Consider the following 41,343-nt stretch of genomic DNA (forward strand, 5'->3'; position numbering starts at 1 on the left):
CCGGACATGACGGAAGTTTAAGTACCGGGCATGGAAACAGTCCAAAGGACATGCTGTCAAGGTTAGAAACCATGGTGCTCATGGGAACAGACATTCCTCTTTTGGCGGTGCGCAGTCAGGTAGCGGCAGCAATTGATATCTTAATTCATTTGGGAAGATTAAGGGATAAAAGCAGACGGGTCTTATCAATTGTGGAGGTAGCTGGATATGAAGATGGTGAAATCAGACTTAATCCCATTTACCGGTTTGAAGAAGGGGAAACCGACAGGGGAGATGCCAGGAAAGTTGGTGGAAGCCTTAAGAAGGTTGGAGATCTTAAAAACACAGAAAAGCTCAAAGCAGCCGGCATTGAATTATGATATTTATATCCTGTCTATGAGGGAATGGCTGTATTATAGTGGACAGGGAGTCTTAATCGCAGCACTTTTTTCTTATATTTTCTATCGCAGTCTGGCGGTATTTCTTATTTTCATTCCTTTCGGAATTATAGTTCCCTTAACCAAAAGAAAAGAATTAAAAAGCAAACAGCTTCAGCAGTTGAATCTGGAATTTAAAGAAGGTATTTTACTTCTCTCTTCCTTTTTAAGTGCAGGTTATTCAGTAGAAAACTCTGTTATTTCAGCTTCAAGAGAGTTGTCTGTTCTTTATGGTGCAGAAGGACTCATAACAAAGGAATTCAAGTTCATTGAGAGTCAGATTCATATGAACCGGTCCGTCGAGCAGGCATTTTTAGAATTTGCATTAAGAAGCGGTCTGGATGATGTAAAGAACTTTGCAGAGGTATTTTCCACTGCAAAGCGCAGTGGAGGTGAATTGGTTTCTATTATCAGTCACACGGCAGATGTAATTCGGGACAAAGTACAGGTAAGGCAGGAGATTCTGACCATGACGGCTTCCAAGCAGTTTGAATTAAAAATAATGAATCTTATACCTTTTTTCATAGTCATTTATATTGATTTCACATCCCCGGGTTTTTTTCAGATTATGTATACCACTGGAGCGGGAAGAATTTTAATGACCATATGTATGATCCTTTATATGATTGCTTACCAGACAGCAAAGCGGATTATGGAAATTGAGATATAATCGGGGAGCCTTATGAAAAAACAATTAATTAAATGGAGACCGCCTGTAACAAAGGTACAGGCTGCATGTGCAGCGGGCGGGATTGTTTTATATGCAGTTCTGGAACTTTCCACTTTTTGGGGCAGGCAGGATGTGTTTTACGGCGAGGGGCTTAAAAGAGCCGGACCAGGGCAGGGAGAGAACATTTATGAGGTTTTAGTAAAAGGACTGGATAAAGAGCAGGAAGATAAAAAATTATTAATAGAAATTCCTGTTAGGGAGCGGAGATATACAGACAAAGAAGCAAAGGATCTGTTTGACCAGCTGGAAACCCAACTTCCAACCCAAATACTTTCAGAAAATGATTCTCTTAATGTAATAAGACAAAATCTGAATCTGAAAACCAGACTGGACACGTTTGGATTAACCGTGCGCTGGGAAACCAGTGACCCTGAGCTCATTGACTCCTTTGGAACAGTTTATAACGAAGATGTTGCTGAGGCAGGAAAAGAAATTCTGATTCTGGCTATGGTGTCAGATGGTATCCACCAGCAAAGCTATCAATACAAAGGTAAAGTATATCCACCTGTTCTGACGTTGGAAGAAAAAAAGAAAGCAGCCTTTCAGAAATGGGCAGATGATCTTGATACGAAGCAGCAAACAGACACATCACTTATTTTACCTGATGTATTTGAAGGACAAAGGCTCAAGTACTCTAAACCGAAAGAAGGAAGTTATGGAATTTTGCCTGTGCTTGGTCTTGTGCTGGCTGTACTTTTGCAGGTCAGGACTCAGGTTGAAAAGCAGAAAAAAAGCAGGTTGAGAGAGCAGCAGCTTTTAATGGATTATTCAGAGGTGGTTTCAAAGCTTGTGGTTTATATTGGAGCAGGCTATACAGTAAGGGGGGCATGGGAACGAATTGCAACAGGATACAGGGAGTCTCTTAAAAATGGAAGGCGTGTCATGCGCCCGGCTTATGAAGAGATGGTACATACGGCATCACAATTAAAAAGTGGATTGTCGGAAAGCCGTGCTTACAATGAATTTGGAAGGCGTTGCAGCCTCCAGCCATACATAAAGCTTGCAGCTTTACTGGAGCAAAATCAGAAAAATGGAGGCAGGCAGTTAAGAAATGCACTTGATATAGAAATGGCTTCGGCTTTTGAGCAGAGAAAGAATGCAGCCAGAAAGTTGGGAGAAGAAGCAGGTACAAAGCTTTTGCTGCCCCTCCTTCTAATGTTATTCGTTGTCATGACTATGATTGTAGTACCTGCATTTCTTACATTTTACTAGAGAGGAGGTGATACCATGGCCTTAATAATGAAAGAGCAGATCCAAGATTTTATAAAAGAAGAAGATGGAGTAGGGGTTATTGAAATTGTATTAATTCTGGTAGTTTTAATTGGTCTTGTTATTATATTTAAAACCAATATTAAAAAACTGCTGGATGGCATTTTTGAGGAGATTAATAAGCAGTCGAAAGAGGTGTATTAATGCACAGCAATGGTCATATAACGGTATTTCTAAGTTTAATCCTTTTATGCATTGTCAGTTTGATGTGCGGACTTTTAGAGTCCGCACGGACTGCAGGAACGAGATGGTATTTAAAGATTGCTGCGGATTCCGCAATGGATTCTGTATTTAGCAGATATCACAGAGAGGCGTGGGATAAGTACCGGATTTTTCTTCTGGAAGATAAAAGCGGGGATGATCTGGAACAGAAATGGCTGGAATATATAGCACCTTATATGGAGCATTCTGGCTGGTATCGTGTAGATATAGAGGGTGCCAATGTGTTACATCGTGACCTCATAACCAGTGCCGGTGGGAAATATATGAAGCAGGAGATCCTGGATTATATGAAGTATGGAATTTTTGATCACATACCAGACGAGGCAGGAGCCGTTACAATGCTTGCTGATCTTAAGGAAGCTGCTGTTGTAAAAGATCTTTCCAGGTCATATGGGGAACATACAAAAGAAGCAGTACGTCTGGAGTATGTGATTGAAGAAATTAATAGTTCCTTAGAAAAACAGAAATACATATGGATCGAGGCAAATACATGTTTGAGCAATTACGATGGACAGGGATTTATAAGAAAAGCGGTTGAATTGGAGATAGAGACGGACCGGATACCGGCCCTTGTAAAATCTTATGGAAATATTGCAGATGAATTATATGCTCAATTACAGCTAACAAAAAGCAAAAGAACAGAAGCAATGGATCAGTTAAGCGATCCGATCCAGATAACATTAAACAGTGATACCGATTGGTATGATTCTTATGTGAGGCAGGATGGAGAGAGGCGAAAACAAGTCGAAGCACTTGCCGGAGAGTCTATTGATATTAAGAATAAAATAGAACGTTCAAAAGACCGGGCATTGGAAGTAGCACAAATAATTGATGATTGGGAAAGCAGTTCAGATGACGATGATGATGGACCAGATTTATCTGAGTTATGGGGGTCTGTCAGGGATATCTGGTGTGAAATCCATATTTCTTTGCTTTCCTATACCAATGGTGTGAAAGATCCGCAAAAAGAAAAGATTTTAGAAAAGGTGGAGAGTCTTGTGCGAAATGGTCTTATGAGCCTTGTACTTCCAGAGGGTACACAGGTATCGAAAGGACAGCTTGATCTTAACTCGTTTCCATCTCTGATCTATTCAGAGGAACAGGGTGAAATTGATGGTTTGATAGACCGTATTTTATTTGAGGAATACTGTGGACGTTTTCTTACCAGTTTTTTATCAGAAGAAGATAAGGCGGTAAAATATGAACTGGAATATTTAATCGGAGGGCTGAATAGCGATGAGAAAAATTTTTCACAGGCTATAACAGATGTTTTGGCCATAAGGGAAGGTCTCAATCTGGTACATATTTTAACAGATCAGGAAAAAAGAAAAGAAGCAGAAGCTTTGGCAGGTGTGATAACCGGAGTGACAGGAACTGCCCCTCTTACGGGACTGGTGGCCTTCTTTGTTATGAGTATCTGGGCAATGGGAGAAGCCATTATGGATGTAAGACGGCTGTTACAGGGAGAAAAGGTTGCATTTATTAAGTCAAAGGATAACTGGAGGATTTCACTCCAGGGCTTGCTGGATTCAGGAAGCAGTGGGTCGTTTGAGGGTGAGGGAAGTGACAATAACGGTGTTAGCTATACTGGCTATTTAAAATTACTTCTGTTTCTCTCCCATAGCACCCGGCAGTATTACAGGCTTATGGATGTCATTCAGATGAATCTTCGGACAACCGATACTGAGTTTCGCATGACACATTGTGTATATGGGGCAGAAATTCAGGGAAAAGGGCGTGGGCAGCATTTCTTTTTCGGAGTGCTGGAACCTGTTTATCCCATAGAGGTGCGGACGGAAAAAGCATATTAAGATAAGGAGGCGAATAATTATGCCCTTTTTCAGAGAGTTAATAAAAATCATATGTAAAGCAAAGGTTACTCTCCAGGTACATTTCCCCTTGATAAGAAAAAATATCTCTGCAAAAAGGGTATTATTATTTGCCTCCTTTCAGGCAAAACCAGGCAGTCTGACAATCGAAGCAGCTATGGCACTTCCGCTTTTTCTGTTTGCAGTTATAATACTCATGACGCCAATGAAACTTTTAAATGACGGAAGAAAAATCCAGACTGCGCTTGAGATTACAGGAGAAGAGTTAAGTCAGTATGTATCAGCTTTAAAAGAGTTAAATACAGGCCAGGATTTAAATGCAGCGGGATTAAATGAACTGCCAGATGGTTTGCTGGAAGGAATAACAGAACAAAGTATACTTCTATATGCAAGAATGAAAATGGGAAAGTATGAAGTATACCAAGATGCAGAGTCTGTATCTTTTTTAAGATCCTCTGTTTTAAAAGATAAAGAAACCATTGATTTGATTATGGATTATCATATCCGCCTTCCATTTCCTGTTTTAGGGCTGAAAAGTGTTCCAATGTCCGCCCGGTGTTTCAGGAGAGCGTGGCTTGGAAATACACTGCTTTATGAGGAAGAGTCAGGCGATACGGAAGAAATGGTTTATGTAGGAAGAGACAGCACCAGATATCACAAAAAAAGAACCTGTCATTATTTATACAATCATATAAGAGCAGTAAACGAAACAGATCTAGAAAGTATCCGCAATACGAACGGAGGGATATACAAACCCTGCAGCAGGTGCAGTAGTATAGCAAAAGAAGGCGGTCTTGTCTATATCATGCCGTCAGGTGAAAAATTCCACAGCAGTAGAGAATGCAGCGCAATCACCGCATATGTGAGACTTGTTCCTATATCAGAAGTGATTCATTTAGGTGCTTGTTCTTATTGTTCACAGTAGGGAGGTATTAATGGTTGAACAATTAAATTGTATTGTTTTTGGTATGTTTCTTCTGGCAGCAGCCTGGGAAGATGGGAGAAAGAAAAGTATCAGTATCTGGCTTCTTTTAAGCGGCGGTGCTGCAGGACTCGCTTTGAGTTTATTACAGAGAGAGAATTGTTTTAAGTTTACTGGCTGTCTGGTTGGCCTTGCTTTATTAGCGGTAAGTAAATTATCAAAGGAATCAGTGGGCGCCGGAGATGGGTGTTTCTTTATTATAAGTGGTCTGTTTTTACCTGCTTTGTCCAATCTGACATTATTTTTCTATGGCTTAAGTTTGAGCGGTATTTTCTGCGGACTGTTCTTTCTGTTAAACCGGGTAAAAGGAATTGATGTTGGAAAAGAGAGAATCCCGTTTATCCCGTTTCTGGTTCCGGTCTGGCTAATCATGGTGATGAGATGAACATGCGCTTAAACGGAAGTTATACGGTAGAAGCCGCCTTTGTTATGGCTGTCATATTATTTTCTCTTATGATATCCATTCAGTCGGCGTATCGCCTGAGAGATGAGGTGGCAGGGGCTATGGCACTTGCTGAATCAGTGCAGAGATTAAGGCACAATGAGACAGAGCCGCCTGGTGATGCTGCAAATTGGGCAGCTCACAGGGCTGGAACCCCATTTTCATGGAAGGAATATCAATTTGAATTAAATTTGTCCGGAAATTTGCTTACAGGAAAGCGGATTAAGGGTACGGGAGCGGGTGGCAGATGGAAGTTTGAACTGGAACAACGAGTATTTGATCCTGAAAATTTTCTAAGAAAGCTGACACTGATCAGTCAGGAGGAATGATATGAATGTTACATATAGACGGGAGATGAAGCATAATTATTTGATTATAGAGCAGGATAATGCCCAGATGCAGGGATATGAGGAAAACATGCTCAAAGAAAATCAGATAAATGGTTTGCTGAAATTCCAATTAAAGCAGATTGATAATCGTAAATACTTCTATTATGAAATCACTTCAAAACAGCCTTTAAGCCGAATATTAGAGTTTCACAGCATAAATAAACAGGAACTTATAAATTTAATTACCGGGATTGCCCAGATTCTTAACCGTCTTCCTGCGTATCTCCTAAAAGAAGATCAGATACTTCTACAGCCGGAGTTCATCTATATTGAGCCAGAACAGTTTTTTGTGTCTCTCTGTCTGATACCTGGAAGAGACAGGAAGTTCTCGGAGGAGATGAGCGAATTACTTCGTTATCTCTTGGGAAAGATTAATCATCAGGATAAAGAATGTGTGGTTATGGCTTATGCGTTATATCAGGAGAGTGTAAAGGATAATTACGGTATGGATGCTTTGGCGGAACTGGTTTGTCTCCACAATGATAAGTTGGAAGCAAGGCAGGAAGAGGAGGAGTGTGAGACTCAATCCGGATTTACAAATACAGAAAAAGAGGAAATACAGGTCATTGAGGAATTTTCAAGTCCTGTACAAACCAAAACTACCGGCTTTGGTTTGTGGAGACCGCTTATTATATCGGCTGTAGTTGTTACCGGTTTTTCAGCTGTGTTGTGGAGTATATCTGGTTATAGGGGAATATTAAAATACTGGTATCTGGTCATGGCAGCAGGAATATTGTCCGTTTTGTTTGGATTCAAATTAACAGGCAAAAATCAATACCAGCACCAAGAGGAAGACAGCCCCGCAAAAGACCGGGGTTATGACAGCGAACGGGAAGAGTGGCAAACTGCTTTTTATGAGAGTAAGGAGGAATCGCCGGTTCTGCTAAAATCAGCATCAGCAGAAGAACACTTACAGACAGTACTTCTTACTAATAGTCAAAAAGATACGCCAGTAAAGGTTTTTAAATCTGCAAGTCCTGGAATTCCAGATATAATCATTACATATACTCCCTATCTCATAGGCAAGCAGGAGGGATTGGTGGATTATGTTCTTAATGGAGAAGCAATCAGCCGGATTCATGCAAAAATAGAAAAGGAAGGAAATGATTACTATATCAGTGATTTAAACTCTACCAATGGCACATATGTCAACGGTCGGCTTCTGGAAACAAACGAAACAGTTTTATTAAACACAGGAGATGAAATTTTTATCGCAAATTTTGCGTTTATATTTACATAATCTGTCAGTTTATGATAAAATAAGCATATTATAGTTCAGAAGGAGCGCTTCAATGGATGAATTTAGCAGGCGCAAGAAGGCCTTTGTAAATATTGGTCTCATTGCGGTGAATGTCATTTATTTTCTATACCTGGAGATGAATGGATCTACCGAGGATACCCAGTTTATGGTTTCCCATGGGGCTATGTATGCGCCGCTGGTTATTGAAAGAGGGGAGTATTACAGGTTAATTACTTCCACGTTCATGCATTTTGGAATAAATCATATTATGAACAACATGCTGATTCTGTTCATTCTGGGAGATAATCTGGAACGTGCACTGGGTCATATTAAATACCTGTTTTTTTATTTGATTTGTGGTGTGGGAGCAAATGTTGCTTCCATGATTATAAATCTGTCCGGATATAGAAATGTGGTTTCCGCTGGCGCTTCCGGTGCCATTTTCGGAGTAATCGGCGGTCTTTTGTATGCAGTGGCAGTTAATCGTGGGCAATTGGAAGACCTAAGCACCCGCCAATTGGTTGTGGTGATTTTATGCTCTCTGTATTTTGGTTTTACCAGCACAGGCGTTGATAACGCTGCCCATATTGCAGGTCTTATAATAGGCATTATAATGGGAGTTGTTTTATATCGCAGACCCAGGAACGGTCGCAGCCGGTAATTATGGAAAAAATGCTGGAAGGAGGTGAGTGTGTGAGAGAAGATGACTGCATTTTCTGTAAAATTGCAAATGGGGGTATTCCCTCAGAGACAATTTATGAGGATGACATGTTTCGTGTAATTATGGATTTAGGACCAGCTTCCAAAGGGCATGCCCTGATTCTTCCCAAGCAGCATTACAGAGATATCTGTGATCTGGATGAAGATACGGCAGCAAAGGTCCTTCCACTGGCAGCAAAAATAGGAGTCGCCATGAAAAAGGCGCTGGGATGCTCCGGGTTCAATGTAGTGCAGAATAATGGAAAAGAGGCAGGCCAGACGGTTTTTCATTTTCACGTGCATTTGATTCCCCGTTACGAGGAAGGTCCTGTTATGGTTTCTTGGATGCCGGGTAAGGTAAGTCCGGAAGAACTAGCACAGACAGGAGCCGCCATCAGGAGCGCCCTGTAATCAGAGGGGCATATGATATGAGCATACATGAAGATGAAAATCTGCTGCTGCAGTCCATATATGGTAAATATCAGGGGCTGTTGCGACGAATAGCTAAAACACTGAATGTACCAGATCTGGAACTTGATGATGTGGTACAGGAGACTTTTATTTCTTATTTTGAGAATTATTCATTAACATGGTCAGACACGCGGAAAAAAAGCATGTTGATCAAAATATTAAAACGCAAATGCATAGACTCTCTTCGCAGGAATGGCCATTATGAGAAAGTAAGTATTGATGAGGAAGATGCATCTAACGAGATGGCGATGCTCGCAAGGTATGTGGTAACGGATCCTCTTGAGGTAGTTCTTGGGGAAGAGTCTGTTTTAAAAATCACCAGTGAGATTTCCAATATGAGAGATGAGTGGAAGGAGATGGCTGTACTATATTTTCTGGAACAGCTGACGATTCCGGAGATCTGTGAGAAGCTTGAAATCCCGGGAACGGTCTGCCGTTCCCGGATCTATCGGACAAGAGTCTGTTTAAAGAATATACTCGGTCCAAATTATAATGCTGATTAATTTTTGGAAACCAGGTTCTCTATCATTACTATAATTGTATTTACAGCATCATGAAGTTCGCTGCTTTCCATTTTTGAAAGATAGGTCTGACGGTTAGCAAAGGTATCTGTAATGGCCTGCAGTAAGGTGTCTCCATTTAAGCTTTCTTCTTCCAGAAGATAACTGAATCCCTGTTTTGAAAAAGATCTGGCATTTAAAATCTGATCACCCCTGCTGGCAGCAGCGGAAAGGGGAATCAGAATATTAAGTTTTCTCAGTGCCAGTATCTCACAGATTGCGTTGGCACCAGCTCTGGAAATCATTAAGTCAGCAGCAGCAAAAAGATGTTTCAAAGGGGCATCTACATATTCGTACTGTACATATCCATGGACACCCGCAAGGCTTTCATCCAGATTGCCTTTTCCGCAGATATGTATGATCTGGTAATTGTTTAATAGTTTTGGAAGGATGCCCCTAATAGCGTTGTTGACAGTTACAGAACCAAGGCTGCCTCCGATGATCAGTATAACAGGTTTGTTGTCGTTTAGTCTGGCATACTTTAATCCAGTCATCCGGTCGCCCTCTAAGAGTTCTTTCCGAATGGGGGAGCCGGTTAGTATTGCCTTATTTTTAGGGAGATAGCTGAGAGTTTCCGGAAAATTACAGCAGACACGGGTTGCAGCCGGAATGCAGATCCGGTTGGCAAGGCCGGGAGTCATGTCTGATTCATGTATGATTACCGGTATTTTTAAATGCTTTGCAGCTAACACTACAGGAACGGCAACAAAGCCGCCTTTGGAAAATACGATATCAGGTTTGTAGCTTTTAATCAGTTTAAGCGCTTCTCCAAATCCCTTTATTACACGGAAAGGATCCGTAAAGTTTTTGATGTCAAAATATCTTCGGAATTTACCTGTTGAGATACCGCTATATGGGATCTGAGCATTCTCGATCAATTTTCGTTCAATACCCTGATAGGAACCGATGTAACGAATCTCATAGTTTTTTTCTTTTAGAGAAGGAATTAAAGCCAGGTTCGGGGTAACATGACCGGCAGTACCGCCGCCAGTTAATATTATTTTTTTCATAGAAAAGCTGCCTCCCAAATTCGATATACTATTATAGTAAACGTTAGTGGTAAAAAGTCAACCCCAAAGCGTATGAGAACCAAAGGATAACCAAACATAAAGAGGTATAGACGTGGAGCAGAAGAAAGATTCCATCAATAAGTGTTCCATCTTTTATTTGTTTCATACAAATCATAATTCAAGAGAGAAACTGGAAGCCCGTTTGCTTGATTATATGCAGAAACACCCGGAATTAACACCGTCTGTGCCTGCGCCTCCGCCAGATGAATTTCAAAAGATTATGGCAGAATTTAATAAAAGGGGATCCAAGACGATTGTAAGAAAGCAGCTGAGAATACTGCATTACTGTAATTTCGTCATTCACTTCTTTCAAAAGATTGTCTTTATTCTTGAGAGAAGGATTTTGAAATAAATGTAAAGAATGAAAAGGAAGCAGCCGGAATAGATTATAATAATTAACGGATAGTGAGTAAAACTATGGGATTTTTATTATTTCTCTCTGAGGCTGCGGTTCCGCTGATCATTTTTTATATTGTTGGATTTGGCATTTTATCAAAGCGCCCGGTATTTGATGATTTTTTAAACGGCGCAAAAGATGGCATGAAAACGGTTGCAGGCATTATGCCTACACTAATTGGTCTGATGACAGCGGTAGGAGTACTTAGGGCATCCGGGTTTTTGGACTTTCTGGCAAAGCTGCTAACAAAACCCGCATCTTATTTATTTCTTCCGGCACCGGTTGTGCCGGTTATTTTAGTTCGTCTGGTCTCCAATTCGGCAGCCATCGGGCTTGTTTTGGATATCTTTAAAAAATATGGTACAGATTCTTATATTGGATTTATGACTTCTGTTCTGATGAGTTGTACCGAAACATTATTTTACTGCCTCAGTGTTTATTTTGGTACTGTTAAAATCAGAAAAACCAGATACACTCTAGGGGGAGCCTTAACAGCAACTGTTGCTGGTATTGCTGCCAGTGTATTTTTAAGCCGGTTTTTGGTATAAAAGGAAATTAATCATTTTGATTTAAGAATTTCATAAGAATTCAGGTGGTTGTCTTCGTATACATAATCATGTATAATTACGAAGAAGCTTTTATTGTCATATAGATTTGAAGGGGATAAACGTGGATACTTACGGAACTCTTAACGAAGTACTGGTAAGGCTGTTTCGAGACGTAATGGATATCGAACAGCAGGCTATCATTACACAGGAATTTAATAATATCACCAATAATGATATGCATGTGATTGAGGCGATCGGAGTCGGAGAACCTAAGAATATGTCCGCAATAGCCAGAGAATTGTCTGTCACAGTGGGGACATTGACCATAGCCATGAACAGTCTTGTAAAAAAAGGTTATGTTACCCGCCAAAGGGGAGAAGAAGACCGGCGCGTTGTTTATATTTCTCTTTCAGATAAAGGAAAACAAGCCTATGAACATCATGCTACATTTCATCGGGAGATGATAGCCGGAATGATAGAAGGGCTAAGCGAGAATGAGGTAGAAGTTTTAATCAAAGTTCTGACCAAACTGAATAAGTGGTTTCGGAGTCTTTAACAGAATTTAAGGAGGCAATACGCATTTATGAAAAAAATTATTTTATATTTAGTGAGCGCTATGCTGATGGTATCCCTGGCTGCCTGTACCCCAACCCAGCCAAAGATGGAGACAACAGCACCTGATCCACAGGTAATGGCATCAACAGGAGGCGCCAGTGATAAAGTTCCTGACCCTAATGCAGAACCGATGGAGATTATTTCTGTATACAGTAAGAATGAAAATAAGACTGGTTTAAATCAGGCGATGGATGCAGTGGACAAGCTGACTGCGGATGCAATCGTAAGCAAACTTATAGAATACGGCGTATTAGAGGACGGTACAAAGGTTCTGAAATATGACTCTGCTGATGGAATTGGTACGTTGGATTTATCTGCAGTTCCACAAAGCGGTTCTGGTGATGACATACTTACCATTACAGCGATTGGCAACACCTTTGTAGAGAACTTTGAACTGGATAAATTAAAACTTCTGGTGAACGGCAAAAATTATTCCAGCGGTTCTATCAAACAGGGGGATAATGATTATCTGGAATATGTAAAGAATTATAAGGAAATAAAATAAAAAACAGGCAAAAGCCAATGGATTTTATGGCTTTTGCCTGTTTTATTTTAACTTCTAAGCTGTTTTGCAAGCCAGTTGCGGAAAGCAGGCTGAATCACTGAAAATGGGGCTGGGCCCACATCAAGCAGAAAAGTATGAAAGTCTTTTAAGTTAAAGTTATCCTTTAAGACTCTCTCAGCCGTGTTTCGCATTTCCATGATTTCCAGATAGCCCACGTAATACTCCATATAATTCGTTGGATTTTCCACCAGGCTACTGTAAATGGAATCTACAATATCTGTATTTTCCACGTTATAAAAGGTTCCAAGATATTTGGCTGTAGCTTCCTTATCCCAGCCTTCATAATTGATACAGATATCAAGGTAAGCGTAAATTCCCAGCGTAATGGCCGTATTATGTGCCAGAAGTTTTCCAAGTTCTGGGTCCAGCCCGTTATCCAATGTGTAGGAATAATATTCTACATAGGTAGCCCATCCTTCGGAATAGCTTGAAAATGAAAGGATGCTCCTTAAATCATTTGGTTTTTTGCTCAGGAAGTATACGTTCTGATATAAATGTCCCGGGTATCCTTCGTGAGCCAGGGTGGTATAAAGGTCTTCATTTTGGAAACGCGGGTTGTTGTTAATGTAAATAACATTATTCTGGTACTGGTCCAAAGGGGGCACCAGGTAAAAGGCCGGGCTTAAAGAGGATTCCAAAGCACTTGGCACATACTTGACCGTGTAGTTGCATGGTGGAAGCTCCGGAAAATCTGTAGTAATCTGAGATTTTAAGGATTCCAGGATTTCTTCCGGTTTAGTGTACTTAAAGGAGTAATGGTCCAGAGAGTCAATTACTTCAGGATGATCTTTCGTAATCTGTCCCAATGCCCTGATATCACTATTCATCTGTTTTTCAATAGCCTTTTTCAGGATTTTGACTGAATCATAGGAGGTACCGGTATTGGAATGAACCAGATATTCAAAGTATTTTTTTCCATCAGGATACCAGGAAAGACCTTTGTCATTGGTTCCAGTTCCCATTAGAGCAGTAATACCGCTTATTAAATTCTTATAGGCGGGAACAAAATGTTCTTCCAGAACCTTGATATTCTGCTTCTTATATTCTGCTTTCTCCTCATCGGTTAAGTCTGTCAGGGAATCAATTCTGGTATTGAACGTTTCTGCGAGGAAGCTGTGATCCGGCTGTATTAAATAGGCTTCACAGGATTTTAAAACATGGTCGGCGGCAGCATCTGACATAAAAAGTCCTGCCTCTGATTTCTTCTTTTCGAATTCCATTATCTGCCCGTAATATTCGTCAATGGAAGACAGCAATGATAGATAATGGTCTACATCCGCTTTGTTGTTGAACGTATACTCGGCAAAGAGAACAGGAAGCTGGGCCTGAATTCCTATGGTCGTGGTCAGCGGCTGGGCGTAGAGTTCCATTCCATCAGAGCTTAATTCGGTATCAACGTAGGAGTACAGAATCTGATATGTAAGCCTCTGGTCAGCAGTCAGCTTCCGGGGGTTAAAGCTTTCCAGCTTTTTCTTTACCTCCTGAAGGTCCTTTGTACCCTGCTTCATCTTATCCAAAGAGAAATCTCCAAGAGTCAAAGGAACCGTATTAATCCCTCTGGAAGCAGGATCGGCAATACTGAAATGAAAACTGATGCCGGAATCGCTGATTTCATCCCGGAATAAATCGGCAGTAAACTGATCGAATGCTTTCTGCATGGATAAATCCTGGGCATGGTATTTTTCGTATAGGCCATCGGAAGGCGTTCCCGTCTGTCTTGGAGGTGGTGTACAGGCGCAAAACAGAGAGGCCGCCAAGACAATGGAAAGGATACGGCGTCCCTGCCTGATAATCATGTTTTTCATATTAAGATCCTCCACAATTCACTAATATTATTTATATGTTTATAAGAAAAAAGTAATGACAAAAGGTCAGATCCTGAAACTTACCTGCTTGACAAACGGGAATGAAACTATTACACTAGGGTTACTGACAATTGATTCATTTGAGAATGCTGAGAAAAGAAGAGTAAGAAACCCGCCTCATGTACAGAGAATTCCGGTAGCTGAAAAGGAAGCCTGAGCGTATTTCCCAACATGGCCTTGGAGCAGCGAAGTTGAATTGGCTTAGTAAGCCTTTAAATTTCGACGGTCACACCCGTTATCGTGTCAGACTGTTATTATATACCAAAAGCGCCATTCTGGAAAGCTTTTGATTAGAACGCAGCCGGTGAGGTCTGTGTCGTAAGGCATGGATAAATTAAAGTGGTATCACGGGATAGTGCCCCGTCTTTAAATTTCCTATGTGGATTTTTTAAGACGGGTTTTTCTTTGTTGGGAAATGATTCACCCTGCATCTCATTATATTTCTGGAGGAAAAGATTATGTGTAAAGATTCAAACAAAAAGCCATATTATATCACCACAGCCATTGCATATGCATCCGGTAAGCCTCACATCGGCAACACCTATGAGGCTGTTTTAGCTGATTCCATAGCAAGGTTTAAAAGAGAAGAAGGATACGATGTATTTTTCCAGACAGGAACGGATGAACACGGACAAAAGATTGAGGAAAAAGCTGCAGCAGCAGGCATAACTCCCAAGGAATTCGTGGATCAGGCGGCTGGTCAGATTAAAACTATCTGGGATCTGATGAATACCTCCTATGACAAGTTTATTCGTACTACTGATCCGGATCATGAAGCACAGGTTCAGAAAATCTTCAAAAAACTTTACGATCAGGGTGATATCTATAAGGGATATTATGAAGGTTTATACTGCACTCCATGTGAATCTTTCTTTACTGAATCCCAGCTGGTAGACGGAAAATGTCCGGATTGCGGACGTGAAGTAAAACCGGCAAAGGAAGAGGCTTATTTCTTCCGTATGAGCAAGTATGCAGATCGTTTGATCCAGCATATTAATGAAAATCCTGATTTTATTCAGCCCGTATCAAGAAAAAATGAGATGATGAACAACTTCCTTCTTCCGGGACTTCAGGATTTATGCGTGTCCAGAACCACATTTACATGGGGAATCCCGGTAACATTTGATCCAAGACATGTTACTTATGTATGGCTGGATGCATTAACAAATTATATTACAGGAATTGGATATGACTGCGATGGAACTAACACTGAACAGTTTTCAAAACTCTGGCCTGCAGATCTTCATCTGATTGGTAAGGATATTATCCGCTTCCATACTATTTTCTGGCCAATTTTCTTAATGGCACTGAATGTACCCCTTCCAAAACAGGTATTTGGTCATCCATGGCTGTTGCAGGGCGACGGAAAGATGAGTAAATCAAAGGGTAACGTTCTTTATGCAGATACACTGGTAGATTTCTTTGGAGTGGATGCAGTTCGTTATTTCGTTCTTCATGAAATGCCTTTTGATAATGATGGAATCATTTCCTGGGAGCTGATGGTGGAGCGCATGAACTCTGATCTTGCCAATATTCTGGGCAACCTTGTAAACCGTACCATTTCCATGTCCAATAAGTATTTCGAGGGCGTGGTAAGAGATGGCGGTATCACAGATGCGTTTGATGAGGATTTAAAAGCAGTAGTGCTTGAAGAGGTGAAAAAGGTCAGCGAGAAGATGGTAAAACTCCGCGTCGCAGATGCAATTACTTCTATTTTTAATATCTTCAGAAGAAGTAATAAATATATTGATGAAACAGCACCATGGACTCTTGCAAAGGATGAGGCTTCAAAAGCCCGTCTGGAGACGGTTCTTTATAACCTGACAGAAGCTATTACTATCGGAGCATCTCTTTTGGCTTCTTTTATGCCGGAGACCTCTGCTAAAATTCTTTCTCAGCTTAACACAACAAAAAGAGAGCTGCCCCAGATGAATGAATTCGGTTTATACCCATCTGGCAATAAAGTGACTGACAAGCCCGAGATTTTATTTGCCCGTATGGATATGAAGGAAGTGATGGAGAAAGTGGAAGCTATGCATACAGCTGCAGTAGGTACCACAGAGGAGAAAGAATCACAGGAAGATGACGGAATTGATATAGAGGCAAAAGCAGAAATCGAATATGAGGATTTTGCAAAGCTGCAGTTCCAGGTTGGAGAAATAATTGCCTGCGAGGCAGTAGCGAAATCGAAAAAACTCTTATGTTCCAAAGTTAAAATAGGAAGTCAGGTAAAACAGATTGTCAGCGGCATTAAGGCTCATTACTCACCAGAAGAAATGGTTGGTAAAAAGGTTATGGTTGTGGTAAACTTAAAACCAGCGAAGCTGGCTGGTGTTTTATCCGAAGGCATGCTTTTATGTGCCGAAGATGCACAGGGCAATTTATCTCTTATGGTTCCGGAAAAGGCAATGCCATCAGGAGCGGAGATCTGCTAATAAAAAGCTGTTTTAAGAACAGGAAAAGATGATAATGAGGCCGGATTTTTATAATCCGGTCTTATCGTTTAAGAGGAGGACTTGATGACAGAATCCACTGCTTTCCAAAAGAAAGGAATTTCAGGAAATACCTTAAAGATCATCGCGATCATAACCATGCTGATTGACCATATTGGCGCGGTTATAATTGAAAATGGGATATTAAAGTATCAGGACCCTTTACTGATGCAGACAATCCTGGCTACGCCAGAAGGCGTAAAGTGGAGTACCATTGATTTTGTTCTCCGAACCATTGGAAGAATATCCTTTCCCATTTTCTGCTTTTTGCTGGTTGAGGGGTTTCTTCATACCAAAGATGTCAGAAAATACGGAATCAGGCTTTTGGCATTTGCCTTGATTTCAGAAATACCGTTTGACCTTGCAATTTTCAACAGCTGGTTTCATCCCGGGTATCAGAATGTATTCTTCACCCTTTTTATTGGTCTGTGGGTGCTTGAGTGGTACCAGAAGGCCATGGGTGATCCCCTTCGGCAGTTTCTGGCAATCGGAGTTGGATGCGGGGTATCCATACTGCTGAAATCAGATTACAACTTAGACGGAATCGTATTGATACTGATCATATATATATTTAGAAATAATAAAAAACTTCAGACTATATTTGCAGGAATTATGGCTGCATTAATCAGTGCAAGCTGTTTTGGAGCAGGAATATTTGCTCTTTTGCCCATACACTTTTATAATGGAAAAAAAGGTGAGAGAAATCTAAAATATTTATTTTACGGGTTTTATCCTCTTCATTTAATCCTGCTTTATATTGTTCGGTTATTGATTACAGGCTGACAAACGTTTTAAAGGAGATATCTATGATTTTTGATACACACGCTCATTACGATGATGAAGCATTTGATGAAGACAGAGAAGAGCTGCTTGTAAGTCTGCAGTCTCATGGCATAGAAGCGGTTACCAATGTTGGAGCCAGCATAAAGACATCAGAGAATACCATCAAACTCGCAGAGAAGTATTCTTATATATTCGGGGCAATCGGTGTTCACCCCAATGAAACTGGTGAGTTAAATGATGAGAAGTTAAACTGGCTGAAAGAAAATTCCAGCCGTAGCAAAATAGTTGCCATTGGCGAAATAGGACTTGATTATTACTGGGAAGAACCAGATCATGAAACACAGAAGACTTGGTTTGTGCGTCAGCTGAATCTGGCTAAGGAAGTAAAGCTTCCGGTTATTATTCACAGTCGTGATGCGGCGAAAGATACCCTTGATATTATGAAGGCGGAGCATTCCCAGGATGTGGGCGGTGTGATTCACTGCTTTTCCTATGGAAAAGAGATGGCGAGGGAATATCTGAATATGGGATTTTATTTGGGAATTGGCGGCGTTCTGACCTTTAAAAATGCCAGAAAGCTGAAAGAAGTAGTGGAATATATGCCTTTGGATCAGCTGGTACTTGAGACAGACTGCCCTTACCTGGCCCCTGTTCCCAATCGGGGAAAGCGCAATTCTTCCCTGAATCTTTCTTATGTCATTGATGAGATTAGCGCCATAAAGGGTATTTCCAGGGATGAGATTATAGAAGTCACCACCCGGAATGCTAAAAAGCTTTATCATCTGTAGAAAAGACAAAGTGTTAATAAGGAGTATATGTGAAAGAAATCAAGGAAAAAACCGATATCATGATACTGAAAAACACTCAGGAAAACGATTTAGACTTCGTGGTTGAATGGGAACATCAGCCTGATAATGCTCAGTATGTCGGACAGTGGACAAGAGAACAACATAGAGTTTCCTTGTCTCAGGAAGACATCTTGCATTTATCAATAGAAGAAAGATCCACCAATAAGCTGATCGGATATGTAATTTTAGCTGGTATTACAAATCCAAATCACAACATTGAATTTCGGAGAATTGTTATATCAGATAAAGGTCACGGCTTTGGAAGAGAAACTTTAAAGTTAGTAAAAAAAATTGCCTTTGAGCAGTTAAACGCACATAGATTATGGCTTGATGTCAGATATAAAAATCAGAAAGCACAAAGACTGTACAAGTCAGAAGGCTTTGCTGAAGAAGGCATACTAAGAGAATGTATTTTATATCATGGCAGTTATGAATCACTAATAGTCATGTCAATTCTGAAAAGTGAATATGTTAATCAATATGATTTACAGTGTTAGCTTTCCGCAATATCATATTTAATGGCGGTCTCCGGGATTCGGACCCGTCTTATATTTATTGACTTTTTGTTTATAATAAGATACCATTGATTAATAAAAAACGATAGGAAAATGTGTATGCAAAATAAATTAGGCAACCCTCAAAATACAATCCAGATCATCAAAAAATATGAGTTCGCATTTCAAAAGAAGTTCGGACAAAATTTTTTAATTGATACACACGTACTTGAGAAAATCATTCTGGCAGCAGGTATAACCAAGGATGACTGCGTTTTAGAGATCGGTCCTGGAATCGGTACGATGACTCAGTATCTGGCAGAAGCAGCAGGCCATGTGGTCGCAGTAGAGATCGATTCAAAATTAATACCAATTCTAAAAGAAACGCTGGCTGATTACGATAATGTAACTGTAATCCATGCAGATATTCTAAAGACTGACATCAATGAGCTGACTCAGAAATTTAACGGTGGACGCCCCATAAAGGTGGTGGCAAATCTGCCCTATTATATTACCACACCCATTATTATGGGACTTTTTGAAGGTCAGGTCCCCATCGATAACATTACAGTCATGGTGCAGAAGGAAGTGGCAGACCGTATGCAGGTAGGGCCAGGTTCCAAGGATTACGGTGCCCTCTCACTGGCTGTTCAATATTATGCAGAGCCATATATTGTAGCCAATGTTCCCCCAAACTGCTTTATGCCCCGCCCCAACGTGGGATCAGCGGTGATCCGCCTGACCCGGCATAAAAATCCACCTGTCAGTGCACAGGATCCGGGACTGATGTTTCGCCTGATCCGGGCATCCTTTAACCAGAGAAGAAAAACACTTCAAAATGGTTTGAACAACTCTCCTGAGGTTCCTTATACAAAAGAACAGATTATATCGGCAATTGAAAGCCTGGGTATTTCCCCGTCTGTGAGAGGAGAAGCACTGAATTTAGAGCAGTTTGCGGCACTTGCCAATTATTTTACAAATATAAAGGAATAGTATAACAGGAGGGCCTATGTCGGATTCGCTTATTACGAAACGTGCAATTGCAGAAGCATTGAAGCAGGTGTGCAAAGAGAAACCATTTGATAAGATATCCATATCAGATATTACGGCAGTATGTGGTCTGAACCGGCAGACCTTTTATTATCACTATCAGGATAAGTATGAACTATTAAGCTGGATTTATTATAATGAAAATTTTGCTACAATTGCAGATGATATCAGCCTTGATAACTGGAATGAGAAAATCCATGAGCTTTTGAGTAATATGAAACAGGAAAAAAACTTTTACGTAAATACCATAAAAGAGCAGGAACATACCTTTGAGAGTTATTTGTATGAGATGACGAAAGCATTATTTTCTGAAGCAATTGAGTTACTTGATGAAAAGGGGAAACTGACCTTTGAAGAACGGGATTTTGATGCCGGATTTTATGCCTATGGCCTGTGCGGAGTAATCATGGACTGGGTAAAAGAAGGAATGAAGATGGAGCCGAAAGAAGTCTCAATACGGTTAAAAAGCCTCGCCAGGGCTACGGAGCGGATCGGATATATTCGCAGCCAGGCGGAGCTTTAAACCAGTTTCTGAATAATCAGATTCAGGCAATCGTCTCTGGAACTATTTTTTATCATGATAAGCAGTTCCTCGTAAGTAAAAAGTTCACTGGAGGCGGGACTGAACTTTTGTAACAGTTCCCTTAAGTTACGGGCGGTCCGTTCCGGTGCTTTCTGACCATTTTTAAGTTGATGAAAAAGTGCTGTTTTTAAAACGCTTTCCCGTATATGGTTGTGTAACGTTCCCGACATGGATAGTCCTCCTTATTCATTATTTTCATTGTAAAAGAATATATAAAAAATTACGATAGACAATATAGAAGAATTGTCTGGTTTTTCGACACCATTTTGCGGGTGTCGTTTTTTTATACAGGAACAAAAGCATGTATGGTGACGGTAAAAATGTTATATGATAATATAAGTTTATCAATTGATTTTAAAAGAGATTGGAGTGTGGCATATGTTAAAAAAAATGGAGAAAAGTAACATGATGAAATTGCTGGCACTGGGGGCGGCGGCTACGGCAGCAGGTGTGGCTGCCAAGACACTGTATGAACGTACTGGGAAATCAAAAAAGGTAAAGCGGATGGATTCCAAAAACAATTCCGTTATCCCAAAAGGAAAGGCTTATTTTGTAGGAGGCGGTCTTGGCAGCCTTGCGGGAGCAGCCTATCTGATCAGAGACTGCAAGATGCCTGGCAACCAGATCACCATCTTTGAGGGGATGCCCATCTTTGGAGGAAGCAATGACGGTATCGGTACTCCTGAAAAGGGATTTGTCTGCAGGGGAGGACGCATGCTCAATGAAGAGACCTATGAAAACTTCTGGGAGCTGTTTCGATCCATACCCTCATTAAGTAAACCGGGAAGAAGTGTAACAGAAGAAATTTTGGATTTTGATCATGCGCATCCTACCTCAGCCAAGGCAAGACTGATTGACAAAGATGGAACCATCCTTGACGTGAAAAGCATGGGATTTAATCAGAAAGAACGTATGGCTTTATTAAAATTGATGAACACACCGGAAGAAAAGCTTGATGATATGACCATTGAAGAGTGGTTTGCAGATACGCCCCACTTTTTTACCACCAACTTCTGGTATATGTGGCAGACAACCTTTGCATTCCAAAAATGGAGCAGCCTATTTGAATTCCGCCGCTATATGCGCAGGATGATATTGGAGTTCTCCCGTATTAATACATTGGAAGGCGTTACAAGGACTCCTTTCAATCAATATGACAGTGTAATACGCCCGCTTGAATCATATTTAAGAAAAGAAGGGGTTATTTTTGCAGAGAACTGTACAGTAACTGACATTGACTTTGCAGAAGGAGATGAGATTACCGCTAAAGTTCTTCATCTGTCCGATCATGGGGTTACCCGTATGTTAGAAGTGGAAGATGACGATATCTGCATTATGACCAATGCATGTATGACAGACAGTGCTACATTAGGTGATCTTCATACACCAGCACCAGCGCCCGTTTTGAGGCCCATATCCGGGGAATTATGGAGTAAAGTGGCGGTGAAAAAGCAGGGACTTGGAAATCCATATCCATTTTTTGGAGATGCCAATGAAACCAACTGGCTGAGCTATACCGTAACCAGCAAAGGAAACAAGCTTTTAAAGCTTATTGAGGATTATTCCGGCAACGTTCCGGGAAGCGGAGCTTTAATGACCTTTAAGGACTCTAACTGGTTAATGAGCATTGTTGTTGCTGCGCAGCCTCACTTTCCTAATCAGCCCATGGATCAGACCATATTCTGGGGCTATGGCTTATACACCGATAAAATAGGAGATTATATCAAGAAACCAATGAAAGACTGTACAGGAGAGGAACTTCTTACAGAACTTCTCTGCCACCTTCATATGGAAGACCGCAAGGATGAGATAATGGCAGATGTGGTAAATGTAATCCCATGCATGATGCCTTATGTAGATGCCCAGTTCCAGCCGCGCAAAATGGTTGACCGTCCGGAGGTGGTTCCAGCCGGCTCTACCAACTTTGCAATGATCAGTCAGTTTGTCGAGATTCCGGATGATATGGTATTTACGGAAGAGTACTCAGTTCGTGCTGCAAGAATAGCAGTTTACACACTGATGGGAATTGATAAAAAGATCTGCCCGGTTACTCCCTATGTGAAAGATCCTAAGGTATTAGTTAAGGCAGTGCAGACTTCCTATCGTTAAATAATCAAAATGTCTTTGTGAGCCAGACGAATGATGCATATCAATCGTCTGGCTCTTTGATGCTTTATCACGTTATAACCTTAATACACAAGAGCTTAATAAGAAAAAGCTCGTTGCATGATTGTCCCTTTTGTGGTATGCTATTACTCGTGCTGTCCTTGAAGGACGGACGAATGAACGTAAATACGGAGGGAAGTATTATGAAGAAAACAGCAATCGTATTAGCCGCTGTTCTTGTCTCTGGCCTCGTTTTAAGTGCATGCGGAGGTAGTACCGGAAAGACCGGCACAACACAAAGCAGCACCGAGAAGACAGAAGCAGCAGCCAACACCTCAACAGGGGGGCTTGACCTGGCAGTACAGATCGGATCTGATCCGGAAACCATTGATCCGGCTCTTAGTACAGCAATTGATGCATCTAACATCATTATGCATGCCTTTGAGACTCTTATGATATTTGATGAGAACAACAAAATCGTTCCTGGACAGGCAGAATCCTATGATGTCAGTGATGACGGACTTACTTATACCTTCCATTTAAGAGACGGTTTAAAATGGAGCGATGGTTCCGATTTCACCGCAGAGGACTTTGTATATTCCTGGAAACGTATGGCGGATCCTGCTACAGCAGCGCCCTACGCAGCAGATATGCTTTCCGTTGTCAAAGGTTATGACGAAGCAGCAGCAGGCAATGTTGATGCACTGGCAGTCTCTGCTCCTGATGCAAAAACTTTCGTAGTTGAGCTTTCAGGTCCTTGTGTATACTTTGACAAGATTGTGACTCATGCAAGTATGGCACCTGTGAAAAAAGATGTAGTGGAAGCGAAAGGTGACCAGTGGTCCCTGACTCCGGATTCCTATATTTCAAACGGTCCGTTAAAGATGATCGAATGGGTACCAGGATCTCACATCACCTTTGCTAAGAATGAAAATTACTGGAATGCCGATAAGGTAACTTTAAATACTTTAAAGTTCGTTCTTATGGAAGATCCCAATGCTTCATACAGTGCATACCGGACAGGTGAGATTCAGATGATTCGTGATGTGCCGACTGAAGAGATTCCAGGCCTCAGGGATTCAGCTGAATTCCATTTAGAACCACGTATGGCAACATCCTATACTATTTTTAACACCCAGAAGGAACCTTTTACCAATGTGAAAGTACGTCGTGCATTAAGTCTTGCAATTGACCGCAGCTATATTGCCGATACCCTTATGATGGGAACAGCACTTCCTGCAGCCAATTTCGTAGGACCTGGTATCTCTGATGAAAAAGAAGGTTCTTCATTTGAAGAGGTAAGCCGTACAAACAACGGTGGTGACTATTTCAGCGTAGATAATTATGCAGCTGATCTTGAAAAAGCGAAAGCGCTGCTGACTGAAGCTGGATATCCTAACGGGGAAGGATTCCCTGCTATTGAATATATGACCAACGACGCCGGCTACAACAAGGCAATTGCTGAGTACTTACAGAGTGCCTGGAGCGAGCTTGGAATCAGAATGGATATTAAGATTGTTGAATGGTCTACATTCACACCTACCCGCCGTGCCGGTGATTTCCAGATCTGCCGCGGAGGCTGGGTTTATGATTATGATGATCCTTCCAACATGCTGAATCTGTTCTCAACGGAGAGCGGAAACAATGATGGAAAATATTCCAATGCGGAAGTAGATAAACTCCTGACTGAGGCAAGAATCACTGCCGATAAAACGGAGCATTTTGATAAACTTCATAAGGCAGAAAAAATTATGATGGAAGATGCTGCAGTGTCTCCTCTTGTATATTCCAGTGATTATTATCTGCAGAAACCTGAAATTAAAGGAACATGGCATTCTCCATACGGCTACTGGTTCTTTATGTACGCTACAGAATAGTCGAATTATAGAAAAACCTGCTGTCATCGGTTCATACCGCCTGACAGCAGGTTTTTTAATTATTCAATGGTATCATCATAAGAAGCGCGGACACCGCCAATGTATTTTGGTCTGGTACGGGCTGCAACCACATGGGCAGAGCCAATATACTGGGTTTTTATGCGAATGGGAACCGCTACAGCTTTCAAATGCATTCCAATTAGTGTATCCCCAATATCGATTCCAGAATGAGCTTTAATCGATTCTACTGCAACCGGATGTTCAAGACTATGGTAGGCTGCAAGTGAGAAGGAGCCACCGGCCTTAAGCTGCGGTACTACATTGACCGGTTCATAATGATAAAACTCCGCTGCTTCCTTTTCTAATATGAGTGCCCTGTTTAAATGCTCACAGCACTGGGCAGCCACATAAATGCCCTGTTTATGAAAGACTTCATAAATAGCCGAAAATACTGCCTGGCCGATCTCTGCACTGGAATGAGAGCCGATTCTGTGATCGGATATCTCGCTGGAAGAGCAGCCGATCACTACCAGGTCCTTCTCCTTTAAATGAGATGCGTCCAAAACTTCTTTTGCGGCTTTGCCTGCCTGCTTTCTGATTTCATCTAACATAATCCGGCACCTTCCTTCCTGTACAGTCTGTCTGTTTGATTATAAGGCTGCACGAATGGCTTCAGCCATTTTCTCATACTCATCATCGGTTAAATATACCTTATCCGGATTCATGGTAAATGTACCTCCCCACTCATCTCCGCCATTGTATTTGGGAACGATATGCATGTGAAGATGACAGCCTGTATCTCCATAAGCGCCATAATTTACTTTATCCGGATTAAAAACCTTGTGAATAGCTTTGGATACTTTGGAAACTTCAGCAAAAAATGCATTCCTCTCTTCATCGCTGATATCAATCATCTCACTTACATGATCTTTATATGCAAGGATGACTCTGCCTTTCTTGCTCTGTTCTTTAAATAAATATAAAAAGCCTGTTTCCATTTCACAGACAGGATAACCAAATTTAGCAACCAAGTCTCCCTTCATACAATATGCGCAATTTGTGTCTTTCATAATCATGTACCTTCTTTCCAGTAGTTTGTTTTTAATTTCTGAACCTATTTTATCAAAATAAAGACGGAATGAAAAGAGAGCACAGCAATTATTTTATACCACAGCATAAAAAAACAGCTTCCTGCCAGAACTCTGGTAAGAAGCTGTTTGATGTTTATTCTTATTTGGATCAGGATTTGCTTTTTAAGTGAGTTGCAACTTTGACGTCTTCTTTTTTGATATGGTTGATCAGCCAACCTGCAATTGCACTGTTTACTTCGCCAACCAGTGAAATGGTAGGACCTTCCTTATCAAGTTTCTGGCAGATTCCTGCAACTACCTTCTTAAACTCTTCATGGTAGCGCTTGTGATTTGCATAATCGGGATACTGGCTCTGAAGCTGGAGTTTTTCCTCATCTCCAAAATGCTTGGCAGTATAATCCTGTAAAAACTTAGTAGTGTTGGCCAGCTCTGCACGGCCTTTACCGGTAGAGCAGGCAGTCAGTAAATTATTGATCGCATCAATCAGCTGACGGTGCTCTGAATCGATTAACTGGTTTCCGGTCTCCAGATCCTTTGTAAATGCGTATGCCATATGTACACCTCTTTCGTTATAAATAATGTAAGTATATTCTACACTAATCCTACGAAAAAACCAACTGTTAATTTTCGCGCCAGCTTAAGTATAAATTAGCCACTACATCTTCAATGGGTGCCTTTTTAATTTCCATATCAAGAATCTGGGGGAAATCAGAAAGTAACCCCATAACCTTATGAATTCCTAATACATTCCGGTCAAATTCGTATTCGTGAACACCGCTTTCTGTTTTTAAAAGCTGCATACCCGGAATGGAAAGCGGTGTCTCTTCTTTTGCCGTAGTAAGGACAATCCGGTAAAAGCCTCCCATCACGTTTCGAAGTTCATCAAAGTCTCCATCAAATGCAAGTTTCCCCCTGTTAATAAGAATGATTCTCTGGGCCATTTCCTCCAGATCGTCCATATCATGACTGGTTACCACCACCGTTGTTTTGTTCTCAAGGTTAATCTTCTTTAAAAACAGGATCATCTGCTGCTTGGCAAGTACATCTAGACCAAGTGTGGGCTCATCTAGAAAAATCAGTTCCGGACTGTGAAGCAGAAGCATGGCGATATCCGCCCGCATTCTCTGCCCAAGACTCAGCTCCCTGGTAAAGGTTTTTAGAATATCGGAAAGATCCAAAAGTTCTGTAACCATCTCCAGATTGTTTTTGTAAACGGAATCCGGAATGTTCCACACCTCCTTTTTCCATTGGAAGCTGGATATCACCGGATGGTCCCACCATAATTCTGTGCGCTGTCCAAACAGGACTCCAATATGGCCCATGAGTTTGATCCGGTCTTTGGCGGGATCTAATCCCAGAACAGATACCGTACCTTTTGTAGGCATGAGAATACCGGAAAGAATTTTTATTGTAGTACTTTTACCTGCACCATTGGCACCTGCATAAGCAACGAATTCCCCCTTCTTTACCTGAAGTGATATGTGATCAAGAGCTGTTACTACCCGCTTTTCCGGGTGAAGAAGGTTTTTAATAATGTCGCGGGTGCTGCCGCTTCGCTGCCACTGGCAGTATTCTTTTGTTATATTATCGATGGCCAAAGCCGGAGTATCTTGGAGAACCATAGGTTTCATAATATTTCATTCCTTTCTTAAATGTGATAATGGCTATGATTGAAAAAATTGCGGCTGCCAAGGGCAGATAGAACGCTTTCGGAACTAAAATCGCCTCTAACCCGTATTTCCCGGCTTTTATTAAAAGTGTGGAAGGAAACCAGGCGCAAAGGCCCACAGGAATCAAGGACAAAAAAATGTGCTTTTGAAAGCCTTTCATATTTCCCAGCGGGTAAGTTTTTAATGAAGAAAATAATTCCCTGCCCACCCCGGCAATCTCCTCTGCAGCAGCAGGGGCATAGAACGCAGAGCAGGAAATCAGATAGATAAATGACATCACAATGACAATCGAGCAAATGCTGAAAAAAAGAAACAGCAATATAGAAACAGCATTTATAGGTAAACCCGCTCTTATGGCACCGTAAGCAGTAAGTCCTGTTCCAAAAATCAATATGGGAGAACCGGAAACAGGGGAAAAACCCTGTGCCAGGAGTTCTGCCCACAGAGGGACCGGCTGAATCATTATGTGGTCAAGCTGCCCCCGACCAATAATACGGCTGATCATGCCAGTATTATTGCCCATAAAAAATACCATAAAAATACCGTCAATAAAGAGAGCGTAACCCATCATAAATAGAATTTCATTTTGGGTCATACCGGAAAAATTCTTAAAATTTGCAGATAACAGGCAGACACCTGCAATGGTGCAGCCACCGCTAACAACATCTGAAACCAGTTGAATAAAGAAATAGCGGGTATCCCGTAGAAACCATAATAAATCCATTTTTGCATATTGCCTGTAAAGCCTGATTAATATTTTAAAATTATCCACCAAAAGAGATCATCCTTTCTTTACTTTTATTAAATACGTAAATTGCAAAAGCCCATAAAATAACAGTCCAGAAAAACTGAAGTGCCAGAACCCTGTAAGGGAAATGGGCAGTTCCGGTGTAGATGGTTAAAGGTCCATGGGCAACTGAACCCAATGGAAGCAGGGAAAAAAGGGTGCCCAATTTTTGGGGAAATAAAGAAAATGGTATCATTTCTCCGGAAAGCAGGGAATAAACTGCCTCTCTGACAGCAAGAGCCGCAAAGCATCCATTTTTCAGATTCATAGCCAGAGAAGCGAAAAGCAAATCTATGGCAAATCCAATACAAATAGCCAGCAGCAGACTTATGAGAGAGAGAATCCCCATACGAAAAGAAGCAGGCAACGGACTGACAGACAGAACCGGTGCAAAAAGCAATAATGGAATACCCAGAAATAAGAAGTTGGGAACCCAGAATCGACCAATGGTCTCTGAAATAAAGCTCGCTTCAATTGCCATGGGCCTTAAAAAACGCCCAATGATGGACCCCTCCCACAAGGATGAAGTGGCGGGGGAAATAATATTTAATTCCTGATGTAATACGGCAGACATCAGCGTGTAGGTCATTAACTGGCCCAATGATACGTTTGCCGGCAGAGCATTTGTGCTGGCCAAAGTCTTCCAGATAAAGGTCAGCATAATGAACTGGACAATCTGAACAACGTATCCTCCAGCTACACAGAGAAAGCCTCCATCAAAAATTTGTTTCGAGCAGATTAAAGTTGTGGAGCATACGGCTCTTGAGAGAGAGCCGCAGCCGGACAGAATGGTTTTTACCTGTTTCATAGGTCATATCCTCCATATTGTGTGTTTAGAATCAAAGTGGAAAATGTCCGTTCAGACTGCCATTTCGAAAAAAACGCACAAAAAAACCCGGTGCAGGAGCATCCGGGCGGAAAATCAACCGAAAAACCAGTGGTAAAACCTACCGGCTAACAGAATAATTTTCAGATGAGACGCTGCCTTTTTCGTAAAAATGGGCGCACTGATACACGGACGCGTCAAAATTACCGAAAACTGCAGATATATTATTAATATTAGTCCATAATGAAGTAGCTTTAATAGATATATTTCTCACAGCGTCTCACCTCCTTAAAAAAATTTAACTTATTATATCATTTTAAGTAATTTACGTCAAGATTAGTTCATTTCCCATTTTGACAGTGCTGCTTCATCGGCTACAATAATAACATCTGGATGGAGCTGCAGAATGGAAGCAGGAACTTTTGGGGTTACCGGACCGCAAAGGGCATTATATAAAATTTCTGCCTTATCTTCGCCGCTTACCATTAACAGGATTTTTTTCGCTCTGATAATTGTACCGATTCCCATGGTATAAGCCTGGCGCGGAACCTGATCTGCAGATTCAAAAAAACGCTTATTTGCTTCAATGGTGCTTTCCTGTAAGTTAACAATGTGGGTATCTTTTGGGAAGATATCGGAAGGCTCATTAAATCCGATGTGCCCATTATGACCAAGTCCAAGAATCTGTAAGTCAATGCCGCCCAGATTTCTGAGAATCTCTTCATATCTGGCAGCTTCTTTTTCTGCATCAGATTCCATTCCATCAGGTATATGAGTATTGGTTAAATCGATATTTACATGCTTAAATAAATTCTGCTTCATAAAGTGGTAGTAACTCTGGTCATTGTCTCTGGTTAATCCCTTGTATTCATCAAGGTTTGCTGTTTTTACCCGGGAAAAATCCAAATCACCTTTGTTGTACCATTCAATCAGCTGTTTGTAGGCACCTACAGGTGTAGAACCGGTAGCAAGTCCCAAAACGCAGTTCGGTTTCATAATGATCTGGGCAGATATAATATTGGCTGCTTTTCGGCTCATGTCATAGTAGTCTTTTGCACGGTAAAGCTTCATTTTTATCATCCTCCACATATTGGAAAAAATTTTTATTTTATTCTTTCATTAGGATATCATTTTTATGTCATAGATGCAATGGCATTTTGCATAAAATAGTGATAAAGGAGTGGTGGCATGTCTAACTATCGAAGACTAATCTCATATATTTATGCCTACGAAGGCGGAGTCAAAGGAAAAAACATCGGATTTGCCAAGATAGAGACGAGAGGAATCCAGTGCAAAATTACGGTAAGTGTGAAAAGAATTTATGTAGGCGGCAACGACATTGGAGTATATCTATTGGCCGGAGAACAGGAAATATACCTTGGTAATATTTTCATACGAGGCGGTTCCGGTGAATTCAGAGCCACAGTATCCGTAAATGATATTGAACGTTCCGGTTTTAACATGGACCAATGTTTTGGACTGACCATACATGATGTAAAAAATACATGGAGATCTTATACCACCATATGGGAGGATGCAGTTGCTCATGCTGCGGCAGTTGATCTGGAAAATACAGATTCTGCTGTAAAAGAAAATTCTGCCATATCGGAAGAACAGATTAAAAAAGCTGTTCAGGAGATAGAAAAAGAGTTTCCGCTGGAAGATGGAAACAGTCAGGATACAAAAAATGAAGAAGAGGTTCTTCTCCAGGCGGAAAGTCCGGTGTCATCCGACAGTGAGCCAAGCCCGGAGGCCGAAAGTCTTATGCCTGAGATCCAGCAGATGATAGGTTCCATAGCTCAAGATGGAAATACCAGAACCTCAGTGACCGGTCCAACAGCAGGAGGGAGGCAGGGAAATCCGCCTTCAGTGACTGAGCCTGCGCCGGATAGACAGCAAAACACACGCCCGACCATGACCGGACCGATTCCTGGCTGGTGGCAGGAACCACGTCCCACAGGACCAATGCCGACAGCCCCGATGCCCAACGGGTCAATGCCAACAGCGCCAATACCTAATGGCGCAATGCCACGGTCAATGCCGACAGGAACCATGCCCACAGCACCAATGCCGGCTGGAACCATGCCCACAGAACCCATGACTTCAGAGTCCGTACATACAGATCCATCCGAAGAAGTTCAGACTGTTTTACAAAGTCAGCAGGAATCTATTCCCTTAATGCCAAAGCCCATGATGACTGAATTTGAAGATGGCGGATTAAAAGAATCTGTTCAGATGAGTTCGGGTGATGCAGGCCTGGCAGAGGACGCAGATGCGTTTCTTGAGCCCGAGGCAGGAACTACCCGTTTATACCGTGCAGATGCCGTAATAAAAGAAACTAAAAATCAGGACCATACGGAACCAAAGCTTGGTGATCCAGAGATACTGGAGCATTTGCGGGAAAATGAAAGTCAGGAAGAAAATCAAAATCGTGTGAACTGGGAAAAATTAAGAAAAGAACATACCAGGCTTCTGGCGTTTGATTATGAAGACGGATGTGAAATTCTGACTATTAAACCTCAGGATATCGGACTTCTTCCCAGAGATGCCTGGGTATATGGAAATAACAGTTTCTTATTGCATGGTTACTACAATTACCGGTATCTGATCCTTGCCAGGCTTAACACGGAAGGAACACCCCGCTATCTGCTGGGAGTCCCGGGACATTATTACAGCAATGAACGATATATGGCATCTATGTTCGGTTTTCCTAATTTTGTGCTGTCAAAAGATCAGCCAATGGAAGACGGGCGTTTTGGGTTCTGGTATACTGATATAAAAGTAGGGGGCTGAAAAAGCCCCCTGGTTTGCTTTAAAAAGATTCGCCCCGGAGCGCGGCTCCAGGAAGAAATGGTTTTAATATCTTTAAAAACCCCTTCAGTTCACTATCTGAAAAAGAAGTGTAGCCCGGGCATAAAACCTGATCAGAATCCACATAATTTTGAAGAAAGTACTGGGAATCTCCCTCCAGCCAGTTGCCGATGTCCACGAAATCCCCCATTGTATGAATCCCTTTTACAACTGTGGTGCGAAATTCGTATGGGATACGGTTTTCCATTAAAAATGCAGCGCTTTCTTCCACGTTCCTTATTTTAAGATCCCCGGTTCCAGCAGCTTTCTTATAATGCTCCCGACCGGATTTTATGTCCATGGCTGTATAATCCAGAAGCCCTTCTGTAATCAGCTTTTTTAATACATCAGGCCGATAGCCATTGGTGTCAAGTTTAATGAGATAACCCAGTTCCCGGATTTTTCGGATAAATGACTCCAGTTCTACAGCCAGCGTGGGCTCTCCACCGGTAATACAGACACCTTCCAGAATCCCTTTTCTCTTTATAAGAAAATCTAAAATTTCTTCCTCTGAGAATAGTGACACGGCATCGCTGCCAATCAATCCGCTGTTATGGCAAAAAGGACAGCGGAAATTGCAGCCGCCCAGAAAAATTGTGGCAGCCACATGACCTGGATAATCCAGAAGTGTTGTTTTTTGAAGACCACATAACTTCATCTATTCACCATTCCTTTATTTCGTGATATACTTAGGACAAGTATACCACATTAAACAGCAAAGAGGAATCATTATGACAATAGATGAAAAATATATGCGTCAGGCAGTTACACAGGCAAAGAAAGCAGGAGCAGTTGGTGAAGTACCCATCGGCTGTGTGATTGTTTATGAGGATAAAGTAATAGCCAGAGGATACAACCGGCGTACATCAGATAAAAATGTGCTGTCCCATGCAGAAATTATTGCAATCCGGAAAGCCTGCAAAAAGCTGGGGGACTGGAGACTGGAAGACTGTACCATGTATGTGACTCTGGAACCCTGTCCCATGTGTGCAGGAGCGATTGTACAGTCAAGAATGAAGAAAGTTGTCGTTGGCTGTATGAATCCCAAAGCTGGCTGCGCAGGCTCCGTACTTGATTTGTTTCATGAAAAAGGATTTAATCATCAGGTGGAAATGGAATCCGGAGTATTGGGGGAGGAATGTGCCCAGATGATGAAAAAATTTTTTAAAGAATTAAGGGATAATAAAAAACAGAAAATGGAAGATACAATTGCCCCCTAAATCCTTGACAATCAGGTGGTTTCCATGTATACTTAACTGCGATTAAGTCATAATACGTCATAAAGTTTCCGTGCAGCCGGGGAGATAGCGGTGCCCTGTACCTGCAATCCGCTCCAGCAGGGGTGATGTCTCACCCAGGGCCGGCTATTGTAGGGCTGCCCCTGATAAGTGACGATGACGTTTGGGTCTTACGCAACAGATCTTCATGAACCGTGTCAGGGCAGGAATGCAGCAGCACTAAGTGGAACCTTCTGTGTGCCGTGAGGGTGCCTGGACCGAGTTAACTGTCAGGGTAACGCCTGTGATAGCGGTTCAAAGTGAGACGCACGGATTAAAATATAGTTATCAGGACGCCGGAGAGCATTGAATTGCTTTGCGGTGTTTTTTCATTTTTAATATTTCCTTACATTATCTTATGAAATAAAGTTTTCCCTTGCCCCACATTCCCCTTTGTATTATAATTGAGAATAAAATGGGTATAATAGTACCTATTTCCAAATAACAAATCTAATCAAAGAAGAGGTGTGCTTTTATGATAAGAATTGGAATTCTTACAAGCGGCGGTGACTGCCAAAGCTTAAATGCTACCATGCGGGGCGTTGCCAAAGCATTGTACCGGCTGTTTGATGATATTGAGATTGTAGGATTTGAAGACGGTTATAAAGGTCTTATTTATGCGAATTACCGTGTGATGAAGCCGGAAGAGTTTTCTGGAATCCTGACAAAAGGGGGAACCATTCTTGGGACCTCCAGACAGCCGTTTAAACTGATGCGGATACCGGACGGGAACGGTCTCGATAAGGTAGAAGCGATGAAGCACACCTATAAAAACTTAAAGCTGGAATGCCTGGTTGTCCTTGGGGGCAACGGCAGCCAGAAGACGGCCAATCTCCTTAGGGAGGAAGGCTTAAACGTTGTATCGCTGCCTAAGACCATTGATAATGATTTGTGGGGAACTGATATCACCTTTGGTTTTCAAAGCGCGGTTAATGTGGCAACCAATGCCATTGACTGCATCCATACAACGGCTGCTTCCCATGGACGAGTCTTTATTGTCGAAGTTATGGGTCATAAGGTAGGCTGGCTGACGCTCTATGCGGGGATCGCCGGTGGGGCTGATATTATTCTGGTTCCGGAAATTCCATATGATCTGAATGTAATTATAGAAGCGTTAAAGAGCAGAACCAGAGAAGGCAAGAAGTTTTCTATTATTGCTGTTGCAGAAGGCGCGATTTCCAAAGAGAACTCGGTCCTGACGAAAAAAGAACTGAAAGAAAAAAAGAAGAATGGCGTGATTTACCCTTCTATGGCTTATGAGATCGGAGCCCAGATCACGGAACGGACCGGACAAGAAGTCAGGGTTACCGTTCCAGGTCATATGCAGAGGGGCGGAGAACCATGTCCATATGACAGAGTGATTTCCACCCGCCTCGGGGCAGAGGCAGCAAAACTGATAAAAAACAGGGAATATGGCTACATGGTGGCAGTTAGCAACAATGAAATTGTTAAGGCACCCTTAGCTGAGGTAGCCGGTAAATTAAAAACCGTCGATCCGGAATGTTCCATCGTTAAGGAAGCCAAGATGATCGGAATCAGCTTCGGCGACAAATAAGGAGTAACAGGCATGTCATATACGGCATTATATCGGAAATGGCGCCCTACATCCTTTACAGATGTAAAGGGACAGGACCATATTGTGCAAACACTTAAAAACCAGATTATATCCCAGCGTATCGGGCATGCATATCTGTTCTGCGGAACCCGGGGAACCGGTAAGACCAGTATCGCAAAGATTTTCGCAAAAGCAGTCAATTGTGAACAGCCTGCAGATGGCAGCCCCTGTGGAGAGTGCCGTACCTGCAGAAATATTGCAGCAGGTGCTTCATTAAACGTTGTCGAGATTGATGCGGCATCAAACAATGGTGTGGAGAATATCCGGGAGATCAGAGAGCAGGTTCAGTATCCCCCTACAGAAGGAAAATACCGGGTTTATATTATCGATGAGGTTCATATGCTTTCAACAGGAGCATTTAACGCATTATTAAAAACCCTGGAAGAACCACCCTCATATGTTATATTTATTCTGGCGACAACAGAAGTGCACAAGATTCCGGTCACAGTATTATCCAGATGTCAGCGTTATGATTTTAAACGCATCACAGTTGAGACTATTGCTGAACATCTCAAAGAACTTACACAAGCAGAACAGATCCAGGTAGAGGAGAAGGCGCTGACTTACATTGCCAAATCGGCAGACGGAGCGTTAAGAGATGCTTTAAGTCTGTTAGATCAGTGCATTGCCTTCCACTACGGAGAACTTCTTACCTATGATAACGTACTTGATGTGCTTGGAGCAGTGGATATCACAGTATTCGGAAGGCTGTTTCGGGCCGTTGCACAAAACCAAACCAAAGACTGCATCGCATGCCTGGAAGATATGGTGATCCAGGGAAGAGAGTTAGGACAGTTCGTAGTTGATTTTATCTGGTATTTAAGAAATCTTCTGATTATAAAATCCGTGGATGACGGAGAGAATCTTATGGATATGTCGACGGAGAACCAGAATCTGTTAAGAGAAGACAGTAATCTTGCGGATCCTGAGACACTTCTCCGGTATATTCGTGTGTTCTCAGATTTATCTAATCAGCTGCGCTACGCTTCACAAAAGCGTGTTCTGATAGAAGTTGCACTGATTAAGCTGACCCGCCCTCAGATGGAGCAGAACTATGATTCGATTCTGCAGCGCATCAAAGGCATTGAAAAACAACTGGAGAGCGGAACATTTCTGCAAAAAGGAGAAGCGTCTGTAACTGCTGAAGCCAGCTTAAGTGCAGGTGAGGCAGAGGCACTGACTCCGGCCCAGAGAGTTGCACTTCCCCAGGGCCAGTTAGAGGATTTAAACTTAATCCGAAGTGATTGGGGAAAAATTATACGGGAACTGGGTGGTCCCATACGGGCCAGTTTTCGGGAGACCGTAGTGGAACCCGCTGGTGAGAGCCGGCTTTGTGTGGTCTTTTCCGATCAGAGCAATTATATGATTGGAAGCAGAGAAACCACCATTGCGGATATTGAACGGTATGTGGAGGATCATTATAAAAAATCCATTGCCTTTCAGACAAGGCTCAGGGGCGGAGGCGAGCGTATGGATACTATTTACGTCAGCGACGAAGAATTGAAAGCCAATATTTTAATGGACATAACAATAGAAGAATAAAATGATAATGAAAATATAGGAGGATATACACCATGGCAAAACGTGGCGGTTTTCCAGGCGCTATGCCTGGCAATATGAACAATTTAATGAAGCAGGCACAGAAGATGCAGCGTCAGATGGAAGAGACGACAAAATCTCTGGAAGAGAAGGAATATAAAGCGACAGCAGGCGGCGGAGCGGTTACCGTAACAGTTTCAGGCAAGAAAGAGGTAACTTCCGTAAAATTATCCCAGGAAGTGGTTGATCCCGATGACATTGAGATGCTGGAAGATTTAATTATGGCGGCTACTAATGAAGCATTCCGCCAGATGGAAGAAGACAGCAGTTCCGCTATGTCTAAATTAACCGGTGGAATGGGTGGACTAGGCGGAGGATTTCCGTTCTAATTATGGACTATTACAGCAGTCAGATAACCAGATTAATTGAAGAGCTTTCAAAGCTCCCCGGTATTGGCAGCAAATCGGCACAGCGTCTGGCATTTCATATTATTAATATGCCGGAGGAGCAGGTAACAGGCCTAGCCTCATCCATAACAGAAGCGAAACGTAACGTGCATTACTGCAAAGAGTGTTTTACCTTGACGGATCAGGAGCGCTGCCCTATTTGCAAGAGTGAGAAACGCAATCATAAGGTTATTATGGTGGTGGAAGATACCAGAGATTTAGCTGCCTATGAAAAAACCGGAAAGTTTGAAGGCGTTTACCATGTGCTCCATGGAGCCATATCCCCTATGCTGGGAATCGGACCTGGAGATATTAAGCTGAAAGAATTAATGCAGAGGCTGCAGGGAGATGTGGAAGAAGTGATCATAGCCACAAACTCCAGTCTGGAAGGTGAGACAACAGCCATGTACATCAGTAAGCTGATCAAACCTACAGGAATCAGGGTTACCCGCATAGCCAGCGGTGTTCCCGTTGGCGGAGACTTAGAGTACATAGATGAGGTGACATTGTTACGGGCTCTGGAGGGCAGAGTCGAACTGTAACTCATTTGCCTTGTTAGGAGATGCAAAGAATGGATAAGTACGAGTTTAATATAAAAGTTGAACAAATTAAAAAACTGGTCGGTAAAAACGACTATGAGACGGCTATGAAGATCGCCGACACAATCGACTGGAGAAGAGTCCGCAACACCAATTTGCTTTCCATGGTAGCCATGGTATACGAGAAAAATGAGGATTATCAGGAGGCAAAGGAGATCCTTTTACAGGCATTTGAGCGGGCACCTATTGGAAAAAGGCTTCTCTATAAATTGGCAGAGCTGGCCATCAAAGAAGGCAATATCGAAGAAGCAGAAAGCTATTATAAGGAATTTGGAGATCTGGCTTCGGAGGATCCCAGGCAGCAGCTTCTCCGCTATATGATTTTAAAGGCAAAAGGAGCACCGGCTCAGCAGCTCATTCATTCTCTTGAATCCTACACCAGTGTGGAGCTTGATGAAAAATGGCTTTACGAACTGGCAGAACTTTACAGCCTTGCCGGAATGGCGGAACGCTGTGTAGAGACCTGTGACCGTATTATGCTGATGTTCGGACTTGGAAAATATGTGGAAAAGGCAATGGACTTAAAAGTTCAGTATGCCCCTCTGACAAATTACCAGATGGATCTCATAGAAAACAGAGACAAATACGAAGCCAGACTTCGTGCAGTAGAGCAGGAGTATGGCACCGGTAAAAAAGTAAGTGTACAGCTGGAACCGGAGATTGATTATTATCAGGAAGAACCGGAGATCAGCCAGTATTCCAACATGGTATATGAGGAATCAGTGGAAGAGGATTACGAAGCCAGCATGCAGGAAGCTGAAGTCCAGGAGTCTCTTGCGAGAGAGATGTCCAGAATTACTTACAAAGATCCGGTGGTTGAAGAAGAACCGGCTGCAGAGCATACCAGAGTGCTGGAAGATATCCGCAGAGTAGGGCGCAACATTTCCATATTCCCTAGAACAGTGGAAGATTATGTACCGGAAGAGGAAGAAATGGAAACATATTCCGAACCCGTTATTGAAGAGGAAGAGCCTCAGGAATTTGATCAGAAGATTTACGGTATCCAGTCAGCTGCTACTGCAGAGGAAGATGAAGTCTATGATCTCCCTCAGGAAGAAAGCTTTGAGAATGAGGAAGAGCAGTATTCTAACTATTATGAGGCAGAAGAAGAAGCATATCCGGAGGAAGACGGAAGCGGATATCATTTCCCGCAGCAGGAAGAAGGGGAAGAGTTTGCTTTTGAGGATCTGTATGAAGAAGAAGAGGCGGTTATTGAAGAGCCTGTACGCAATCATCTTATGATCGAAGCCAGAACTCCTGAAAAAGGACTTCAGATGGCAGTAGAAGCATTAAAGCAGATCCACAGGGAAAGCGGTGTGAATAATCCTGTTGCCAAGATTTCAGGATCCAAACTTTCAGCGCGGGGAGTATTTGCTTCTGCAGATAAGCTTTCTGGAAAAGATTTAGTAATAGAAGAAGCCGGAGACTTAACTCCTGTAGCTCTTGATGAGTTAAACCAGCTCATGGAAAGAGATGCCAGCGGAATGATCGTTGTTTTAATCGATAATCCAAAGCAGATGGAAACGCTGCATCAGGATCATCCGGTTCTGGCCAGTAAATTCGAATGCATTGGCAGCGGAGAGGAAGTTCCGCTTCCTGAATCCGAACCGGTGTCTGCTCAGAGAAATCCCCGGGTTGTACAGGAGAGAGAGAGAGATCAGCACGAACCGGTAATGCAAAACAATGCTGTGGAATACCAGCAGAGTCAGGAATACCATTACGCTGAATCCGCTGAGTACGATCAATATGATGAGTATAATGAGGAGCAGAATCACGAAGAGGGTGATTATTATGAGGAGTCTGCATACGAACCGGTGGACGAGCCCTCCTTCAGACAGCAAAGCCAGCCTGAGTATTCTGGCGAGGAGATGGATATCGACGAATTTGCACAGTATGCCTGCCGGTATGCCAACGAAATTGACTGTAATATTACTGGAAAAAGTATGCTTGCCCTCTACGAGAGAATTGAAATCATGGAGGAAGACGGCGTTCCTTTAAACAGAGCAAATGCAGAAGGACTGATTGAAGAAGCTGCAGACCGGGCTGAAAAGCCAACAGTGGGAAGGCGGATCAAAGGTCTGTTTTCTACAAAATACGATAAAGACGGATTGCTTATATTAAAAGAGGAACATTTTATTTATTAAATGGAGATAAAACGTGGATATTAAACTCATTGCAATTGATCTGGACGGAACTCTGTTAAACAGCAGGAAATGTTTGTCTGACCAAAATCGGGAAGCTTTGACAAGCTGTATTCGCAAAGGAATACACATTGTTCCATGTACCGGAAGGACTGTTGATGGAATACCGGCTGAGGTAAAAGAGATACCCGGAATCCGGTATGCCATCACCACCAATGGTGCGGTTGTTGAGGACATGAAAGAGAATGTGGTGATAGACACAAGGCTGTTAAGTTGTGATCTCGCATTGGAACTTTTACGGTTTGTGGATCCGTATCATGTGATGTATGATCCGTACATAGAAAGACGGGGAATCACAGAACCACGCTTCATGGATCATTTATCAGAGTTTGCACTGACTTCTGAGTTGCAGGAACTGGTACGAAACACCCGTGACGTTTGCCCGAATATTATAGAGTTCGTAGAGAATGCCAGGAAACCTGTTGAAAAGATCAATTTGTTTTTTGGTAATATGGAAGAACGAGCAAAGCTAAGGGCAGAGCTGGAAAAAAGAAATGATATTCTGGTCACCTCATCAATTGTTAATAATCTGGAAATCAATGCGCCTGATGCCGCAAAAGGAGACGCAATCATAAGGCTTTCGTCCCATCTCGGAATCAGTCCCAGTCAAACGATGGGAATTGGTGACGGAGAGAATGATTTCACTATGATTGTAAAAGCCGGTGTCGGTGTTGTCATGAAAAACGGTAGCAAAGAACTGATGGAAGCAGCAGACTATGTAACGGAAACCAATGATGAGGACGGAGTAGCCTCCGCCATCAGGAAGTTGGTATTGGAAATGGAACTATGACGAGACTGTATATGGAAAACTGGTTATCGGTAATTGCCGGAGTTTATTTGCTTGGGATGGTTCTTTACGGTCATCACAGAGGATTTATCCGGCTGGTTGTATCGATATTCGCAATGATCTTATCTTTGACTGTTGTTCGGGTATCGCTGCCAGCTGTAACTACTTATTTAAAAGAGAACACCACTCTTCAGCAGACAGTATCTCAAAATATTATAAAGGCAGCAGGTTTTGCTCAGGAACAGAGTTCCGGGGAAGAGATTTCAGATAAGCCTTCTGCACAGAGAACCATTATAGAAAATCTGAATTTACCCCGTACGGTCAAATCGGCGCTGATTGAGAATAACAACAGTGAGATTTACCAGATGATGGGAGTACAGGCATTTACTGATTATGTAGGAAACTATCTTGCAGACACCATTATTAATTCAGCGGGATTCGTTTTGCTGTTTGCAGCTGTCTATATGGCGTCTAAGCTGATAATCCGATGGCTGGATATTATAGCAAGACTTCCTATTATATCGGGAATTAATAAATTAGCGGGTGCAATAGCAGGCGGACTGGAAGGATTATTGTTCCTCTGGCTGGCGTGCCTGTTAGTTACAGCATTCTCTGGCACGGAATGGGGCATGATGATTACCCGGCAGATTGAATCAAGCCAGTGGCTTTCGTTTCTTTACAGCCATAATCTGCTGAACCTGATGGTTCTGGGGGTATTGCATGGCTTGATCTGAGAGAATAATTGTATTTATGATATATGCAATTGAAACAAATCTGCAGGGAAAAGGACGAAAAGTCTTTCCTGCAGTTTTTTATTACAATCCCAACATATAGAGAAATTCCGTAAAAGCGTATATATATAGTAGTAAAATCAATTCTCAAAAAATTGTATGAATAAATGGCACAAATTCCCTTGACAATCTTTTGGGGACATGATATATTATAGTTCCGATGCGGAACACACCGCAAAGGCGATCGATTTAAACCGATTGAAAAAATAAAAAAAGTTGTTGACAAAGAAACGGCAACATGATAGAATAAATGAGTTGCTGATCGAGAGATAACAACAAAAAGCACTTTGAAAACAGAAGATTGAACAGTATGTAAAACCCT

Annotated in this window: 44 protein-coding genes and 1 other RNA gene (1 of these 45 running past the window's edge); 34 read left to right on the top strand and 11 right to left on the bottom strand. The window is 42.0% G+C overall.

Features of this window, described 5'->3' with window-relative positions; all coding sequences use genetic code 11:
* The 12 genes from ABS301_RS20375 to ABS301_RS20430 form a co-directional block, all read left to right on the top strand.
* A protein-coding gene (locus ABS301_RS20375) for a TadA family conjugal transfer-associated ATPase (protein ID WP_349673989.1) crosses the window boundary here: on the top strand, positions 1 to 359 show its final stretch. Its footprint begins 838 nt before the window's first position; only the last 359 of its 1,197 coding nucleotides appear in the window; the start codon falls outside the window, past its left edge; it ends in the stop codon at positions 357 to 359.
* Positions 349 to 1,086, top strand: coding sequence for a type II secretion system F family protein (locus ABS301_RS20380; protein ID WP_349673951.1), 738 nt, complete (start codon positions 349 to 351; stop codon positions 1,084 to 1,086). The genes ABS301_RS20375 and ABS301_RS20380 overlap by 11 nt, the downstream gene beginning before the upstream one ends.
* Before the next feature lie 12 nt (positions 1,087 to 1,098).
* A complete protein-coding gene (locus tag ABS301_RS20385) occupies positions 1,099 to 2,358 on the top strand; it encodes an immunoglobulin-like domain-containing protein (RefSeq protein ID WP_349673952.1) in 1,260 nt (419 codons plus the stop codon).
* 27 nt (positions 2,359 to 2,385) lie between these two features.
* Positions 2,386 to 2,559, top strand: a complete 174-nt coding sequence (locus ABS301_RS20390) for a Flp1 family type IVb pilin (protein ID WP_104439725.1) — start codon at positions 2,386 to 2,388, stop codon at positions 2,557 to 2,559.
* Complete coding sequence (locus ABS301_RS20395) at positions 2,559 to 4,448, top strand: DUF5702 domain-containing protein (RefSeq protein WP_349673953.1); 1,890 nt, start codon at positions 2,559 to 2,561, stop codon at positions 4,446 to 4,448. The genes ABS301_RS20390 and ABS301_RS20395 overlap by 1 nt, the downstream gene beginning before the upstream one ends.
* Positions 4,449 to 4,536: 88 nt before the next feature.
* Entirely contained in the window at positions 4,537 to 5,391 is an 855-nt protein-coding gene (locus ABS301_RS20400) for a hypothetical protein (protein ID WP_349673954.1), read from the top strand.
* Positions 5,392 to 5,401: 10 nt separating this feature from the next.
* Positions 5,402 to 5,833, top strand: a complete 432-nt coding sequence (locus tag ABS301_RS20405; protein WP_349673955.1) for a prepilin peptidase — start codon at positions 5,402 to 5,404, stop codon at positions 5,831 to 5,833.
* Positions 5,830 to 6,219: a hypothetical protein gene (locus ABS301_RS20410; RefSeq protein ID WP_349673956.1), complete on the top strand. Its 390-nt coding sequence runs from the start codon at positions 5,830 to 5,832 to the stop codon at positions 6,217 to 6,219. Before ABS301_RS20405 ends, ABS301_RS20410 begins: the two co-directional genes overlap by 4 nt.
* 1 nt (position 6,220) lies before the next feature.
* Entirely contained in the window at positions 6,221 to 7,519 is a 1,299-nt protein-coding gene (locus ABS301_RS20415) for a DUF6382 and FHA domain-containing protein (RefSeq protein ID WP_349673957.1), read from the top strand.
* Positions 7,520 to 7,571: 52 nt separating this feature from the next.
* Entirely contained in the window at positions 7,572 to 8,180 is a 609-nt protein-coding gene (locus tag ABS301_RS20420; protein ID WP_349673958.1) for a rhomboid family intramembrane serine protease, read from the top strand.
* Between the two features lie 32 nt (positions 8,181 to 8,212).
* Positions 8,213 to 8,629 (top strand): HIT family protein, encoded by a 417-nt coding sequence (locus ABS301_RS20425; protein WP_277405436.1) that lies wholly within the window; start codon positions 8,213 to 8,215, stop codon positions 8,627 to 8,629.
* 17 nt (positions 8,630 to 8,646) lie between these two features.
* Positions 8,647 to 9,192, top strand: a complete 546-nt coding sequence (locus ABS301_RS20430; protein ID WP_349673959.1) for an RNA polymerase sigma factor — start codon at positions 8,647 to 8,649, stop codon at positions 9,190 to 9,192.
* On the opposite strand, the gene murG is transcribed toward ABS301_RS20430, so the two are convergent.
* Positions 9,189 to 10,259 carry an undecaprenyldiphospho-muramoylpentapeptide beta-N-acetylglucosaminyltransferase gene (gene murG, locus ABS301_RS20435; protein ID WP_349673960.1) on the bottom strand — a complete coding sequence of 357 codons (1,071 nt, stop codon included), beginning with the start codon at positions 10,257 to 10,259 and terminating at the stop codon, positions 9,189 to 9,191. The two genes, ABS301_RS20430 and murG, sit on opposite strands and share 4 nt — an antisense overlap.
* A gap of 112 nt (positions 10,260 to 10,371) precedes the next feature.
* Between murG and ABS301_RS20440 the strand changes: the two genes are divergently transcribed.
* From ABS301_RS20440 to ABS301_RS20455, 4 genes are all read left to right on the top strand, one after another.
* Positions 10,372 to 10,671 (top strand): hypothetical protein, encoded by a 300-nt coding sequence (locus ABS301_RS20440; RefSeq protein WP_349673961.1) that lies wholly within the window; start codon positions 10,372 to 10,374, stop codon positions 10,669 to 10,671.
* 65 nt (positions 10,672 to 10,736) lie between these two features.
* On the top strand, positions 10,737 to 11,264 hold the full coding sequence (locus ABS301_RS20445) for a spore maturation protein (RefSeq protein ID WP_104439688.1): 528 nt from the start codon (positions 10,737 to 10,739) through the stop codon (positions 11,262 to 11,264).
* 106 nt (positions 11,265 to 11,370) lie between these two features.
* Positions 11,371 to 11,820, top strand: a complete 450-nt coding sequence (locus ABS301_RS20450) for a MarR family winged helix-turn-helix transcriptional regulator (protein ID WP_104439687.1) — start codon at positions 11,371 to 11,373, stop codon at positions 11,818 to 11,820.
* Between the two features lie 27 nt (positions 11,821 to 11,847).
* Positions 11,848 to 12,384 carry a GerMN domain-containing protein gene (locus ABS301_RS20455; protein ID WP_349673962.1) on the top strand — a complete coding sequence of 179 codons (537 nt, stop codon included), beginning with the start codon at positions 11,848 to 11,850 and terminating at the stop codon, positions 12,382 to 12,384.
* Between the two features lie 47 nt (positions 12,385 to 12,431).
* On the opposite strand, the gene ABS301_RS20460 is transcribed toward ABS301_RS20455, so the two are convergent.
* Positions 12,432 to 14,249: a DUF885 domain-containing protein gene (locus ABS301_RS20460; RefSeq protein WP_349673963.1), complete on the bottom strand. Its 1,818-nt coding sequence runs from the start codon at positions 14,247 to 14,249 to the stop codon at positions 12,432 to 12,434.
* 518 nt (positions 14,250 to 14,767) lie between these two features.
* Between ABS301_RS20460 and metG the strand changes: the two genes are divergently transcribed.
* The 6 genes from metG to dhaS all read left to right on the top strand — a co-directional run bounded on the left by metG (position 14,768) and on the right by dhaS (position 20,499).
* Positions 14,768 to 16,744 carry a methionine--tRNA ligase gene (metG, locus tag ABS301_RS20465; RefSeq protein ID WP_349673964.1) on the top strand — a complete coding sequence of 659 codons (1,977 nt, stop codon included), beginning with the start codon at positions 14,768 to 14,770 and terminating at the stop codon, positions 16,742 to 16,744.
* A gap of 84 nt (positions 16,745 to 16,828) precedes the next feature.
* On the top strand, positions 16,829 to 17,584 hold the full coding sequence (locus ABS301_RS20470) for a TraX family protein (RefSeq protein WP_349673965.1): 756 nt from the start codon (positions 16,829 to 16,831) through the stop codon (positions 17,582 to 17,584).
* 23 nt (positions 17,585 to 17,607) lie between these two features.
* Complete coding sequence (locus ABS301_RS20475) at positions 17,608 to 18,372, top strand: TatD family hydrolase (RefSeq protein ID WP_349673966.1); 765 nt, start codon at positions 17,608 to 17,610, stop codon at positions 18,370 to 18,372.
* 29 nt (positions 18,373 to 18,401) lie between these two features.
* The gene (locus ABS301_RS20480) at positions 18,402 to 18,929 is read left to right on the top strand and encodes a GNAT family N-acetyltransferase (protein ID WP_349673967.1); all 528 of its coding nucleotides are present in this window, start codon (positions 18,402 to 18,404) and stop codon (positions 18,927 to 18,929) included.
* A gap of 117 nt (positions 18,930 to 19,046) precedes the next feature.
* Positions 19,047 to 19,919: a 16S rRNA (adenine(1518)-N(6)/adenine(1519)-N(6))-dimethyltransferase RsmA gene (rsmA, locus tag ABS301_RS20485; RefSeq protein ID WP_349673968.1), complete on the top strand. Its 873-nt coding sequence runs from the start codon at positions 19,047 to 19,049 to the stop codon at positions 19,917 to 19,919.
* Between the two features lie 16 nt (positions 19,920 to 19,935).
* The gene (gene dhaS / locus ABS301_RS20490; RefSeq protein WP_349673969.1) at positions 19,936 to 20,499 is read left to right on the top strand and encodes a dihydroxyacetone kinase transcriptional activator DhaS; all 564 of its coding nucleotides are present in this window, start codon (positions 19,936 to 19,938) and stop codon (positions 20,497 to 20,499) included.
* Here the strand turns inward: dhaS and ABS301_RS20495 are convergent.
* Entirely contained in the window at positions 20,496 to 20,729 is a 234-nt protein-coding gene (locus ABS301_RS20495) for a hypothetical protein (RefSeq protein ID WP_349673970.1), read from the bottom strand. The genes dhaS and ABS301_RS20495 overlap by 4 nt on opposite strands.
* Positions 20,730 to 20,964: 235 nt before the next feature.
* On the opposite strand from ABS301_RS20495, the gene ABS301_RS20500 reads away from it, so the two are divergent.
* Together ABS301_RS20500 and ABS301_RS20505 are read left to right on the top strand one after the other, a co-directional pair.
* Positions 20,965 to 22,668, top strand: a complete 1,704-nt coding sequence (locus ABS301_RS20500; protein WP_502877988.1) for an oleate hydratase — start codon at positions 20,965 to 20,967, stop codon at positions 22,666 to 22,668.
* Positions 22,669 to 22,868: 200 nt separating this feature from the next.
* Positions 22,869 to 24,542 carry a peptide ABC transporter substrate-binding protein gene (locus ABS301_RS20505; RefSeq protein WP_349673971.1) on the top strand — a complete coding sequence of 558 codons (1,674 nt, stop codon included), beginning with the start codon at positions 22,869 to 22,871 and terminating at the stop codon, positions 24,540 to 24,542.
* A 59-nt stretch (positions 24,543 to 24,601) separates the two neighbouring features.
* Here the strand turns inward: ABS301_RS20505 and ABS301_RS20510 are convergent, their stop codons facing one another.
* The 7 genes from ABS301_RS20510 to nagB all read right to left on the bottom strand — a co-directional run bounded on the left by ABS301_RS20510 (position 24,602) and on the right by nagB (position 29,987).
* Positions 24,602 to 25,153, bottom strand: a complete 552-nt coding sequence (locus ABS301_RS20510) for a TIGR01440 family protein (protein WP_349673972.1) — start codon at positions 25,151 to 25,153, stop codon at positions 24,602 to 24,604.
* A 39-nt stretch (positions 25,154 to 25,192) separates the two neighbouring features.
* Positions 25,193 to 25,612 (bottom strand): HIT family protein, encoded by a 420-nt coding sequence (locus ABS301_RS20515; RefSeq protein ID WP_349673973.1) that lies wholly within the window; start codon positions 25,610 to 25,612, stop codon positions 25,193 to 25,195.
* A gap of 169 nt (positions 25,613 to 25,781) precedes the next feature.
* Positions 25,782 to 26,186: a bacteriohemerythrin gene (locus ABS301_RS20520; RefSeq protein WP_349673974.1), complete on the bottom strand. Its 405-nt coding sequence runs from the start codon at positions 26,184 to 26,186 to the stop codon at positions 25,782 to 25,784.
* A 67-nt stretch (positions 26,187 to 26,253) separates the two neighbouring features.
* The gene (locus ABS301_RS20525) at positions 26,254 to 27,264 is read right to left on the bottom strand and encodes an ABC transporter ATP-binding protein (protein ID WP_349673975.1); all 1,011 of its coding nucleotides are present in this window, start codon (positions 27,262 to 27,264) and stop codon (positions 26,254 to 26,256) included.
* Positions 27,218 to 28,075, bottom strand: a complete 858-nt coding sequence (locus ABS301_RS20530; protein WP_349673976.1) for an ABC-2 family transporter protein — start codon at positions 28,073 to 28,075, stop codon at positions 27,218 to 27,220. Before ABS301_RS20530 ends, ABS301_RS20525 begins: the two co-directional genes overlap by 47 nt.
* A complete protein-coding gene (locus tag ABS301_RS20535) occupies positions 28,068 to 28,898 on the bottom strand; it encodes a hypothetical protein (protein WP_349673977.1) in 831 nt (276 codons plus the stop codon). Before ABS301_RS20535 ends, ABS301_RS20530 begins: the two co-directional genes overlap by 8 nt.
* A 354-nt stretch (positions 28,899 to 29,252) precedes the next feature.
* Complete coding sequence (gene nagB / locus ABS301_RS20540) at positions 29,253 to 29,987, bottom strand: glucosamine-6-phosphate deaminase (RefSeq protein ID WP_349673978.1); 735 nt, start codon at positions 29,985 to 29,987, stop codon at positions 29,253 to 29,255.
* Positions 29,988 to 30,104: 117 nt separating this feature from the next.
* On the opposite strand from nagB, the gene ABS301_RS20545 reads away from it, so the two are divergent.
* Complete coding sequence (locus tag ABS301_RS20545; protein ID WP_349673979.1) at positions 30,105 to 31,709, top strand: DUF6128 domain-containing protein; 1,605 nt, start codon at positions 30,105 to 30,107, stop codon at positions 31,707 to 31,709.
* Between the two features lie 19 nt (positions 31,710 to 31,728).
* Here the strand turns inward: ABS301_RS20545 and ABS301_RS20550 are convergent, their stop codons facing one another.
* Complete coding sequence (locus ABS301_RS20550) at positions 31,729 to 32,424, bottom strand: anaerobic ribonucleoside-triphosphate reductase activating protein (protein ID WP_349673980.1); 696 nt, start codon at positions 32,422 to 32,424, stop codon at positions 31,729 to 31,731.
* A 73-nt stretch (positions 32,425 to 32,497) separates the two neighbouring features.
* Between ABS301_RS20550 and tadA the strand changes: the two genes are divergently transcribed.
* From tadA to ABS301_RS20595, 9 genes are all read left to right on the top strand, one after another.
* A complete protein-coding gene (gene tadA, locus ABS301_RS20555) occupies positions 32,498 to 32,986 on the top strand; it encodes a tRNA adenosine(34) deaminase TadA (RefSeq protein WP_349667649.1) in 489 nt (162 codons plus the stop codon).
* Positions 32,987 to 33,054: 68 nt separating this feature from the next.
* Positions 33,055 to 33,316: signal recognition particle sRNA large type (gene ffs, locus ABS301_RS20560), an RNA gene on the top strand.
* Between the two features lie 202 nt (positions 33,317 to 33,518).
* Positions 33,519 to 34,598 carry a 6-phosphofructokinase gene (locus ABS301_RS20565; RefSeq protein WP_349673981.1) on the top strand — a complete coding sequence of 360 codons (1,080 nt, stop codon included), beginning with the start codon at positions 33,519 to 33,521 and terminating at the stop codon, positions 34,596 to 34,598.
* Between the two features lie 12 nt (positions 34,599 to 34,610).
* On the top strand, positions 34,611 to 36,200 hold the full coding sequence (gene dnaX, locus ABS301_RS20570) for a DNA polymerase III subunit gamma/tau (protein WP_349673982.1): 1,590 nt from the start codon (positions 34,611 to 34,613) through the stop codon (positions 36,198 to 36,200).
* 32 nt (positions 36,201 to 36,232) lie between these two features.
* Positions 36,233 to 36,586: a YbaB/EbfC family nucleoid-associated protein gene (locus ABS301_RS20575; protein WP_349667647.1), complete on the top strand. Its 354-nt coding sequence runs from the start codon at positions 36,233 to 36,235 to the stop codon at positions 36,584 to 36,586.
* A 2-nt stretch (positions 36,587 to 36,588) separates the two neighbouring features.
* Positions 36,589 to 37,185 (top strand): recombination mediator RecR, encoded by a 597-nt coding sequence (recR, locus tag ABS301_RS20580; RefSeq protein WP_097006959.1) that lies wholly within the window; start codon positions 36,589 to 36,591, stop codon positions 37,183 to 37,185.
* Positions 37,186 to 37,214: 29 nt separating this feature from the next.
* Positions 37,215 to 39,386 (top strand): tetratricopeptide repeat protein, encoded by a 2,172-nt coding sequence (locus tag ABS301_RS20585; RefSeq protein WP_349673983.1) that lies wholly within the window; start codon positions 37,215 to 37,217, stop codon positions 39,384 to 39,386.
* 13 nt (positions 39,387 to 39,399) lie between these two features.
* The gene (locus ABS301_RS20590; protein ID WP_349673984.1) at positions 39,400 to 40,233 is read left to right on the top strand and encodes a Cof-type HAD-IIB family hydrolase; all 834 of its coding nucleotides are present in this window, start codon (positions 39,400 to 39,402) and stop codon (positions 40,231 to 40,233) included.
* Positions 40,230 to 40,964: a CvpA family protein gene (locus ABS301_RS20595; protein ID WP_349673985.1), complete on the top strand. Its 735-nt coding sequence runs from the start codon at positions 40,230 to 40,232 to the stop codon at positions 40,962 to 40,964. Before ABS301_RS20590 ends, ABS301_RS20595 begins: the two co-directional genes overlap by 4 nt.
* The last annotated feature ends 379 nt before the right edge of the window (positions 40,965 to 41,343 follow it).

Source organism: Lacrimispora sp., from assembly GCF_031982545.1.
Taxonomy (GTDB): domain Bacteria; phylum Bacillota; class Clostridia; order Lachnospirales; family Lachnospiraceae; genus Lacrimispora.

What these genes read in the sequence shown, in the direction of transcription:
- ABS301_RS20385 (WP_349673952.1), top strand. Translation starts at nt 1,099, where the DNA reads ATGAAAAAACAATTAATTAAATGGAGACCGCCTGTAACAAAGGTACAG.
- ABS301_RS20390 (WP_104439725.1), top strand. Translation starts at nt 2,386, where the DNA reads ATGAAAGAGCAGATCCAAGATTTTATAAAAGAAGAAGATGGAGTAGGG.
- ABS301_RS20395 (WP_349673953.1), top strand. Translation starts at nt 2,559, where the DNA reads ATGCACAGCAATGGTCATATAACGGTATTTCTAAGTTTAATCCTTTTA.
- ABS301_RS20405 (WP_349673955.1), top strand. Translation starts at nt 5,402, where the DNA reads ATGGTTGAACAATTAAATTGTATTGTTTTTGGTATGTTTCTTCTGGCA.
- ABS301_RS20410 (WP_349673956.1), top strand. Translation starts at nt 5,830, where the DNA reads ATGAACATGCGCTTAAACGGAAGTTATACGGTAGAAGCCGCCTTTGTT.
- ABS301_RS20415 (WP_349673957.1), top strand. Translation starts at nt 6,221, where the DNA reads ATGAATGTTACATATAGACGGGAGATGAAGCATAATTATTTGATTATA.
- ABS301_RS20420 (WP_349673958.1), top strand. Translation starts at nt 7,572, where the DNA reads ATGGATGAATTTAGCAGGCGCAAGAAGGCCTTTGTAAATATTGGTCTC.
- ABS301_RS20430 (WP_349673959.1), top strand. Translation starts at nt 8,647, where the DNA reads ATGAGCATACATGAAGATGAAAATCTGCTGCTGCAGTCCATATATGGT.
- murG (WP_349673960.1), bottom strand. Translation starts at nt 10,259, where the DNA reads ATGAAAAAAATAATATTAACTGGCGGCGGTACTGCCGGTCATGTTACC.
- ABS301_RS20445 (WP_104439688.1), top strand. Translation starts at nt 10,737, where the DNA reads ATGGGATTTTTATTATTTCTCTCTGAGGCTGCGGTTCCGCTGATCATT.
- ABS301_RS20455 (WP_349673962.1), top strand. Translation starts at nt 11,848, where the DNA reads ATGAAAAAAATTATTTTATATTTAGTGAGCGCTATGCTGATGGTATCC.
- ABS301_RS20460 (WP_349673963.1), bottom strand. Translation starts at nt 14,249, where the DNA reads ATGAAAAACATGATTATCAGGCAGGGACGCCGTATCCTTTCCATTGTC.
- metG (WP_349673964.1), top strand. Translation starts at nt 14,768, where the DNA reads ATGTGTAAAGATTCAAACAAAAAGCCATATTATATCACCACAGCCATT.
- ABS301_RS20470 (WP_349673965.1), top strand. Translation starts at nt 16,829, where the DNA reads ATGACAGAATCCACTGCTTTCCAAAAGAAAGGAATTTCAGGAAATACC.
- ABS301_RS20475 (WP_349673966.1), top strand. Translation starts at nt 17,608, where the DNA reads ATGATTTTTGATACACACGCTCATTACGATGATGAAGCATTTGATGAA.
- rsmA (WP_349673968.1), top strand. Translation starts at nt 19,047, where the DNA reads ATGCAAAATAAATTAGGCAACCCTCAAAATACAATCCAGATCATCAAA.
- dhaS (WP_349673969.1), top strand. Translation starts at nt 19,936, where the DNA reads ATGTCGGATTCGCTTATTACGAAACGTGCAATTGCAGAAGCATTGAAG.
- ABS301_RS20495 (WP_349673970.1), bottom strand. Translation starts at nt 20,729, where the DNA reads ATGTCGGGAACGTTACACAACCATATACGGGAAAGCGTTTTAAAAACA.
- ABS301_RS20500 (WP_502877988.1), top strand. Translation starts at nt 20,965, where the DNA reads ATGATGAAATTGCTGGCACTGGGGGCGGCGGCTACGGCAGCAGGTGTG.
- ABS301_RS20505 (WP_349673971.1), top strand. Translation starts at nt 22,869, where the DNA reads ATGAAGAAAACAGCAATCGTATTAGCCGCTGTTCTTGTCTCTGGCCTC.
- ABS301_RS20510 (WP_349673972.1), bottom strand. Translation starts at nt 25,153, where the DNA reads ATGTTAGATGAAATCAGAAAGCAGGCAGGCAAAGCCGCAAAAGAAGTT.
- ABS301_RS20515 (WP_349673973.1), bottom strand. Translation starts at nt 25,612, where the DNA reads ATGAAAGACACAAATTGCGCATATTGTATGAAGGGAGACTTGGTTGCT.
- ABS301_RS20520 (WP_349673974.1), bottom strand. Translation starts at nt 26,186, where the DNA reads ATGGCATACGCATTTACAAAGGATCTGGAGACCGGAAACCAGTTAATC.
- ABS301_RS20525 (WP_349673975.1), bottom strand. Translation starts at nt 27,264, where the DNA reads ATGAAACCTATGGTTCTCCAAGATACTCCGGCTTTGGCCATCGATAAT.
- ABS301_RS20535 (WP_349673977.1), bottom strand. Translation starts at nt 28,898, where the DNA reads ATGAAACAGGTAAAAACCATTCTGTCCGGCTGCGGCTCTCTCTCAAGA.
- nagB (WP_349673978.1), bottom strand. Translation starts at nt 29,987, where the DNA reads ATGAAGCTTTACCGTGCAAAAGACTACTATGACATGAGCCGAAAAGCA.
- ABS301_RS20545 (WP_349673979.1), top strand. Translation starts at nt 30,105, where the DNA reads ATGTCTAACTATCGAAGACTAATCTCATATATTTATGCCTACGAAGGC.
- ABS301_RS20550 (WP_349673980.1), bottom strand. Translation starts at nt 32,424, where the DNA reads ATGAAGTTATGTGGTCTTCAAAAAACAACACTTCTGGATTATCCAGGT.
- tadA (WP_349667649.1), top strand. Translation starts at nt 32,498, where the DNA reads ATGACAATAGATGAAAAATATATGCGTCAGGCAGTTACACAGGCAAAG.
- ABS301_RS20565 (WP_349673981.1), top strand. Translation starts at nt 33,519, where the DNA reads ATGATAAGAATTGGAATTCTTACAAGCGGCGGTGACTGCCAAAGCTTA.
- dnaX (WP_349673982.1), top strand. Translation starts at nt 34,611, where the DNA reads ATGTCATATACGGCATTATATCGGAAATGGCGCCCTACATCCTTTACA.
- ABS301_RS20575 (WP_349667647.1), top strand. Translation starts at nt 36,233, where the DNA reads ATGGCAAAACGTGGCGGTTTTCCAGGCGCTATGCCTGGCAATATGAAC.
- recR (WP_097006959.1), top strand. Translation starts at nt 36,589, where the DNA reads ATGGACTATTACAGCAGTCAGATAACCAGATTAATTGAAGAGCTTTCA.
- ABS301_RS20585 (WP_349673983.1), top strand. Translation starts at nt 37,215, where the DNA reads ATGGATAAGTACGAGTTTAATATAAAAGTTGAACAAATTAAAAAACTG.
- ABS301_RS20595 (WP_349673985.1), top strand. Translation starts at nt 40,230, where the DNA reads ATGACGAGACTGTATATGGAAAACTGGTTATCGGTAATTGCCGGAGTT.